At 30.8% G+C, this 49,203-nt stretch carries 50 protein-coding genes, 3 tRNA genes and 1 pseudogene; 5 read left to right on the top strand and 49 right to left on the bottom strand.

Annotated features, from left to right (window positions below):
• Positions 1-239: 239 nt before the first annotated feature.
• The 7 genes from Q0V67_RS06605 to Q0V67_RS06575 all read right to left on the bottom strand — a co-directional run bounded on the left by Q0V67_RS06605 (position 240) and on the right by Q0V67_RS06575 (position 6,435).
• Positions 240-728, bottom strand: coding sequence for a hypothetical protein (locus Q0V67_RS06605; protein ID WP_297598146.1), 489 nt, complete (start codon positions 726-728; stop codon positions 240-242).
• 66 nt (positions 729-794) lie between these two features.
• Positions 795-1,901 carry a hypothetical protein gene (locus tag Q0V67_RS06600; RefSeq protein WP_297598145.1) on the bottom strand — a complete coding sequence of 369 codons (1,107 nt, stop codon included), beginning with the start codon at positions 1,899-1,901 and terminating at the stop codon, positions 795-797.
• 391 nt (positions 1,902-2,292) lie between these two features.
• A complete protein-coding gene (gene rpsI / locus Q0V67_RS06595; RefSeq protein WP_366938443.1) occupies positions 2,293-2,691 on the bottom strand; it encodes a 30S ribosomal protein S9 in 399 nt (132 codons plus the stop codon).
• Positions 2,692-2,707: 16 nt separating this feature from the next.
• Positions 2,708-3,142 carry a 50S ribosomal protein L13 gene (gene rplM / locus Q0V67_RS06590; RefSeq protein WP_297598143.1) on the bottom strand — a complete coding sequence of 145 codons (435 nt, stop codon included), beginning with the start codon at positions 3,140-3,142 and terminating at the stop codon, positions 2,708-2,710.
• 140 nt (positions 3,143-3,282) lie between these two features.
• Positions 3,283-3,894, bottom strand: coding sequence for an acetate uptake transporter (locus tag Q0V67_RS06585; protein WP_297598141.1), 612 nt, complete (start codon positions 3,892-3,894; stop codon positions 3,283-3,285).
• Between the two features lie 95 nt (positions 3,895-3,989).
• A complete protein-coding gene (locus tag Q0V67_RS06580) occupies positions 3,990-4,937 on the bottom strand; it encodes an ROK family glucokinase (protein WP_297598140.1) in 948 nt (315 codons plus the stop codon).
• A gap of 10 nt (positions 4,938-4,947) precedes the next feature.
• The gene (locus Q0V67_RS06575) at positions 4,948-6,435 is read right to left on the bottom strand and encodes a carboxypeptidase M32 (RefSeq protein WP_297598138.1); all 1,488 of its coding nucleotides are present in this window, start codon (positions 6,433-6,435) and stop codon (positions 4,948-4,950) included.
• Positions 6,436-6,576: 141 nt separating this feature from the next.
• On the opposite strand from Q0V67_RS06575, the gene trpS reads away from it, so the two are divergent.
• Positions 6,577-7,557: a tryptophan--tRNA ligase gene (trpS, locus tag Q0V67_RS06570; RefSeq protein ID WP_297598137.1), complete on the top strand. Its 981-nt coding sequence runs from the start codon at positions 6,577-6,579 to the stop codon at positions 7,555-7,557.
• Positions 7,558-7,610: 53 nt separating this feature from the next.
• Here trpS and Q0V67_RS06565 read toward each other — a convergent pair.
• From Q0V67_RS06565 to Q0V67_RS06535, 7 genes are all read right to left on the bottom strand, one after another.
• Positions 7,611-7,687 (bottom strand) — tRNA-Arg (locus tag Q0V67_RS06565).
• A gap of 54 nt (positions 7,688-7,741) precedes the next feature.
• Positions 7,742-7,833 (bottom strand) — tRNA-Ser (locus Q0V67_RS06560).
• A 6-nt stretch (positions 7,834-7,839) separates the two neighbouring features.
• Positions 7,840-7,923, bottom strand: a tRNA-Ser gene (locus tag Q0V67_RS06555).
• Positions 7,924-8,018: 95 nt separating this feature from the next.
• Positions 8,019-8,705 carry a hypothetical protein gene (locus Q0V67_RS06550; RefSeq protein ID WP_297598136.1) on the bottom strand — a complete coding sequence of 229 codons (687 nt, stop codon included), beginning with the start codon at positions 8,703-8,705 and terminating at the stop codon, positions 8,019-8,021.
• Positions 8,706-8,771: 66 nt separating this feature from the next.
• Entirely contained in the window at positions 8,772-10,361 is a 1,590-nt protein-coding gene (locus Q0V67_RS06545; protein ID WP_297598135.1) for an ATP-binding protein, read from the bottom strand.
• A gap of 83 nt (positions 10,362-10,444) precedes the next feature.
• Positions 10,445-11,122, bottom strand: coding sequence for a response regulator transcription factor (locus Q0V67_RS06540; protein ID WP_297598134.1), 678 nt, complete (start codon positions 11,120-11,122; stop codon positions 10,445-10,447).
• An 89-nt stretch (positions 11,123-11,211) separates the two neighbouring features.
• Positions 11,212-12,042 carry a phosphate ABC transporter substrate-binding protein gene (locus Q0V67_RS06535; protein WP_297598133.1) on the bottom strand — a complete coding sequence of 277 codons (831 nt, stop codon included), beginning with the start codon at positions 12,040-12,042 and terminating at the stop codon, positions 11,212-11,214.
• 213 nt (positions 12,043-12,255) lie between these two features.
• Here Q0V67_RS06535 and pstC point away from each other — a divergent pair, with 213 nt between their 5' ends.
• The 4 genes from pstC to Q0V67_RS06515 are packed head-to-tail and all read left to right on the top strand — an operon-like array spanning position 12,256 to position 15,462.
• A complete protein-coding gene (pstC, locus tag Q0V67_RS06530) occupies positions 12,256-13,137 on the top strand; it encodes a phosphate ABC transporter permease subunit PstC (protein WP_297598132.1) in 882 nt (293 codons plus the stop codon).
• A gap of 9 nt (positions 13,138-13,146) precedes the next feature.
• Complete coding sequence (gene pstA, locus Q0V67_RS06525; RefSeq protein WP_297598131.1) at positions 13,147-13,986, top strand: phosphate ABC transporter permease PstA; 840 nt, start codon at positions 13,147-13,149, stop codon at positions 13,984-13,986.
• A gap of 15 nt (positions 13,987-14,001) precedes the next feature.
• Entirely contained in the window at positions 14,002-14,763 is a 762-nt protein-coding gene (pstB, locus tag Q0V67_RS06520; RefSeq protein ID WP_297598130.1) for a phosphate ABC transporter ATP-binding protein PstB, read from the top strand.
• A 12-nt stretch (positions 14,764-14,775) separates the two neighbouring features.
• Complete coding sequence (locus tag Q0V67_RS06515) at positions 14,776-15,462, top strand: PhoU domain-containing protein (RefSeq protein ID WP_297598129.1); 687 nt, start codon at positions 14,776-14,778, stop codon at positions 15,460-15,462.
• Positions 15,463-15,488: 26 nt separating this feature from the next.
• On the opposite strand, the gene Q0V67_RS06510 is transcribed toward Q0V67_RS06515, so the two are convergent.
• The 35 genes and pseudogenes from Q0V67_RS06510 to Q0V67_RS06340 form a co-directional block, all read right to left on the bottom strand.
• On the bottom strand, positions 15,489-16,370 hold the full coding sequence (locus tag Q0V67_RS06510) for a polyprenyl synthetase family protein (protein ID WP_297598128.1): 882 nt from the start codon (positions 16,368-16,370) through the stop codon (positions 15,489-15,491).
• Entirely contained in the window at positions 16,363-16,584 is a 222-nt protein-coding gene (gene xseB / locus Q0V67_RS06505) for an exodeoxyribonuclease VII small subunit (RefSeq protein ID WP_297598127.1), read from the bottom strand. Before xseB ends, Q0V67_RS06510 begins: the two co-directional genes overlap by 8 nt.
• An 18-nt stretch (positions 16,585-16,602) precedes the next feature.
• Complete coding sequence (gene rsmD, locus Q0V67_RS06500; protein WP_297598126.1) at positions 16,603-17,151, bottom strand: 16S rRNA (guanine(966)-N(2))-methyltransferase RsmD; 549 nt, start codon at positions 17,149-17,151, stop codon at positions 16,603-16,605.
• Positions 17,152-17,166: 15 nt separating this feature from the next.
• A complete protein-coding gene (queA, locus tag Q0V67_RS06495; protein WP_297598125.1) occupies positions 17,167-18,198 on the bottom strand; it encodes a tRNA preQ1(34) S-adenosylmethionine ribosyltransferase-isomerase QueA in 1,032 nt (343 codons plus the stop codon).
• A complete protein-coding gene (gene prmC / locus Q0V67_RS06490) occupies positions 18,179-19,318 on the bottom strand; it encodes a peptide chain release factor N(5)-glutamine methyltransferase (protein WP_297598124.1) in 1,140 nt (379 codons plus the stop codon). Before prmC ends, queA begins: the two co-directional genes overlap by 20 nt.
• 3 nt (positions 19,319-19,321) lie before the next feature.
• Positions 19,322-20,395: a peptide chain release factor 1 gene (gene prfA, locus Q0V67_RS06485; protein WP_297598123.1), complete on the bottom strand. Its 1,074-nt coding sequence runs from the start codon at positions 20,393-20,395 to the stop codon at positions 19,322-19,324.
• A gap of 109 nt (positions 20,396-20,504) precedes the next feature.
• Positions 20,505-20,915 (bottom strand): hypothetical protein, encoded by a 411-nt coding sequence (locus Q0V67_RS06480; RefSeq protein ID WP_297598122.1) that lies wholly within the window; start codon positions 20,913-20,915, stop codon positions 20,505-20,507.
• An 11-nt stretch (positions 20,916-20,926) separates the two neighbouring features.
• On the bottom strand, positions 20,927-21,256 hold the full coding sequence (locus Q0V67_RS06475) for a hypothetical protein (protein WP_297598121.1): 330 nt from the start codon (positions 21,254-21,256) through the stop codon (positions 20,927-20,929).
• On the bottom strand, positions 21,253-21,705 hold the full coding sequence (locus Q0V67_RS06470) for an RNA polymerase sigma factor (protein ID WP_297598120.1): 453 nt from the start codon (positions 21,703-21,705) through the stop codon (positions 21,253-21,255). Before Q0V67_RS06470 ends, Q0V67_RS06475 begins: the two co-directional genes overlap by 4 nt.
• Positions 21,706-21,763: 58 nt before the next feature.
• The gene (ispG, locus tag Q0V67_RS06465) at positions 21,764-22,807 is read right to left on the bottom strand and encodes a flavodoxin-dependent (E)-4-hydroxy-3-methylbut-2-enyl-diphosphate synthase (RefSeq protein WP_297598119.1); all 1,044 of its coding nucleotides are present in this window, start codon (positions 22,805-22,807) and stop codon (positions 21,764-21,766) included.
• 57 nt (positions 22,808-22,864) lie between these two features.
• A complete protein-coding gene (locus tag Q0V67_RS06460; protein WP_297598118.1) occupies positions 22,865-23,887 on the bottom strand; it encodes a M23 family metallopeptidase in 1,023 nt (340 codons plus the stop codon).
• The gene (rho, locus tag Q0V67_RS06455) at positions 23,887-25,134 is read right to left on the bottom strand and encodes a transcription termination factor Rho (protein ID WP_297598116.1); all 1,248 of its coding nucleotides are present in this window, start codon (positions 25,132-25,134) and stop codon (positions 23,887-23,889) included. Before rho ends, Q0V67_RS06460 begins: the two co-directional genes overlap by 1 nt.
• 13 nt (positions 25,135-25,147) lie before the next feature.
• Positions 25,148-26,461: a tRNA (N6-isopentenyl adenosine(37)-C2)-methylthiotransferase MiaB gene (gene miaB / locus Q0V67_RS06450; RefSeq protein WP_297598115.1), complete on the bottom strand. Its 1,314-nt coding sequence runs from the start codon at positions 26,459-26,461 to the stop codon at positions 25,148-25,150.
• A gap of 94 nt (positions 26,462-26,555) precedes the next feature.
• Entirely contained in the window at positions 26,556-27,209 is a 654-nt protein-coding gene (locus Q0V67_RS06445) for an N-glycosylase/DNA lyase (RefSeq protein WP_297598114.1), read from the bottom strand.
• A gap of 142 nt (positions 27,210-27,351) precedes the next feature.
• Entirely contained in the window at positions 27,352-29,112 is a 1,761-nt protein-coding gene (locus Q0V67_RS06440; protein WP_297598113.1) for a hypothetical protein, read from the bottom strand.
• An 8-nt stretch (positions 29,113-29,120) separates the two neighbouring features.
• Entirely contained in the window at positions 29,121-31,853 is a 2,733-nt protein-coding gene (locus tag Q0V67_RS06435) for a DEAD/DEAH box helicase (protein ID WP_297598111.1), read from the bottom strand.
• 109 nt (positions 31,854-31,962) lie between these two features.
• The gene (locus Q0V67_RS06430; protein WP_297598110.1) at positions 31,963-32,169 is read right to left on the bottom strand and encodes a DUF1858 domain-containing protein; all 207 of its coding nucleotides are present in this window, start codon (positions 32,167-32,169) and stop codon (positions 31,963-31,965) included.
• 64 nt (positions 32,170-32,233) lie between these two features.
• Positions 32,234-33,190: a KpsF/GutQ family sugar-phosphate isomerase gene (locus Q0V67_RS06425; protein WP_297598109.1), complete on the bottom strand. Its 957-nt coding sequence runs from the start codon at positions 33,188-33,190 to the stop codon at positions 32,234-32,236.
• 2 nt (positions 33,191-33,192) lie between these two features.
• The gene (kdsA, locus tag Q0V67_RS06420; RefSeq protein WP_297598147.1) at positions 33,193-34,011 is read right to left on the bottom strand and encodes a 3-deoxy-8-phosphooctulonate synthase; all 819 of its coding nucleotides are present in this window, start codon (positions 34,009-34,011) and stop codon (positions 33,193-33,195) included.
• A 48-nt stretch (positions 34,012-34,059) separates the two neighbouring features.
• Positions 34,060-35,433 (bottom strand): annotated as a pseudogene (locus Q0V67_RS06415) (UDP-N-acetylmuramoyl-L-alanyl-D-glutamate--2,6-diaminopimelate ligase); the annotation flags it as partial.
• 106 nt (positions 35,434-35,539) lie between these two features.
• The gene (locus Q0V67_RS06410; RefSeq protein WP_297598108.1) at positions 35,540-35,932 is read right to left on the bottom strand and encodes a hypothetical protein; all 393 of its coding nucleotides are present in this window, start codon (positions 35,930-35,932) and stop codon (positions 35,540-35,542) included.
• 73 nt (positions 35,933-36,005) lie between these two features.
• Positions 36,006-36,674 carry a uracil-DNA glycosylase gene (gene ung, locus Q0V67_RS06405; RefSeq protein ID WP_297598107.1) on the bottom strand — a complete coding sequence of 223 codons (669 nt, stop codon included), beginning with the start codon at positions 36,672-36,674 and terminating at the stop codon, positions 36,006-36,008.
• Positions 36,675-36,688: 14 nt separating this feature from the next.
• Positions 36,689-38,461, bottom strand: coding sequence for a TIGR03960 family B12-binding radical SAM protein (locus Q0V67_RS06400; protein WP_297598106.1), 1,773 nt, complete (start codon positions 38,459-38,461; stop codon positions 36,689-36,691).
• A gap of 15 nt (positions 38,462-38,476) precedes the next feature.
• Entirely contained in the window at positions 38,477-38,896 is a 420-nt protein-coding gene (locus Q0V67_RS06395) for a phosphohydrolase (RefSeq protein ID WP_297598105.1), read from the bottom strand.
• Positions 38,897-39,748, bottom strand: coding sequence for a KH domain-containing protein (locus Q0V67_RS06390; protein WP_297598104.1), 852 nt, complete (start codon positions 39,746-39,748; stop codon positions 38,897-38,899). It abuts the gene before it with no gap.
• Complete coding sequence (locus tag Q0V67_RS06385) at positions 39,748-40,347, bottom strand: thymidine kinase (RefSeq protein ID WP_297598103.1); 600 nt, start codon at positions 40,345-40,347, stop codon at positions 39,748-39,750. Before Q0V67_RS06385 ends, Q0V67_RS06390 begins: the two co-directional genes overlap by 1 nt.
• Positions 40,348-40,471: 124 nt before the next feature.
• The gene (gene era, locus Q0V67_RS06380; protein WP_297598102.1) at positions 40,472-41,365 is read right to left on the bottom strand and encodes a GTPase Era; all 894 of its coding nucleotides are present in this window, start codon (positions 41,363-41,365) and stop codon (positions 40,472-40,474) included.
• 3 nt (positions 41,366-41,368) lie between these two features.
• Complete coding sequence (locus Q0V67_RS06375) at positions 41,369-42,160, bottom strand: phage integrase N-terminal SAM-like domain-containing protein (RefSeq protein WP_297598101.1); 792 nt, start codon at positions 42,158-42,160, stop codon at positions 41,369-41,371.
• Position 42,161: 1 nt separating this feature from the next.
• Entirely contained in the window at positions 42,162-43,823 is a 1,662-nt protein-coding gene (recN, locus tag Q0V67_RS06370; RefSeq protein ID WP_297598100.1) for a DNA repair protein RecN, read from the bottom strand.
• Positions 43,817-44,614, bottom strand: coding sequence for an NAD(+)/NADH kinase (locus Q0V67_RS06365; RefSeq protein WP_297598099.1), 798 nt, complete (start codon positions 44,612-44,614; stop codon positions 43,817-43,819). Before Q0V67_RS06365 ends, recN begins: the two co-directional genes overlap by 7 nt.
• Before the next feature lie 11 nt (positions 44,615-44,625).
• A complete protein-coding gene (locus Q0V67_RS06360) occupies positions 44,626-45,714 on the bottom strand; it encodes a peptidoglycan DD-metalloendopeptidase family protein (protein ID WP_297598097.1) in 1,089 nt (362 codons plus the stop codon).
• Positions 45,715-45,717: 3 nt separating this feature from the next.
• Positions 45,718-46,515 (bottom strand): permease-like cell division protein FtsX, encoded by a 798-nt coding sequence (locus Q0V67_RS06355; protein WP_297598096.1) that lies wholly within the window; start codon positions 46,513-46,515, stop codon positions 45,718-45,720.
• 58 nt (positions 46,516-46,573) lie between these two features.
• Positions 46,574-47,500 (bottom strand): transketolase family protein, encoded by a 927-nt coding sequence (locus tag Q0V67_RS06350; protein WP_297598095.1) that lies wholly within the window; start codon positions 47,498-47,500, stop codon positions 46,574-46,576.
• 17 nt (positions 47,501-47,517) lie between these two features.
• Positions 47,518-48,345: a transketolase gene (locus Q0V67_RS06345; protein ID WP_297598094.1), complete on the bottom strand. Its 828-nt coding sequence runs from the start codon at positions 48,343-48,345 to the stop codon at positions 47,518-47,520.
• Between the two features lie 96 nt (positions 48,346-48,441).
• Positions 48,442-49,050 carry a hypothetical protein gene (locus Q0V67_RS06340; protein ID WP_297598093.1) on the bottom strand — a complete coding sequence of 203 codons (609 nt, stop codon included), beginning with the start codon at positions 49,048-49,050 and terminating at the stop codon, positions 48,442-48,444.
• Positions 49,051-49,203: the final 153 nt, after the last annotated feature.

Below are 49,203 nucleotides of genomic sequence, written 5' to 3'. Positions count from 1 at the left end.
TTCTGACTATTTTCTCTATTCGGTTGTTAATGTCCTTCTGTTTTTCGTCTGCGGTATTTCCCGCTGACAAATATAATAGTACCACAAATTTTAAACTTCGTCAACAACTTTTTTTATTTTTTTAAAAAAAATAAACCCCAATACAATTTAGGGTTTATTTTTTAACGGGGAATTTACTTTAAACTCAATTAATTTAGCACTTTATAACTAATAAGACGCCACCAATTCTTAAAAAGTTTTTATTTTTTTAAAAAGTTATAAAATTCAATCAATTCTTCTGTATATGACAGTCTTTCTTCATAATCATCTGGATATCTATTTTTCGCATGATTTACAATATACTCTTTTACATTTTGAGGAACTTTTACTACTTTTAAAGAATCGTCATATTTCACTTTATATTCTTCATTTTTTTTATTTTTCTGCGTTCTTTGCCTTTTCTCTTCACTCTTATCTTTTAACTCATAGGAAAAATATTTGTATATAACCTCATAGTTTTTTCCATATACTTTTTCCAAACTAATAACTATTTCATCAATTTCTTGAGTCGTCAGCCCATTTTTTTCTCCACTTTTTACAATCCTTTCAAAAGCTCTCTTTTGGTCTCGAACATACCCATTACCTCTATCTTGATTTAAAGATTCTTGAAAAATATTAGTTTCTACTCTCGCTGGAATCTGACAAAACAATGTGCTTGTTAAAGATAAAAATATCAATAATCTCTTCATAATTTTATTACCTCCTAAAAAAAATCCCCTTCATTTTAGAAGGGGATAAAATTTTATATATTGTTATTAGAACTTAGCATTCATAGAAACAAATGCAAATGGTTGCCATCTCCAGTCATTAGCGCTTGACTGAGCTTCATTATCCCAGTTTCTATACTCTGCTCCAACTCCACCTTTAACAGATACTGCAGGTGTCATTTGATACTTTAAAGAAACATCCATAGCTGTATATAAGCTATATGTATTCTTCTCTTGTGTTTGTGACCAAGTTCCTTTTTCAGCATCTTTTGCATATCTATCATATTGTCTAAATACATATGGATCATATCCACCTTCAAAATTGAAGTCTAAATTATATTTTTCAGTTGCATATAACCCAACTGTTCTATATAAATAAAGCTCTACTTCAGCTTGGAACTCTTTATCTTTAGTTTCATTAACACCTGTTGTTATATCTTGATTATAGAAATATTGATTTAAATAAACCGCTCCATCCCAAGTGAATCCTAATGGAAGATTTCCAGCGTACTCAATATTCATTCCTAAAGTATTTGTATAGTTCCCACCATTATTAGCTGCCATAGAGTGATAAAGTTTTGGTGCAAATACTAATGATTCTAATAGTCCACCTTTATTTTTATATGTATTAATTCTTAGCATATACTCAAAGTTTTGAGAGTCGTTCTCTTCATCTCTATATTGTAATCTTGAAGTTAAAGTATCAGTATGCTTATAGTAATATCTTAATCTTGTTTCTGTTCCTGTAGTTTTTCCTAATTTTCTTACAGAACCTGTTTCTAAATTACTATAGTCTCTAATTCTTCCTTCTAACTTAGCGTTCTCTGTCATTTGGATACCAAAAGTTGTCTGAAGTCTAGCTCTATTGTTAGCTCCTCTGTTCCACGTATCTTGGTTATCAGCAGGTGCATTTACAGTTCCTGTATTCCCTCTAAATTTATCTCCATGCCCTTCAGTTTCTCCGTAAGCTCTATATTCTACCCCAATATATCCAGTCGGTCTAAAAGCTTCCTCTACAACTATAACCTCAACTACTGGCTCAGCTACAACTACAACCTCTTTTGAAACCTCTACCGGTGCTGCTACTACTTCTTTAGCGTGAGCTGTTGCTCCAACCACTAATAAAGAACCTAATAAAAGTGCTAACTTTTTCATATAAATTCCCTCCAGTTATTTTTTTTGTTTTTTAGAAACCCCTAATTTGAAATTTCTCCCGTTATGTAGTTTATACAATATTTTATCCTATTTGTAAATATTTTTTTATTTTTTTTCAAACTTTTTTAACTTTTTTTACGTCTTTTTGTTCTAATTTTTATATACTTCCTTTAATTTAAATTTGAATTTTCCTGTTTACTATAACGTTTGTATGGTGTCCTTGTTATTTTTTTATGTAGCTCTTCTTGTATTTTAACTTAGATATATAACTTTTAAATTTTAAAAATATATAATATATATGCCATGCTTTTTTTAAAAAAATTAAGAAAAAAAAAGCGAATACAAATGTATTCGCTTTGAACTTCTTGATAAAACAATTTGATACAAACAACTATCTTTTTGAGAATTGTGGTGATCTTCTTGCTTTTCTCTTTCCGTATTTCTTTCTTTCTACCATTCTTGAATCTCTTGTTAAGAATCCAGCTTCTCTTAAAGCCATTTTTAAAGTCTCGTCAGCTTCTACTAAAGCTCTTGATAGTCCATGTCTGATAGCTCCAGCTTGACCAGCATTTCCTCCACCAAATACGTTTACTTTAACTTCGAACTTATCTAAAGTTTCAGTTAATGCTAATGGTTGCTCAACGATTTTAGAAAGTAACTCTCTTCCACCGAAGTAATCTGCCATAGTTTTTCCGTTTATTTCGATTCCTTTTCCACCAGGGATAAGTCTTACTCTTGCTACTGAAGTTTTTCTTCTTCCAGTTCCTCTATATTGAATCATTTCTGCCACTGTCAATCCCTCCTAATTAAAATTCTACCTTTACTGGTTTTTGTGCAGTATGAGCGTGCTCAGCTCCAACAAATATTCTTAATCTTGTTAACTGCTCTCTTCCTAATCTGTTCTTTGGAAGCATTCTCTTAACAGCTAGCATTAAAGCTTCTTTAGGATTCTTTGCAAGAATCTCTTCTAATCTTCTTTCTTTTAATCCACCAGGGAATCCTGAATGGCTGTAGTAAATTTTATCTGTTAATTTCTTTCCAGTTACAGCTACCTTCTCGATATTTGTAACAACTACGAAGTCTCCTCCGTCAATGTGTGGAGTGTAAGAAACTTTATCTTTACCCATTAATTTCTTAGCTATTTCAGCAGCTAATCTTCCTAAAATTTTTCCTTCTGCGTCATAGTGAACGAATTCTCTAACAACGTCTTCTTTTCTTTGCATAGCAGTGTATTTTTTCACGTGTTTTTTCCTCCTCGAAAATAGTTATATTTATTTTAATATAACGAACGGCGTTCCTTTGTGGGAAAGGATTTATTATACCCATCTATTATATAGATTTTTTCCTATTTTGTCAATTTATTTTTTGGTTTGTAACTATATTATTTTTTGAATATTCCCAAAGGTTTTCCTAATGGTAAGAACTCTCTTCCGAAAGTTTTATTCAATACATTTGCAGCAGATCCATAGAATGACATTAGAGCTATTAAAAACTCAGATACTGCAGCTAGTGTATGCATTGCATGAGGTGCAATTCCAAAGGCTGTTCCTGCTAATCCTATAAACAGAAAATCTATTAATACAAATATGATCAATAGCGTCTTATTAGTCTCAATAGCCCCTACTGTCATGTATAATGTAAATATTAAATATCCTAAGAATACAAATCCAAAAGCTTTTGGATCCGCTGCTGCTTTCATCGCTTCACCAAACACACCTAATTGGATCATCCAGCTCATAGCCATTCCAAACCAGAAGAATGCATATCCTCCAAAAGCTGTAGTTCCAAACACGTTTCCATGTTTAATATCGTTTAAACAAGCTATTAGCTGTACGAATGCCCCTAAAAATATCGCCCAAGGGATTACCAAAGACACTCCACTTACGATTCCAAATTTGTTAGCTGATGCCACAAATGTAACTATTGCAAGACCTAAAAGACCTAATGCTGAAGGATCTGCCACTTCAATTTTAACATGATTGTTTTGATTCATTTTTTCAAATACTCCTTAATAATTTTTTTTTACGCAAGGAATATTTTAACCTTTTAATGAATCTTTGTCAACAAATACTTAACTTTATTTATTTTTTATATCGTTAATGCCGATGCCCCTTTTATTCCAGCATCATTCCCAAGCTCTCCTATTTTAATTTCTAGATTTTCTATCGTTATTCCTAAAGCGTAACGTGGCAATTTTTCTTTCACTCCCTCCATTAAAATATCTCCTGCCAAAGCAACTCCACCAGCTAAAATAACAACTTCAGGATTAATAATATTTAAAACATTTCCAATTCCTAGAGCTAAATACTCCGAGACATAATCAACTATATCTAAACAAAACTTATCTCCTTTTTTAGCTTCATCAAAAACATGTTTTGCCTCTAATCTATTCAAATCACCTTCTATAAATTTATATAAAGAGTTATCTTTGTTCATTTGAAGTCTTGATAAAGTCTCTCTCATAACCCCTGTAGCTGAAGCGTATGTTTCAAAACACCCTTTTTGACCACAACCACAAAGTTTCCCATCTTTTTCTAACTTCATATGTCCAATCTCTCCACCGGCACCAGTAGCACCCGAAATCAATTTCCCATCTATAAAGATACCGCCACCTATTCCCGTGCCAAGAGCTATCGTTATACTCTTTGAAAACCCTTTCCCTGCTCCATATAAAGTTTCTCCTAGAGCAATAACATTCACATCATTCTCCAATCTTGTTTTTACTCCAGATATTTTTTCCATTTTTTCACTTATATTAACATTTTGTTCCCAAGGAAAGTTTGCAAAAAATCCAACTTTTTTTTGCTCTATAACTGGCCCCGGTATCCCCATACCTATACCTTTTATAACATCTCTATCTATATCCAGTTCATCCAACAACACTAAAATGGTCTCCCATATTTTATTTAGTGTATAATCCACTCCCATTATAGATTCTGTTTTTATACTCACACTCTTCAAAATATCGCCTTCACCATTCAATATTCCAATTTTAGTATTCGTTCCTCCGACATCTACTCCCGCAAAATAATACATATTCCCCCTCCTAATTGTATATTTTTCTATATTTTTCTTTTAAATATTCTATATAATATTTTGGATTTATTCCCTCACCTGTGACCATTTGAATAATCTCTTCAGGTGATTTCAACTTCCCATATCTATGGATACGGCTATTTAACCAGTCTTTTATTACAGATAACTCTCCTCTTTCCAAAACTCCTGAGACATTAAAATCTTTTTTCATACTGCTTAATATTTGAGCAGAATAAACATTTCCTAGAGCATAGGATGGAAAATACCCAATTAATCCACAAGACCAATGAACATCTTGGAGCACTCCTTCCGAATCTGTTTTCGGTTCAACTCCTAAATATTCCATCATTTTTTCTCTCCAAATTTCTGGAAGATTTTCAACCTGATATTCCCCTGAAAAAATCCCTTTTTCAATCTCATATCTGATCATTATGTGCAGTGAATATGTCAACTCATCAGCCTCTACTCTAACCAAAGAAGGCTCCACTTGGTTTATCCCTTTATATATCTCATCTATCGTTAAATTTTCTAAATCTGGATAATATTTTTTAGCTCTACCAAAATATCCTATCCAAAACTCTTTGCTTCTTCCTACTATATTTTCATAAAATCTTGACTGTGACTCATGCACTCCCATAGATGCTCCATCTGCAAGAATGGTATCTTTTAATTTCTCATCCACATTTTGTTCATAGATGCCATGACCACCTTCATGTATACTACTAAATATAGATGAAAACGGAATATCTTCAAAGTATCTCGTTGTCAATCTAACATCATCTTTACTCACTGTTAGAGTAAACGGGTGTGCACTCTCAGATATTAACCCTCTATCCAAATCAAAACCTATATATTTTAAAATGTCTTTTGAAAGAAACTTTTGTTGTTCTTTAGAAACATTAAACTCTATTTTCTTCTTAAAATCTCTTTTATTTCTCGATATCTCTCTCAATAGAGGAACTATATCTTTTTTCAATTCTTTAAAAAATAGATCTAATCTCTCCGTGTCCATCCCTTTTTCATAATCGCTCAATAGAACCGAGTACAAACTTTTCCCTGTATTTCGATATCCTATAAATTTTTTGTTATAATAAAAAATCTGCTCTAATATCGGAGCAAAACTTTTAAAATCATTATCTTCTCTCGCTTTTTCCCATACACCTTGAGCTTTAGCTGTCAGTTCTGAGTATGCTCTATACTCTTCAGAAGGTATAACTTTCACCTTGTCTATTTCTTCTATTAAAAGTTCTATCTCTTTTTTCAACATATCATCTAATCCATTTTCATTTTCCTTCAATTCATTTACAAGAGTAATAAATTCTTTTGAAGTAGTCAAATTATAACTTTTTAAACTCAATTCTCCTATCATTTCAGAGAGTAATTTATAACCGCCTTTTGGTGTCTGAGTTTCCAAATCCCATTGAAGTAAAGCTAACATAGAATCTATCAATTTTTTCTCTTTTATTTTTTCCCTAAATTTTAAAATTTTCTCTTCCATAATTCTACCTCCTGGTTTTTTCTTTTATTATATTCAATTCAACTCGCTTTCACAAGGAAAATCTACTCTATTGATAATTTAAGGAAAATAATGTAAAATTATATATAAAAATATATCATTTTACATATAAAGGAGTTTTTTATGAAAAGAAGTATTTCAGGTATTCAACCTAGCGGAATATTACATTTAGGTAATTATTTCGGTGCAATGAAACAATTTATTGATAACCAAAACAGCTATGAAGGTTTTTACTTTATTGCTGACTATCACTCACTGACCTCTCTTACTGACCCTAAAGCACTAAGAGAAAACTCTTACAACATTGTATTGGATTACTTAGCACTTGGACTTAACCCAGAGAAATCTACAATCTTTCTACAATCAGATGTTCCTGAACATACAGAGCTAACTTGGTTGCTTTCTAATATTACGCCAGTAGGTCTTTTGGAAAGAGGGCATTCATACAAAGATAAAACTGCAAAAGGATTTAGTGCAAATACAGGATTACTTACATATCCTGTTCTTATGGCCGCTGATATTTTAATGTATGATGCTGATATTGTACCTGTTGGAAAAGATCAAAAGCAACATCTAGAGATGACTCGAGATATCGCTTTAAAATTTAATCAACAATATGATGTTGAGCTTTTTAAACTTCCAGAGCCACAAATTCTTGAGTCTCTTGCTGTTGTTCCTGGTACTGACGGTCAGAAAATGAGTAAATCTTATGGAAACACAATAAATATGTTTGCGTCTAAAAAAGAATTGAAAAAACAGGTTATGAGTATTGTTACCGATTCGACACCACTAGAAGAACCTAAAAATCCAGATAACAACATCACAAAACTTTATGAACTTTTCGCTACTAAAGAACAAGTTGAAGAAATGAAAGCTAAATTTGTTGCAGGGAATTATGGATATGGTCATGCTAAAAATGAACTTTTGAATGCTATTCTTGAGTATTTTAAGGAAGCCAGAGAGAGACGAGAAGAATTAGTTAATAATATGGATTATGTTAAAGAGGTTCTAACTAAAGGTTCTATCAAAGCTAGAGCTATCGCCAAAGAAAAAATTACAAAAGCTAAAGTTGCTGTTGGACTTGCAGGCAATGCTTATAAATAAAATTTGCAAAACAAAAAAAGACAGTGAAAACTGTCTTTTAATTTTAAGTTTAATGGCGCACCCGAGAGGAATCGAACCCCTAACCCCCTGATCCGTAGTCAAGTGCTCTATCCAATTGAGCCACGAGTGCGTATTTTAGTTATAAAAAAAAGGTAGAATATACTACCTTAGTTATTGCTATAAATGGCGGTGAAGGTGAGATTTGAACTCACGGTACGGGGTTAACCGTACTCTCCCTTAGCAGGGGAGTGCATTAGGCCACTCTGCCACTTCACCGTATTATGGCGGAAGACCAGAGACTCGAACTCTGAAGTCTTACGACGCCGGTTTTCAAGACCGGTTCCTTACCAGTTAGGATAGCCTTCCTTACAAATAAGATATTATCACATTTTTTTTTTGATGTCAAATACTTTTTTTATTTTTTAAAAAAAAGAGCTACTTTTAAAAGTAGCTCTAATCAATTATTCTTCTATTTTTTCTTCCTCTTTTTTCTCTTCTTCTTTAGGAATAGGGTTTCCAAACATCCACTCTATCTGTCTTCTAACACCTGTTAATTCTATCTCTTGCCCCTCTATTTCTAGCCTGTCACTTTCCGGAATAGATAGGTACCCTTCCTCTATTACAGAACCTTTTAATAGATTATGCTGAAGCTTTATAGGATTTTCAAATCCAAATGGTTTAAACTCTGTTTTTACACTTCTTATAAGTTCATCATTTTTTGAAATTTCTTCTATTTGTTCCTCTGTAAATCTTCTTTGTGGAGGATATTCAGCTATAAAAAGAGTCTCTGTTTTTATAAATTTTAATTCATCTCCATCTTTTTCAAAAATATCTATTGTATATCTTCCTCTATTTTTTACAAGGAACTTATCTATATCTATAATTTTCTTTCCAACCCCTAATGGGTCTATCATAGGAGTCAACTCTCCTCTTGATATCAAATCATCATCTGGACCATTTAATCTCACTTCAAAAACTGTAGGTCTCATTACCTCTTCAAAAGTCAAAACTATTGATAATCTCATCATTGGATGAGGAAATATTGGTTGAATAAGGTTATCAAAGGAACCAAAAATATCTACAGCTCCTCCTATTTGTTGACTCATTTGTGCAGCATGTGCTACTACTACGCTTTTTATCTTAGCCATTTTATCCCCCTTTGTGGTTATTTTGTTCTAATTTACTATAACATACCACATAAATTTTGTAAATTTTTATTTCAAAATAGTAAATATAAAGATACTTCCTTTGCCCTCTTTTGATATAATATCTATTTTCCCACCACAGATCTCCACCAACTCTTTAACTATCGAAAGACCCAATCCTGTTCCAGCTTTATTACTTGTTCTAGCTTTATCAACTCTATAAAATCTCTCAAATACTTTTTCCATATCATCTGGGGCCATACCAATACCATTGTCTTTTACACCTATTTTATATCTACTTTTAGTCTCAATTATAGAAATTTCTATTTCTGGAGTTTTATCCCCTTTATAGATTATCGCATTTTCTACTAAATTTTTTATTATTGTCAATATTTTTTCAAAATCTATTTTCAATTCTTCCTGTTTATTTAAAAGATTTAAATTATATTTTATTACTGCTCCACTCGTTTTTATTCTTTCACTTAAAGATAAATTTAATTCTATTTTCAATTTTTCTACTGGTATCTTTTGTATATTCACAATTTTAGAGCCTTCTATTTTTGTTATATTTAAAAAATCCACTATTATATTTTCTAATTTATCGATATTATTTTTTATAGTTTTAATAAATTGAATTTTCAAAGGTTCTGGAGCATCTTCTAAAGCAATTACATATCCTTTTATATTAGTTAATGGAGTTTTCAGTTCGTGACTTACATTACTTATAAATGTTTTTTGAACCTCTATCATCCCTTTTGTTTGAGTTATATCTTTTACAGATAAGAGATATCTCTGATCTTGGTCTAAAAATTTTACATTTACACTAAAATATCTTTTTAATCTCGGTATATAAACTTCTAATTTTTGATTTTGTTTTTGATTTATTGCTTTTTTCATAACATCTATTATTTCTATATCTTTTATTAGATTTAAATAATCCACTCTATCTTTTTCGTAGAGATAATTGAAACGACTATTTTTAATAATCAATTTTAACTTTTCATCAAATAAACATATCGAAGCATCAATAGAGCTTATTATCTGATGTAAAATACGCTTTTCTCTATTCAGATCAACTATATTCTCAAGGTTTTGTTGTTGCCATTTTTGCACTACATCCCAAAGATTTAAGATCCACGTGTCCCTTTCAAAATATAAATTTTCACCTTTTCCTTCATATTTTAAATACCTTTCAATTATCTCTATTTTTCGATACATATCTCTTTTCAAATAATTTTTATAAAAAGAATGTATCACCACATTTAAGAGTGTAAAAAACAACAGCTCCGTTAACAATATAATCTTTAGAGTTTTTTGGGTTTCTCCATAGTTTTTAGAAACTCTTATAATTACATTCTCTCCCTCCTTGTTCACTCTTTTTTCAGCATAATACGCCATTGTTTGAGTTGATATTGAGCTTTTTCTTATATCGAATCCTATCTCATTATTTTTTACAGCAACAACTTCTTTTCTAGTACTATGATTTTCTAATTCATACTCTTCATTATATTTTTTAGAATCATAAATAACAACTCCATCAGTTCCTATTATATTGAATCGCACATCTGAATCTTTAAAAATTTGTTGGTATTTTTCTTTGTCATACTCTTTTATTAAATTTGATATAATAAAAACATTTTCTTTTAAACTATTTCTCACTCCCTCTTTATAAAGTGAGGATAAAAATAAAACACTTGCCACTATATAAAAAAGTTCTATCATAATAATAAATAAAAGTGCAATTATCTCTTTTCTTCTAATCTGTATCCAACTCCTTTCACTGTTTTTATACACTCTATTAAAATCGGCATTTTTTCTCTTAATTTAGATATATATACATCTACAGTCCTATCTCCTGTGTAGTAATTACTTCCCCAAACCTTATCCAAAATTTTTTCACGACTTACAACAATCCCTCTATTTTTAATTAAAAGTAATAATAAGTCATACTCTTTTTTTGACAGCTCCACTTCAACCCCATCATTGGTTACTAAATGCTTATCCTCGTTAATTTCTAGGGTTAAAAATTTATTCCTTATTTTTTTATTTTTTTCTTGTTTGTTTAAAAGTTTTTTCCCCCTCAGCAATAACTCTCTTGGATCAAAAGGTTTTTTTATATAATCATCCGCTCCTATCTCTAATCCTTTCAAGACATCTTCAACCTCTGTTTTTGCTGTTAACATTATTATATAAGGTGTCCCATACTCTTCATCCATCTCTTTAACTATCTTTGTAAAATTTATTCCATCTAAATTAGGTAGCATCAAATCTAAAATTATTAATTCGTGTTTTTCTTTTTTCAAATACTTTAGCCCTTCTAAACCATCTGAAGCTACAGTCACTTCATATCCTTCCTTTATAAAATAATAGTTTATCAACGCCTGTATCTCTAAATCATCCTCTACTACTAATACCTTCATAAATTCTCCCTCATATTTTTTATTTTTTCACTTAGATTATACCATAAATAGAAAAAGGTGTCTTCATATACAAAAGACACCATATCTTACTATTTTACTGGAACAAATCCTTCATCAGCAACTATTTTCTGACCATCTTTTGACAATGCAAAATCTACTAAACTATCCACTTCTTTGTTATCTGTATCTTTCACATACCAGAAAACTTCTCTTGCTATTGGGTATTTTTTACTAGCCACGTTTTCTACTGTAGGTTCTATTGAATCTATATTTAAACTTTTTACTGTCTTATCTACATAACCCATTCCAATATATCCTATTGCATATTTGTTACTCTTAACCTCTTGCTTTATCGCCTCGTTTGATGGCATATACAATGTTTTTTCTCCATACTCAGCATCTTTATTTTTATTTTCTTCTCTTATTATATGTTCTTTAAAAAACTCATGAGTTCCAGATGAAGAATCTCTTGAAAGAACAACTATTGGGGCATCATCTCCGCCTAACTGTTTCCAATTTGTTATCTCTCCTCTATAAATTTTAGCCAAATCTTGATGTGTTAAATTTTTAATCCCATTTTTTTCATTTACTATTGCTGTTATTCCGTCATATCCCAAAACGACTTCTTTTATTACCTCTCCTCTTTCTTTAGCTGCTTCCAACTCCTTTGGTTTAATACTTCTTGAGGCCATACCAATATCTGCTGTCCCATTTATAAGAGATGATATCCCAACACCTGAACCGCCACCTGTAACAGCTATCCTAGCATCTTTATTTTTCCCCATATATTCTTCTGCTATATATTGGGAAACATTCACTATTGTATCTGATCCTTTCACCTGAACTATTTTAGAAGCTGTTGCCAGTGTTGAATTCAATCCCATAATACCAACTAATCCAATCATAAAAAATCTCTTCATTTTTTAATCCTCCTAATTTTTAATTTTATCTTTGAACTAAGTATAGCCCATCAATGTAAACATAGTTTAAATCTAATGTAAACAAACAGTAAAAAAGATTTTACACAATTTTTACCTAATATTAATTTTCTTTTAACAAAAAAATTATAATATTAGATATAGATTAATATCTAAATTATAATTTCTTTGTACATAGATTTTTAGGAGGTTTATATGTTAAATTTAAGAAAGTTTAAAGATTCTACAATGACAGGAGTTAACTCCTTTATCGGTATCTTTAACATTCTGATTGTTCTTCTTATATTTGTTTTTATTTTAATTAATAGTTTAGCATTTTTTAAAGAATATCCAATCTCTAACTTCTTTTTTGGGACAAGTTGGATCTCTCTATCTGGAAAATATGGGCTCCTACCTCTTTTGGTTGGATCATTTTGGGTGACTGCTGTTGCTCTTGGTATCTCTATACCTATCGGGATAATTACAACTATTTATCTCTCTGAATTTGCTAGTCAAAAAACGAGAAAAACTCTAAAAATTATTATCGAAACTATGTCAGCACTTCCATCAGTTGTTTTAGGATATCTTGGGCTTTATGTGCTCTCTGGTTTTATTAAAGATACTTTTGGGCTAACTAGTGGATTAAACGCTTTAACTGGTGGAGTTATGCTCTCTTTCATGGCTATCCCTACTATCGTCAGTTTGTCTGATGATGCTTTAAAAGCCTTAGATAACTCCTATAGAGAAGCTTCTCTTGCACTTGGAGCCAACAAATTAGAAACTGTGTTTAAAGTTTTACTTCCTGCTGCTTTCCCTGGGATTTTTGCAGGAATAATGCTTGGATTTGGTAGAATTATTGGTGAGACCATGGCTGTTCTTATGATTACAGGAAATGCCCCTATTATGGCCTCTTCACCTCTGTCACCAGTTCGAACGCTCACTGCTACAATAGCAGCAGAAATGGGAGAAGTGGTTCAAGGTAGTCAACACTATCACGCTCTATTTGCAATCGGTTTAGTTCTATTTGCTATAAGTTTTTTAACCAACAGTATTGCTGATAAATACATTCGTAAATCAAGAAAATTGATGGGAAAATAGGAGGGTTAAATGAAGATTTTAAAAGGAAAAAGTGGTAAAACTATCGAATTTTTTATAAAAGCTATCGCTTTATTCTCTATTTTACCAATATTTCTTATATTGGGATATATTCTATATAAAGGCATTCCATCAATAAGTTGGGAATTTTTAACAGAGGTTCCTAAAAAAGGGATGAGAGCAGGTGGAATTTTTCCTGCTATTGTTGGTACAATCTATTTAACTCTTGGAACTATTGCTGTTTCTGTTCCATTCGGAGTTTTAACTGGAGTTTATTTGGTTGAATACGCTCAAGATAATATTTTAACTAGAATCATAAATCTAACTATTGTTAATCTTGCAGGAATTCCAAGTATCATATATGGACTTTTTGGAATGGCTCTTTTCGTAATATACTTTAATCTAGGAGTATCTATTTTAGCTGGTTCTCTCACTTTAGGTATTATGTGTTTGCCAGTTATTATCACAGCTACTAGAGAAGCTCTTTTAGCTATTCCTAACAGTTTAAGAGAGGCTTCTTTAGCTCTAGGAGCTACTAAATGGGAAACAATTTCTAAAGTTGCTATTCCTGCTGCTCTACCTGGTATATCGACAGGTGTAATCCTTAGCATCTCTAGAGCTGCTGGTGAAACTGCTCCAATACTATTTACTGCTGCTGCATTTTACTTGCCATTTTTACCTGAGTCGATCTTCGATCAAGTTATGGCGCTCCCTTATCATTTATATGTAATCTCTACACAAGTACCAAATATGCCCGAATCCAATATGCATGGCACTCTATTTGTTCTTGTGTTTATAACAGTTGGTTTCAATCTTATTGGAGCCTATATTAGAAATAAATTCGAAAAATAATCAGGAGGAAAATAGATGAAACAGGATGTAAGAATTGCTGTTAGAGACTTTGATTTTTACTACGGTGATTACAAAGCCTTAAAAAGTATTAATATGGATATAATGAAAAATAAAGTTACTGCTCTTATCGGTCCATCTGGATGTGGTAAATCTACATTTTTAAGGTCATTAAATAGAATGAATGACTTGATAAATGGAATAAAATATGAAGGTGAGATTCTTTTAGATGATCAAAATATTTTTGATAGCAAGTTCGATATCGTTGAGCTTCGAAAAAAAGTTGGGATGGTTTTCCAAAAACCTAATCCTTTTCCAAAATCAATATATGAAAATTTAGTTTATGCTCCAAAATTGCACGGAGAAAAAAATAAAGAAAAGCTTGACGCAATTGTTGAATCTTCTTTAAAAGCTGTTGCTCTTTGGGATGAGGTAAAAGATAAATTACATCAATCTGCTCTTGGACTTTCTGGTGGGCAACAACAAAGACTTTGTATTGCCCGTGCTATTTCTGTGAATCCAGAAATTTTACTTATGGATGAACCTACTTCAGCACTTGATCCAATATCAACCTCTAAAATCGAGGAACTTATTGTTGAATTAGCTAAAAATTATAGTATTGTCATTGTTACTCACAATATGCAACAAGCTTCAAGAATCTCTGATTATACCGGTTTTTTCTACCAAGGGGTACTAGAAGAGTTCGATGAGACTTCCAAAATATTTACAACACCTAGAGTAAAAAAGACAGAAGATTATATAACTGGAAAATTTGGATAAAAAGGAGACTTTATGAAAACTTTAAATGAATCTTTAAAAGCTTTAGATGAACATTATTTAGAAACATTAAAATATATTAATAGAAATTTTGATGTAAATTTAGAAATGCTACAAACCTCAAAATTTAATCCCACCCTTTATGGCGAAGCTAAAATGATCGAAGATTTCATAAATGCTTTTGAAGTTAAATTAAAAGAGGATTCAATTATAACAATGGCTCGTTTTCAACCCGCTGCTAAAAATTTAAGAAAACTTGTTATGCTAATTAATAGTGTTCGTGTTTTAGAAAGAATGGGTGATCTTTTAAAGGCCAATCTTTCCTTAATAAAAGATATTGAAACTAAATCCCCTAATCTCGCTCATGGTATGAGCGAAAAAGTTTTTCCTGTAGCTAGAAAAATTAAAACTCTTTTTGAAATGTATATGGATGCTTTTTTAAACGAAGATGTCACTCTTCTCTATAACATTCTATATTTGGATGAGGAGATAGATGGACTGGTTAATAAAAATACTGAATATTTTCTTTCTAAAATGAAAGAAACTCCTGACAATGTTTTAGGAGGATCTATTTTACTTCTTTTGGATAAAAAATTTGAGCGATTATCGGATCATATTATACATCTAGCAAGTGATTTAATATATATTTTAAATGGAGAAAATACACGTAAAATCGAACTAGAAAATATGAATAAAAAATAGATAAAGGGAGCCTGAAGAGCTCCCTTTTAACTTTCTCTATTCCCAATATATTCAGCTAATCTCATAAATACTTCCAATTTTTCTTCCGGAAAAATTTCTAAACTTTTTTTAGCTTCCACTATTGTTTCTTTTAATATCATTTTACTTTTTTCTATCCCAAAAATGCTTGGATATGTTGTCTTTTGAAGTTCTAAATCACTTCCAATAGGTTTTCCGATTTTTTCAAATTCCCCTTCAATATCCAAAATATCATCTTTTATTTGAAATGCTAAACCTATAAGCTCAGAATATTTAGATAGTGCTTCAAATTCTCTTTGGGTTGCATCGCAAAGAATCGCACCTACCTCAACCGGTAATTTTATAAGTTTACCTGTTTTATTACTATGAATATATTTCAAAACTTCAAATGAAACTTGCTTTTTTTCACTTTCGATATCTATCATCTGTCCACCAATCATACCATTAATTCCAGCATATCTAGAAACCTTCCCTATAATTTTTACAAGTTTTTCGGATGAAACACCTTTGCTTTCATCAGCAATTAAAGAGAATGAATGAGTTAATAGAGAATCCCCTATCAAAATTGCCTGTGCTTCTCCATATTTTCTATGAGTTGTTAACTTACCTCTTCTATAATCATCGTTATCTAATGCTGGAAGATCATCATGAACTAAAGAATACGAGTGAATCATTTCAATTGCTACGGCTATAGGTAATCCTAACTCTAAAGATTTCCCATACAATTCTAAAATCATTAAAAGTAAAATGGGCCTAAGTCTTTTTCCTCCATTTAAAACAGAATACTTCATACCTTCAGCTATAACTAGTGGATATTCCAATCTATTTAAGTATCTTTCAATATTTGTATCCACCAGTTCTCTTTTTTCTTTTAAATAATTTTTAAGCATTCTCTTCCACCTCAAGTGATATGTTATTATTTTCTGAACTCACTTTAATTATCTTTCCCTCAGCCTTATTTAAAAGGTCTGACGATTTTTTAAGTAATTTCATTGCTTTTTCATACTCTTTTATAGATTCATCTAAAGATAGCTCTCCGCCATCTAATTTTTCAATTATCATATCAATCTCGTTAATATTATACTCAAAACTATCTTTTTTCATGAAACCCTCCACCATTTATTATCTTGTATAGAATGTTACAGTTTTTTTACCATACTTTCTTTCATCAGATTTTCTAAATTCTCCAACTTCGTCAGATAAATCTTCAAAAATATGATGTTCACATATTATAAGTCCACCCTCAGCTAAAAGTCCTGCTTTACTTATAGACCTCATCACTCTTTCACAAACTTCATCTTTATAAGGAGGATCCATAAAAATTATATCAAACTTCTCTCCCTTTCTCCCCAGAATCTCTACAGCTCTTAACACTTCATTTTTATAAGCTCTAGACTTATTTTCATAACCTAAATTATTTATATTTTTAATTATATACTTAAGCGCTTCCTGATCTTTTTCTATCATTACAGCTCTCTTAGCTCCTCTACTCAAAGCTTCTAGTGCTATATTTCCTGTTCCACTAAATAGATCTAAAATTCTACACTCTGGTACATATGGTGCTATTATAGAAAATAGTGACTCTTTTATACTATCTTGAGTTGGCCTTGTATCCATACCTTTTCTACACTCTATTCTTTTCCCTTTTGCTTCTCCTGCAATAATTCTCATTTTTCACCTCACCTATTAGCAGATGAACATAGCATCTCCAAAACTAAAGAAATGATATTCTTTTTCAACTGCCTCTTTATATACTTCTAACATAAACTCTCTCGTTGAAAGAGCTGATACCAACATCAACAGTGTTGATTTTGGAAGATGAAAATTTGTTATAAGAGCATCTATAACCTTAAATTCATACCCAGGATAGATAAATATCTCTGTAGAACCTGTTTTAGCTATCAATTCTCCGTTTTTATCCAACGATGATTCTAAAGCTCTTACAGTCGTTGTTCCAACAGCAACTATTCTTCTTTTTTCCTCTTTTGCCTTCCTTATTCTTTCCACTGTGTGCTCTGGTATTTCAAAATTTTCTTCATGCATCTTATGATCTAAAACATCTTCGGTTTGAACTGGTCTAAAAGTTCCTAATCCAACCTCTAAGAACACATCTAAAACCTCTATCCCTTTGGCTTTTATTTTTTCTAAAAGCTCTTCTGTAAAGTGAAGTCCAGCTGTTGGTGCTGCTACCGACTCCCCTTTTATTGCATAGACTGTCTGATATCTATCCTTCGTTTCCAAAGCCTCTACTATATATGGAGGTAAAGGCATCTTCCCAAGCTTATCTAAAACTTCCTCAAATGCTCCCTCATAAGTAAATTTTAAAACTCTATTCCCGTCCTCTTTTATCTCTAGAAGTTCTGCAACCAATTCTTGATTCTCTCCAATTTCAAGCTTTTGTCCCACTTTAAGCTTTTTAGCTGGTTTCAATAAACACTCCCATGTATCTAAAGATAATCTTTTAATAAGAAGTATTTCTAAAACACCACCTGTTTCTTTTTTCCCAAAAAGTCTTGCTGGAATAACTTTGGTCGAATTTCTTACTAAAACATCTCCTGTTTCTAGAAAATCAATTATATCAAAAAAAGCTTTATGCTCCATATTTTGATGTTTTTTATTCACTATCATTAATTTAGAATGGTCTCTTGGTTCTCTTGGTTTTTGTCCAATTAACTCATCAGGCAAGTGATAGTCATAATCAATTAGTTTCGTTGACAACTTTTTCACCACTCTTTCGTCCTATTACAACTCTTTCTATTCCACCATAGTCTTTAACTATAGCAACTATATTAAATCCACTTTTTGCCATCATTTTGCTCACTTCTTGTGACTGATTATATCCAACTTCAAAAGCTAAATACCCTCCATCTTTTAAGTGTTTTGGGGCTTCTTTGGATATTTTATCATAAAAATAATACCCATCACCTTTATCGGTTAAAGCTCCTTTAGGTTCATGTAATTTTACCTCTGGCATTAGTCCCTCATATTCCTCTTGTGGTATATATGGTGGATTAGATATTATCATATCAAAATCTACATCTTTTATATTTGAAAAAACATCTGATTTTATAAATTTCAAATTCTTTTCAACACTGTTCATTCTTCTATTTTCAACAGCTACCTCTAAAGCTTCAGAACTTATATCTGCACCTAAAACACTACTCTTTGGAAATTCTTTTGCTAAAGTCACAGAAATTGCTCCACTTCCTGTCCCAATATCTAAAATCTTTGGAGTTTCAAGATCTTTTAGTATAAATTTACACTGTTCTACTAAGATCTCTGTATCAGCTCTAGGTATAAGTACTCTTTCATCCACTTTAAAAGGTAAACCATAAAATTCCCACTCCCCTAAAATATATTGAAGTGGTTTTTTTTCTTTTGCTCTTTTATGTAAAAGATTTCTGATTATTTCTTTTTCTTTTTCTGTAATTTCTCTTCTTAAATTCATTGAAAGAATTGCTCTTTTTACATTCAAGACATGTGCAAAAATATATTCTGTATCCAATTTACTATCCAACACTTCATTTTTTTTTAAGTAATCTATACTTTTTAAAAGCAATTCTCTATTTTCAGAACTAAAATCTTTCTCTTTTGTTTTTTCTAGTGCTTCTTTTGGTAGCTCCTCAAAGCCGACCCTCTTTCTAGCCATAATTTTTAAACAATCTTTTATTTTATCTTTTTGTTCTAAACTTAGCTCCATATCAAAATATGCATAAAGTGTTATTCTATCAAGTTTTAAAACAGATGCTATCACCTTTTCACTCTCTAAACGTGGTTTTGAAAAGGAGTATTTTTTCAAATACTCCTCTGAAAACTTTAATATATCAAGTAGTTTCATAGATTACTCCGCTGAACTTGACAGCATTTCTGCTTGAGCAAATGTGATTAGAGCATCTATCATATTGTCTATATCTCCATCTAAAAATGCTTCTAACTGGTGAGCTGTATATTTAATTCTGTGATCTGTTATTCTTCCTTGTGGATAATTATAAGTTCTGATTTTTTCAGATCTATCTCCAGAACCTACTTGAAGTCTTCTTTCACTTTCTACAGCACTTCTTTGCTTTTCTAATTCCATTTCATATAACTTAGATGCTAAATGTTTCATAGCTTTATCTCTATTTTTTAACTGTGATCTTTCATCTTGACACTGTACTACTACTCCAGTTGGTAAGTGAGTGATTCTAACTGCCGAATCCGTCATGTTAACGTGCTGTCCTCCAGCTCCTCCAGCTCTGTATGTATCAATTTTTAAATCTCCAGTATTTATTTTAACACCTTGAACCTCATCTACCTCTGGTAATACAGCTACAGTTGCAGTAGATGTATGTATTCTTCCCGATGATTCAGTCTCTGGAACTCTTTGTACTCTATGTACTCCAGATTCAAATTTAAGTCTTGAATAAGCTCCTTGACCGTTGATTGAGAATACAGCCTCTTTTATTCCACCAACACCGATCTCTTGCTTTTCAATAATCTCAACTTTCCATTTATGTCTCTCAGCATATCTCATATACATTCTAAATAAATTTCCAGCAAATAGAGCGGCCTCATCTCCTCCAGCTCCCCCTCTTAATTCTATGATAACGTTTCTATCATCGTTAGGGTCTTTTGGTAATAATAAAACTTTCATCTCTTGCTCGATAGTTGGGATAATCTCCTCTATCTCTTTCATCTCTTCTTGCATCATATCTTTCATATCAGGATCTTTTTCTCCTCTGATATTTTCCTTTATAAAATTTAAATCCTCTTGATATCTTTTATATTCTTTGTACTTTTCAACAATAGGCGTTATATCATTTAAAGCTTTATTACACTCCATCATTTTTTTAGGACTGCTTAAAACTTCTGGAGAACCTAAAGCTTCTGTTAACTCATCAAACTTTACTACTACTTCTTCTAATTTCGTAAACACTATATTCACTCCTTTTCAATATCTATACTTTAACTTATAAATTATACCATACTTACTTTAAAATTAAAATAAAAAATCTTCTCTTTGTATTGAAGAGAAGATTTAAACTCTATTGCTTTTGTTGCGTTTCTGTCATTTTTTCCAAAGATAGTTCTCTTGCTTTTAAATATTGATCTGTCGAAATATATTTTTGAACTTCTACTTGATATTTCAATCTATCTTTAATTATTTCAGCATCAACTACTCCTACCTTTTCAACCAATTCATTTAGTTTATCTAAATTTTTCTCTGTTCCATCTAAAATATATCTGTTTATCTCAATCTCTAAAGCTTTTTTATCTAGTGTTTTTAATTTGTACTGTGTGCTCGCTTCAGCTATTATTGTTTTTACTCTATCAATATTCTCTTGACTAACTCCCACAGCCCTAAAATCTTCATCCTTTACAATACCAACACCAGAAGATGCTAAAGATGGTATACTTAAAATAAAAATTAGTAGTCCCATTGCTATTTTTTTCATAAAATCCTCCACTAAATCTGTAGATCTGAAACAAAAAGATTTTCAGAATTAAAATCTCTTTTGTTTATTCTTATCTCATCGGCTTGAAATAAATCATCTATTGTAAATCCACTCTCTTTTTTATCTAAAACTTTCTTAACTACATCTTTTGATTCAAAAGCTACAAATTGTTCCGCTGGAATAATGTTTCTCTTTATCAAATCATAAGATGTCCCTGTAAAAACACCAACTACAAAAATTGAAAGAGAAACAAATGATATTTTTTTATTCTTTTTCTTCTCCTCTTCCAATAAATTTTTGTAAATGTTTGCTCTCACTCTTTCTTTTGGAGAAACCATCATACCTCACCACCCATATCTTTAATAGCTTTATAATATATTGTTTTTACTGTCGATATATTCATTTCTTTCATATCTGAAATCTCCCTTAGTTTATAGCCGTATATATCTTTTAGAACAACTATCTCCCTCTCTTGGAACGGTAGTTTTTTTAATTTCTCTTCTAAAAGAATTGGTACATTAAAATCTTCATTGCTTTCAACATTCAAAATCTCATCATTTAATTCTAGATTTAGTTTTTTCTTTCTAAAGAAATCATACGTCTTATTTATAGCTATTCTATAAATCCAAGTATATATGTTACTTTCTTCTCTAAAATTTCTAAGATTTTTATATACGCTAATGAAAACTTCTTGCGCAATGTCTTCGGCATCTTCGGCATTTTTTACTGTTGACAATATCTTGTAGTAAACTCTATCAAAATACTCATTATATATTTGATCAAAATCCATTTAAATACCTCATTATTTTAGCTTTATAGTTTTAGACTCTCAAAATAACAAAAAAGTTTTAATTAAAATCCTCTTCAATTAATTTTTTTAGTTCATCTAATATTTCATTTTCATGAACTTTTTTAACTATTTGACCTTTTTTAAATAAAACTCCAACACCTTTTCCACCGGCTACACCGTAATCGGCTTCTTTTGCTTCTCCTGGACCGTTTACAACACAGCCCATCACAGCTATTTTTATCTTTTTATCACACTTTTCAAACTCCTCTTCAACTTTATGAGCAAGTCCTATTAAATCAATCTCTGTTCTTCCACAAGTTGGACAAGATATTATCTCCACTCCAAAATCTCTCAACCCCAAAACTTTCAAAATCTCTTTTGCAACTTTTATCTCTTCAACCGGATCCTCTGTCAATGAAACTCTAATTGTATCACCTATTCCATCAACTAATAAAGTTCCAATCCCTATAGCTGATTTAACTGTTCCTTGAAAAGCTGTTCCTGCTTCTGTAACACCAAGATGTAAAGGGTAATCATACAATTTTGCGAGTTTTCTGTAAGCTTCTACCATCATTTTTACATCACTAGATTTTAAAGATATTATAATATCTTCAAAATTATATTTTTCCAATAATTTTATATGATAAATAGCACTCTCAACCATACCCTCTGATGTAGGTTTACCATATTTTTTCAAAATTCCTTTTTCTATTGATCCAGAATTTACTCCTATTCTTATAGGGATCCCTTTTTCTTTAGCTTTTAAGATTACCTCTTCTACTTTTTTATCATCCCCAATATTTCCAGGATTTATTCTTAACTTGTCTATGCCATTTTCTATAGCTAATAGAGCTAACCTATAATCAAAATGAATATCTGCAACTAAAGGTATGTCTATTCTTTTTTTTATCTCTGCTATTTTTTCTGCTGCTTCTCTTGTATTTATAGTGACTCTTACCAATTGACAGCCTTCATCTTGAAGCTTTTTAATCTGCTCAACTGTTTTTTCCACATCGTTTGTTGGTGTATTTGTCATAGACTGAATTATTATCTCATTTCCTCCACCTATTAAAAGATTTCCAACTTTTACCACTCTAGACATATCATCTACTCCTTTTCCTAAAATAATAAATTCGAAAAAAACCCTAGAAAACTAGGGTTATCTAACTAAATAGTTCATCGGATTATTTGCCATTCCATTTTTCCTAATTTCAAAATGTAAATGTGGACCTGTTACTCTTCCAGACATACCTGTTTTCCCAATTACTTGTCCTGCCTGAACTCTGTCCCCTTTTTTTACATAGATCTTATCTAAATGTGCTGACCTTGTTTCAAATCCACTTCCATGATTTATTTTTATAATTTTTCCATATCCTGTCATATACCCAACAAACACAACTGTTCCATCTTTTGCCGCCATCAAAGGAACATATCTTGCCCTCATATCAACACCTGCATGTTGGATATATCTTTTTAAAACTGGGTGAAATCTTTTTCCAAATGGACTTGTCACACCCGCCCATTTTACTGGCATTTTAAAGTTTTTTATCGCCATCGATTTTCTACTACTACTGTTTCCACCTCTAGATGATAATCTTTTTAAAGTCTCATCACTTGGGCTATGTATAAATAACTCTTCCCCTGCTCTTATGTTATTATTTTTTAAGTTATTATATTTTTTTAAATTTTCAACATCAACCTTATAATTAAGTGCAATTTTAAAAAGAGAATCCCCTTTTCTAACTTTATAAAAAACTCCATTGGACTTAACTATGTTGATTTTTTGACCTACTTTTAAATTGTTTGACAATCCTGGATTGTTTGCTTTTAACACCTCTAAAGAGATCCCATTTTTATCTGCAATACCACCTAAAGTATCTCCATTAGCCACCACATAATTCTCTAATTTTGGAATTTCATAAGCTTCTTTCAAGTCTACCTCTTCTAATGGTACCCCTTCAAAAACTTCTTCCTCTCCTACTTTATACTCTTTTTCTATAGTGTAAAAATTTCCATCAACTAATTCTACTCCACCACCATCTTCTATTGAAGCTGTTTCAGAGTAATATTCAGTAAAATTTTTCAAATCCACTACTTCTGCTCTATATGGTTTAAAAACTATGATTAACATAGCACTAAATACTGCTGTTATGATTCCAAACCCTTTTAATACTTCCTTCACTATTTCCCCCTTGCAAAAGAGTTCTCATACATCTCTATTAGCTTATCATTGCTCTCTGTCGATGAAATAGTATCTATAAGTTTTTTTGTTCCTGAAGCTTTATCTAAAGATAGCAGATATCTTCTTATCTTCCAGATAGATTCCAATTTCTTTTTCTCTATCAAAAGCTCTTCTTTTCTTGTTCCAGATCTTTGAATGTCTATAGATGGGTAAATTCTAAGCTCTGCTAAATTTCTATCTAAATGAATGTCCAGATTACCTGTTCCTTTAAATTCTTCATATATTACATCGTCCATCTTGCTTCCAGTATCAACTAAAGCTGTTGCTATAATTGTTAAACTTCCACCATTTTTTATATTTCTTGCTGAACCAAAAAATTTCTTAGGATAATATAGTGCTGTTGGATCTATCCCTCCAGATATAAGCTTTCCACTTGATGGAATAACTATATTGTAAGCTCTAGCCAGTCTTGTTAAGGAATCCATAAGAATAACTATATCTTCTCCATTTTCTAACTTTCTCTTAGCTTTCTCAAGTAAAGATTCAGTCACTTTTATATGATTTCTAGGATCATCATCAAAGGTTGAAGCAAAGACTTCAGCTCCTTTCACGCTCTCTTTTATATCTGTAACTTCTTCCGGTCTCTCATCTATTAAAAGTATCCAAACCTCTATATCCTTGTTGTTCTCTATTATTGAGTTTGCAATATTACTTATTAGAACTGTTTTTCCTGCTTTTGGAGGTGCTACAATCAACCCTCTTTGACCCTTTCCAATAGGAGCTATCAAATCAATTATTCTTCCCGACACATTTTTAGAATCTGTTTCTAACTTCAACTGTTCTGTAGGATAAGATGGTATTAACTCATCAAATGGAACTCTTGATTCCGCTTCTTGGAGAGTCCCATTATTTATTAAAATAACTTTACGAAGACCATAATTTTTCTCACCTTGCACTGCTTCTCTAACCTCTCCAACTACAAAGTCCTCTGTCCTAAGTTTAAATTTTCTAATCTGTGATGCCGAAACATATATATCTTTTTCTACATTCGTATTTCTTAAAAACCCATATCCATCTGCCATTACATCTAAATTTCCCCAAGCTAAATAAAGTCCATCTTTGGAGGCTATGCTCTCTTCTATCAATTTAATTAACTCTGCTTTTTTAGTTCGATTTGAACAATCTATCTCCATCTGCTTAGCAATCTCTTGTAACTCTTTTAGTAAAAAATTCTCTAGTTTTTCCATCATACCTCCAAGGTTACTCGTTCACTATCTCTCCATATAGCGACCATGTTTTACAATCATTTATTTTAACATTTACAAACGTTCCTTCTAATTCTTTATCTCCAGCAAATAAAACAACTTTATTCGTTGATGTCCTTCCTGTTAAAACATTTTCATTTTTTCTGCTTGGCCCTTCAACTAAAACTCTCTCTATTTTATCTTTATAGGTATCACTCGCTTCTCTAGATTTTCTGTTCTGTAAATCTATCAATCTTTGAAGTCTCTCTTTTTTCACCTCTTGGTCTAACTGTCCATCCATTATTGCTGCTGCTGTTCCTTTTCTTGGAGAATACATAAACATATATGCCGACTCAAATCCAATTTTTTCTACTACATCCAAGGTATCTAAGAAATCCTCTTCCGTTTCATTAGGAAATCCTACAATAATATCGGCTGTTAATGAAACTCCTGGAACCCTTCTTTTAATTTTTGCAGCTAGTTCCATATACTGTTCTTTAGTATATTTTCTATTCATAAGTTTTAAAATTTTTGTTGATCCCGACTGTAAAGGCAAGTGTAAACATCTCGCTATCTTTTCATTTTTTGCTATTACATCCATCACATCATCAGCAAAATCTTTTGGATGAGGAGATATAAATCTAACTAAAAACTCCCCTTCAATTTTGCAGATTTCTTCTAAAAGAATAGCAAAATTCTCTCCTGTTGCCAGATCGTTTCCATAAGAATTTACATTTTGACCCAGTAGCATTATCTCTTTATATCCTTTTTCTACAAAAGTTTTTACCTCATCTAAAATTTGCCCCATTGGAACGGATCTCTCTCTCCCTCTCACATATGGAACTATACAGTATGTACAGAAATTATTACATCCATAAGTTATTGGAATTGATGCTGTTTTTTTTGAATCAAAATCTGCATCCAATCTTGGTGGGAGATCATCTTCTTCACCTGTGTAAATAACATGTTTAAAATCTCCAGACTCTATTTTTTCAAGAGCTGTTGGTATTTTTCCTATATTTTGATTTCCCATCACTATATCTATTATAGGGAATTTTTTAGCTAAATCTTCCCCTTGCTCTTGAGCAAAACATCCAGTGATTCCTATGATTGTTCCTCTTTTTTCTCTAACAGCTTTTAACTCTCCTAATTTACCGTATATTTGAGTTGCAGCTCCCTCTCTTACAGTACAAGTATTTAAAAATACTGCATCTGCTTCAGAAATCTCTTCGGTTATATTATATCCCATATTTTGTAATATCTTTTTTATTTTTGCGCTTTCGTTGACATTCATTTGACAACCGTATGTTATTATTACTGCATTTTTCAATTTTTTTCCTCCAAAACTCTAAAAATTACTATTTATTACGATAAAAATTATACCATAATGATACAACTTTTATCAATAAATCTTTGTTTTCCTATTACTTGAATATATCTTTTGCTTCTAAATACCAAAGTAATAAATCTATGTTTTCCATCGGTATTTTGATCTCCTCACAAAATACCCGAAGCTTTTCTTCTATATTTTTATATAGCTTAGGTGTTATTGTTTTAGGAATATCAGTGATAACCTCTAAAGCTACTAAATTTTTTAAAATATGTCTATCTAAAATTGCTAACTCCTGTCCAAATCCTACATTCCTCAAAAAATGACTTGCTTCTTTGTACGACATACCTCTAATATTTTTTACTATCCACTCTCTCATTTCAAATGGATTTTCAAATTTTGAAAAGAAATCTTTTGTTATAAAATTTCCGTCCTTATCAGTCATCTGATGTCTCAAAAGATATAAATTTTTAGCTTTAGTTCTATTAAAACGAACTATATTTAAATAGGGAAATATCTCCTCTTCGGTACCATTAAATAAAATTCCACTTTCTTTCAATTCTGTTATTGCTCTCCAGGCATTTTTGGCCTTCGATTGAGGAGTCAGTATACAAAACGCTAATTCACAAAAAATATCTTTGTTCCCACCTGTATTCCAAATGTTTTTAAAATCTTCTAAACGCTTTTCTATTCTACCTTTTATCTCTGCATAAATTTTTTCAACTTCATAAAAGTATGTATTCTTCAAATTATACACCTCCTGTAAATAAATAATTTAAACACTTACAATTCTATCACAATTTTACTTCTCTTTATATCTGTTTTTTTTTATAAAAATAGGATAAAGCAAAATACATTTGTAAACTGCTTTATCCCAATATTAAAACTCTTTATATATTTAGAAAATATCCATATTCTTTGAAAAGAACCGAAACTTTATCCAAGTTCTCATTTTTTACAATTATATGCAAATCTTCACCCTTTAAAATTAAAGGTTTAAATCTCTTATCTTTCGTTATCGCTGAAATTAATCCTTTATCATTTTTTAGTTTTAAAACTTTATACTCTGGAGCATGAGTTATTAACTCTGTTTTTTCTAAAAGATTTTCAAAGAAATTCAACCAATTTTCTGGTAAATCATTTGTGATTTTTTCTTTAAACTCTTGAATTCTATCTTGAATATCTACTCTATTTTCAAGTCCTTTAACAATACTCTCTTCAGATATTTTAAATTTATTTGGCGCTATCTTTACACCTAACTTTTCTAAACACATCACTCTTAAAGGGCTCTCTCCAATAACAGTAACAATCAATCTATCGTCTTCTAATATAATTTTTCCTTCATCTTCTATAACTTTAAAGTCATAAGTATTTGTTCTATTAAAAATATATTTTCCTAACTCTGTCAATCCCACATACTTTATTCCATCATATTTGCTTAAATAGCCATTTTTTAAATATAATGCATTAGTTGAAGATGGTTTTTCATAGCATATCTCCAATGCTCCTAGAGATGCCAATATAAAGAACACCGATTTGACAAATGGCTCCACTACATAAGCTAGATATTTTTCATACCCTACAATCTTTGTTCTTTCATAGTTTGCTTCATTTATATACAGTGTTGCGTATGCTGATTCAACATCAATAATTTCAATAAATTCATCCCTATATAAAATACTTTTAATTATATTATCGATAGAAACAAATCCAGTATCTGGAAATTCGTTCAATATCATTTTTATTGTAGCAAGCCCTCTTTTTATTTCATCATTGGACTTCCCCACATTCTTTATTCCTTTTAAATAGTTCAAATATAGGCTTATATATGTATTGTCCTCGCTTTTTATAGCTGTTCCATTTAAAAATCCATTTACTATCTCTTTTAAATTGCTAGATCTAATAAAATCATCATTTAAGTTTTCCTCTTTAAAAAGAAAGAGGAAAAGTCCCATGGTCTCAGTTTTTAAAAATTCTAAATCTTTAATTCCCTCATAATACTCATGAATATTGCAATATTTTTTCATATTATTTTTTGATTCTTTTAAAAGTTTTCCACTACTTGAAAGCTGCATCTTGCCATCTTTAAAGAAAGAGTAGTATTTCCTTAAGTTCTCTTGAATTTTCTCTTCATTATTTTCTCTAAATTCTGAATTACACCCACTTACTTTATATATGAAATACTCTTTCGGTTTTTTTAAAAATTTTCTCATAACTCTAACTATATCATTATCCAAAGTTAGGTACTCACCTTTTTTAGTATCTCCATATTTAGAGAAAAATATAAACTCATCTTTCAATTCAGACTTTATATTATAACCTTCCTCTTCTTTAAGGTATATATCTCTATTCTTTATTTTAAATTTACCTTTCCAAGCAATCTCTTCAAAGACCTCTTTAACCTCTCTTGGCAAGGATTCAAATATACTTATAAAAGCCTCTTCCTTCGAGTACATTTGCTCCATAAGCTCTAAAAATGTCTGTTTATTTGTTGTTTCAGATATCAAAGATATTTCAAACAATCCTAAATTGCTTCCTATATATCCCTCCGCAATCCAATCTAAAAAATATCTTTTAAATATTTTAAAAAGGCTTTCTTTCGAATAACTATCATTTAAAGCTTTTCTAAATCTATCTTTACTTATTGCCATATCATCTCCTATTCCCCAAGAATGAACTCAATGTCTTTCTCTGTTAAAGTCTTTAATGTAGCTCCTTCATCTGATATCAAATTATCTAGAAGCTGACTTTTACTCTCTTGTAGCTTTAATATTTTTTCTTCTATCGTATCCTTCAATATCAATTTGTAAGAAAACACTGTTCTATCCTGTCCCAATCTATAAGCTCTGTCTACAGCCTGATTTTCAACTGTTTTATTCCACCAAGGATCATATATAAAAATTGTATCTGCGGCAGTCAAATTAAGTCCCACACCACCAGTTTTTAAAGTCATAACAAACACTTTGTACCTATTATCATTTTGGAACTGATCCACTAATCCTTGTCTATCCTTTGTTGCTCCTGTCATCTCTAAATATTTTATACCTCTTTTCTTTAGATCTGATGTTATGCTTTCTATACTCTTTATATAGTTTGTAAAAACCAATACTTTATGACCATTTTCAACCGCATCTTGAACATTATTGATAAGAACTTCTCTTTTACTTGAAACTACATTTGGATTTTTCATCTCTGGACAACTTGTTAATTGTCTAAGTTCATTTAGAGCTTGAAGTATATAAAATTGTGTTTTCCCCAATCCTTGAGTTTTAATCTGGCTATTTATCATACCATAATAATAGGTTCTTCTCTCCTCGTATAACTTTTTTTGCTCAGGATTCATTCCAATAAATAATGTTTTCTCTATCTTATCAGGAAGATCTTTTAAAACCTCTTTTTTAACTCTTCTTAAAATAAAAGGATATATTTTCTTTTTTAGTTCTTCAATTGCCTCTTTATCGTTTTCCTTTTGAATTGGATTAGCATAGTGATAGTTGAACTCATCTATCGTTCCAAACATCGATGGATTTAAAAATCTAAACAGTGAATACAACTCTCCCAAATTATTTTCTATTGGAGTTCCACTCAATGCCAATCTGTGTTTTGATTCTAGTAACATTACAGCTTTAGTTGTTTGGGCATTCACATTTTTTATATTTTGTGATTCATCTAAAACTATCAAATCAAATTTCATCTCTTTTAAGTACTCTACATCATTTCTTATTGTTCCATAGGTTGTTATTATTACCTCTACTTCATTAAAAATAGACCTATCTCTAAAATTCCCGTAATATATACCACATTTTAATCCTGGACTAAACTTTTTTATTTCACTTTCCCAGTTATAAATTAAACTTTTTGGCATTATTATTAAACTTTTTCTTCCATCTACCTTATGTAAACTAGTTATAAGTGTTATAGCTTGTAACGTTTTTCCAAGTCCCATATCATCTGCTAAACATCCACCTAATTTATTATCCATCAAATAAGATAGCCATTTGTAGCCATATTCCTGATACTCTCTCAGCGTTGCATTTATTATTGGAAGAGGTGCATCATAATTTTCAATCTGATTTATTCCTCTATAAAAACTTCTAGTCTTTTTTATTTCATTAGCTAAAACTTTATCTTCGATTAAATCATCTATTATTGGTAAATCAAAAAAGGATATTTTAACATTTGATTTCCCATTATCCTTAAATACTCTTTCTAATTTCTCCATATATTTTCTATTTATAAGAGCATTTGTCCCATCACTTAAAACTATATATGAATCTTTTTTAAAACTATTCAATACATCCACAATAGAGAATTTTTCCCCTTCTATTTCTAAATGTACATTTCCTTCTAAAAAATCTATTCCATGTTTAAAATTCCCCACAACTTTTGGTTTCACTGCTTTGACACTATATTTTTTCAAATTATCTGTTCCCACAACTTTATATTTCCCTGCAAGTTGAAGAAGTTCTTGTGTTACAAACTCTCTCGCCAATCGTTCTTGTAAAATTATAAAATTTTCATCCACATAAAAACTTGATTTTATTTTCAAACTCTTCTGATGTTTTACAATTATTTTTAAAATTTCCTCAACTGTATGATCTAAATATATAGGACTTACGTCTGTTACCTCAACTTTTTTCAACTCATCTTTTACAACAATAACTTTCTCTATATTATGAGTTTTTAAAAATTCATAAGATATTGTTGATAAAACAACACCTATTTTAAGATAAAGACTGTTATCTTGAGATATTTTTTCAATAACTATCTCTTGAACTGGCTCTAAATTCCCACCTAAAACAACTTCATAGTCAAAACACTCAATCTCTACACCATTTCCAAAAGAATAAGCCAGTGTTAAGTATTTTTCAAGTTCTTTTTTAGCAAACTTAGACTCCATCTCTTTTAAAATATGGATTGTATCCTTAGAAAGATCTAACCAATATATTTTATGATCTTTTAAAATATAATTATCAGATATTATTACAAACTCCTCTTTTTCATTTAAAAAGAGTTTTCCCTGACATAACTCCTCTTCATCCAATACCAAATTTATTTTCAATACTATTTTATTCCCTGATAAAACCCATTCAACCGGTTTCATTTCCCCCGTTACAAAATTCTTACTTTTTTTTAAATAATCTAATATTTCTATATTTTCATCAATATAAAGCTCGTTTTTTTCAGTTTCCCAACCAGAGAAAAAACTGTCCTCTTTGATCTCTTTTATTAGATCGATAATTTTTAAATCATTTTCATCTGTTATTTCATACATATCTGTATCTTCAACAATTTCTCCATACATGTCTACTAAAGAAACATATGTTCCTACTTCGTCACAAGATAGCATAAAATAAACTGTGTCATTTAATTTTTCCAAATTAGATACCATACCCTTTTCCCTCGTATATTATTTTTTTCTGAAATATATTATACCAAATTTTCTAAGGGTTATCAAGAAATTAAAAAAGGACTCATTTAATTTGAGTCCTTTGAAATTCTTACTTTGCTTCAGTTTCCTTTATTAATTGGTTCATCTCTTCGATTAAGGCATCTGCATTTAATCCATGTGCAGTAATTCCCTCTCCTAAAGTCTCTCCTGCTGCTACCATACAACCAACACATCCTAATCCGTGTCTTTTAAATACGTTTGATATTACAGGGTGCTTTTGAACCGCTTCTAAGATATTCATTTCTTTAGTTACCATTTTATTCCTCCTGATTTTTTTTACATTACAAACTTATTATATAAAACTTTACTTTTTTTGTCAATTATTTTCCTACTACATTTAAAAGGTCATGAATTCTAACTACTCCAACAACCTTCTTTTCCTCTAATACTGGGAGTACAGATATCTGACTCTCTCTATTCTCCATAAGTTCTAAAGCTTCTAATGCCATTATATCTTGGACAGCATAGGTATAGTCTTTTGTCATTATATCCTCTGCTTTTAAACTGAAAAATTTATCTTTCATTTTTAAAGCTCTTCTTATATCTCCTTCAGTTATAATCCCTAACAATCTGTCCTTTTCAACAATACAAACCACACCCAATCTTTTTTTTGTCATGGTCATAATAATTTTGTCCATATCACTATTCAAATCCACTATCGGTAAATCTTTATGCATTACATCCTTTACCCTCATCAAAAGTCTTCTTCCTAAACTTCCACCCGGATGATAAACTGCAAAATTTTCTGGCTTAAAATTTCTAGCTTTTATCAATACTGTCGCAAGGGCATCTCCCATAACTAAAGTACTTGTTGTTGAAGACATCGGAGCCAAATTTAAAGGGCATCCCTCCTGTTCAACCCCTACATTTAAAATAGCATTTGAAAGCTTTCCTAATCCAGAATTTGGATTCCCTGTCATAGCAACCAAAACTGCACCTATTTTCTTTATTGACGGAATAATTGAAAGTACTTCGTCACTATTTCCACTATTTGAAATAGCTATAACAACATCATCTTTTGAGATTATTCCCAAATCTCCATGTAATCCCTCTGCGGCATTCATAAAAACAGCATGTGTTCCTGTTGAAGCAAATGTTGCTGCTATCTTTTTACCTATTATTCCAGATTTCCCTATACCTGTTATTACAACCTTTCCTTTAGAATTAAGGATTAAATTTACTACAACCTCTAGAGAATCAGAAATTTTATTTTTTACTTTTTCAAGTTCACAAATCTCTTTATCAAAGAGTTCTTGTGCAATTTTTTTTACATCCATAGTTATCTTCCTTTTACTAAATCGTCTATTTTAATTGCAACTTTTAAAATCTCTTCTAACTCCGATAAAAATAGCATATTTGGCCCATCTGATTTTGCATTGTTTGGATCAGGATGAACTTCTGCAAATATAGCATCTACTCCTATAGCAAGTCCAGCTCTCATAAGTGGGAACACAAACTCTCTATCTCCAGAAGTCGCTGTTCCTAAACCTCCTGGTTTTTGGACAGCATGAGTTACATCAAACACAACAGGATATCCAAATTTTCTCATCTCTGCAAATCCTCTCATATCTACAACCATATTGTTGTATCCAAAAGTCGATCCTCTTTCACACAGCATTATATTTTTATTATTTAGCTCTTCCATTTTTACAACTACATTTTTCATATCCCAAGGCGCTAAAAATTGTCCTTTTTTTATATTTACTGGCAACCCAGTTTCTGCTGCCGCTATTAGTAAATCCGTTTGTCTACATAAAAAAGCAGGTATTTGAATGATATCTACAACTTTTGCAACTTCTTTACAATGCCACACTTCATGAACATCTGTTACAACGGGTATATTAAATTTTTCCTTTACTTTCTTTAAAATTTCAAGACCCTTCTCTATTCCTGGTCCTCTATAAGAGTGAATAGATGATCTATTAGCTTTATCAAAAGATGCTTTAAATACATAGTTAATTCCCAATCTGTCACAAATCTCTTTTGCTTTCTCAGCTACTTCCATAACTAACTCTTCAGACTCAATTACACACGGTCCTGCTATCAATGTAAATCTTTCATTTCCACCAATATTAAATTTATTTGCTATTTTAACCATTTTTACTTCTTCTACTATTTTCAACTGCTTCACCTCTTTTAATTCGTTTATTGCTTCTATTGCAATCTCCCTATCATCAAAGTGTATCTTCTGTGTTCCAAAAATTTGATAAGTTTCATGCCCTTTTCCTGCTATTAATATTATAGCATCTTTTCTAGCTTTTTTTATCGCTTTTTTTATGGCATCTTTTCTATCTATTACAACTTCGTATTTGTCTGTCTCAAACCCCGCTACTATATCTTTTACTATTGATTCTGGATTTTCTGTTCTTGGATTATCTGAGGTAATTATTACATAATCACTATATCTCTCAGCAATTTTTGCCATCACCGGTCTTTTTATTTTATCTCTATCACCACCACATCCAAATATAGTTATAATCTCTCCGTCTCCTTTTAAATCATTTACTCCTTGAAGAATATTTTCTAGTGCATCTCCTGTGTGTGCATAATCTACTATTACTTTAAAGTTTTGTCCTGCATAAACAGGCTCAAATCTTCCAGGTGCACCTTTTATCTTTTCCACTCTTTCTGATATATCTTCAAATTTTATATTTAAAATATCCGCAATTCCTATAGCTAATAACAGATTATACATATTGAATTTCCCTAATAAATTTGGTTTTAACTTTAAAAGCATCTCTTTATCTAAATTCGCTTTCTTATTTAAAGAGTAACTTACTCCTCCAAACTCTTCAAACAACCTTTCACCATAATTATCATCTATATTTATAACTGAATTTTTTTTATTTTTTAATTTTTCAAAAAGTCTTCTCTTGGCTAAAAAATACTCCTCCATATCCTTATGGTAATCTAAATGTTCTGGAGTCAAATTTGTAAATCCTGCCACATCAAATTTTAGCATATCAACTCTTCCACTAGTTAACCCGTGTGAACTAACCTCCATTATAAAATATTCCAATCCTTTATCGACAGCTTTTTTACAAAGTTTTATTATATCTAAAGACTCTGGTGTTGTGTTAGGTGCCTCTATTATTTCATTCCCTATTTTATACTCCACAGTTCCAATACGGGCAACTTTTTGCTCTCCCAATAACTGCTCTATTAAATATGTTGTCGTAGTCTTTCCATTAGTTCCTGTGATCCCAATAATTTTTAATTTTTCTTCTGGATGTCCATAAAAATTAGCTGCTATAACTCCTAACTTCTCTCTTAGATTCTGTACCAAAATATAGTCTATATCATGTTTTAACTCAACCTCTTCTGAAATCAAAACTGCAACAGCCCCATTTTCTACAGCCCTATCAATATATTTATGCCCATCTACTAGAGCTCCTTTTAATGCTACAAAAATATCCCCTTTTTTTATCTTTCTTGAATCATATTCTATCTCTTTATAATTATTTTTTAACTCACTTTTTTTTAAAACTCTATACTCTATTCCTTCAAATATTTTTTCCATAGCAACTCCTCACACATATTATTCATAGCTATTATAGCATTTTTTTATAAAAACTATATATTTATCTAAAAAAAAGTAGAGGGATTAACCTCTACTTAAATATATTTTATTTTGCTGGTGTATAAACACCTGAATTTAAACCATTCTTTATAGCCGATCTAACTTTAGTCGCTCTAACTGTTGCCCCTGCATTTTCAATATCTGCTGGTGAATATAGAGTTTCCATAGCTTTATCCACATTTTCATTTGTTATTTTTGTTAAAAGAGCTTCATATTGAGCTTTATTTTTTAGAAGATCTTTATTCTTTAAAAAATCTTCTCCTTTATAAAATAAAGTTCTAAATTTTGGTTTTTCAACCTTATCATCTTTTAAATCAAATTGAATCTCTACTTGAGTTTCTTGTCCTGAAATAAAAACTCCTCTATAAGTTCCATTTCTATATTCTGCTGCAGAAGCAATACCACCTACTAAAGTTAACAATATCAATAATTTTTTCATAATTCCCTCCTTGATATAAAGCGTTTCATTTATTGTAAACTATTTTTGTATCGTTTGTCAATAACTTTGATTATCAAACAATATTCCAATCAATATGCTTGTTAAATTTTTCTTTTAAGACTGAATTTATTTCTTTAAAGTGATTACATCCAAAAAAACCTCTACTTGCTGATAAAGGACTTGGATGAACCCCTTCTAAAATATGGTGTTGCGGATTTGTTATGAACTTTTTCTTTTGTTTAGCATTATTTCCCCATAATATAAAAATAATAGGCTCTTTTTTTTCATTTAATTTTTTTATAACCTCATCTGTAAATTCGCACCAACCAATTTTACTGTGTGAGTTTGCTTCTCCTTCTCTCACCGTCAGAGATGTATTTAGTAAAAATATTCCTTGGGTTGCCCAAGATGTCAAGCACCCATGATTAAATACCTCTCCCTCCTCTTCGTTTACAATTTCCTTATAAATATTTCTTAAAGATGGTGGTATTTTTACTCCTTTTTTAACAGAAAAGGCAAGCCCATGAGCTTGCCCTTCCCCGTGATAAGGATCTTGTCCTAAAATTACCACTTTTACATCTTTATAAGGAGTTAGTTGAAAGGCTGTAAATATCTCTTTTTTAGGCGGATATATTATCTTTTCTGAGTATTCTTTTTTCAAAAACTCTTTCATTTCTAAAAAATAGTTTTTTTCTACCTCACTTTTTAATATATCATCCCAGTCATTACCTATTTTCAACATAGCCATCTCCTGTCCTATTTTTTATCTAAAGTTAAAGATCCACATTCTTTTATATGTTTTTTCATTCCACATCCAGCACATTCTTCTCTACAATCCACTGTTAAAGCTTGTTCTTCACTCTTTTTAAGCTCTCTTATTAAAAACTCTTTACTCACTCCGATATCAACAATATCCCAAGGTAATGGCGCATCTAAATCTCTCGCTCCTAAATATCTTTCCTCTGTTATTCCTAAGTCGGACATAGCCTCCTGCCAAACTTCAAAATTATCTCTATAATCATCAAGTTTTGCCCCTTTTACAAAAGCCAATTCGATTAACTCTCCAGTTATTTCATCCCCTCTTGAAAGGAACCCTTCTAAATAAGATTTCTTAGGTGGGTGCATTCTCAATGTTGCTCCCTTCATTCCTCTAAAAGCATCTCTTAACATATGTTGTTTTCTTTGAGCTTCCTCCACGTTCATCTGTTCATGCCACTGGTATGGTGTATGGGCTTTTGGAACAAAATTAGAAATACTAGCCGTTATGTTAACTCTTTTTCTAATTCTTCTACATAGGTATGTAACTTTTTTTACAAGTTCATATATTCCCATTACATCCTCATCAGTCTCAAAAGGCAGACCGATCATAAAGTAAAATTTTAAATTGTCCCAACCAGCTTTTACTGCAGCTTCTGCTGTTTCTATAATTTCATCTTCTGTCACACCTTTATTTATAACATCTCTCATTTTTTGACTTCCAGCTTCTGGAGCAAATGTAAAACCAGTTCTTTTTCCACCACTTATATTTACTGCAACATCAACTGAATGTGTATTCATTCTTAAAGATGGTAATGAAATAGCTAAGTTTTTATTTTCATACTTCTTTTGTAAGTTTTCAATTAAAGGTGTTATTGCTGTGTAGTCACTGCTGCTTAAAGATGACAGTGAGATTTCAGAATAACCCGTATTATAAAGCATATCTTCTATTAATTCTATATTTTTTTCTAAACTTCTTTCTCTAACCGGTCTATAAACTATTCCTGCCTGACAGAATCTACAACCTCTTGTACAGCCTCTTTGAATTTCAACAGATGCTCTGTCGTGAACTATCTGTATATAAGGAACTAATTGATCTGAGTACGAAGGTGTTTTATCCAAGTCCTGAACTATAGCTCTTTTGATTCTTTTAACACCTTTATGTAGTTTTGGAATATAAACACCCTCAAAATCTTTTATCGCATCTAACTTTTCCTCTTTTGACTTTCCTGCCAATTTAACCAAAGTTTCTGCCAACAAAGTCATTGTATCTTCTCCATCTCCAATAACAAAGAAATCCAAAAATTTCTCCATTGGAATTGGATTCATCATACATGTTCCACCTGCCATTATTAAAGGAAACTCTTCCCCTCTCTCACTTGCGTGTAGCGGTATTCCTGCTAAATCCAATGCATTTAAAACATTTGGATAACACATTTCATACGACAATGAGAATCCCACAACATCAAAATCTTTAAGTTCACTTTTAGTCTCTAATGAAAATGACGGGATAGCATTTTCTCTCATTAAAGTTTCCATATCCTCCATTGGAGCAAATCCTCTCTCCAAATAGAATCCATCCACTTTATTCATAATTGTATAAAGTAATTTTATTCCTAAATTAGACATTCCTACCTCATAAATATCTGGAAAAAACAAGCACATTCTGGCTTTAATTTCACTTAAATCTTTATGGTAACTATTGATTTCATTTCCTAAATACTGTGCTGGTTTTTCAACAGACATTAGGTATTTTCCTATATCTACTCTCATATCTCTCCTCAATCTCTATTTGTCATCTATTTTTTGAAAAATACTCATTTTAAAATCTACGTCTTTATTATGATGCTTGCTACAAAGAGTAGCCACTTCTAAATTTATTCCCTTTAACTTTTCAAATCCTATATTTGGGTGTTGTTCTAATTTTTTATCACCAACTAATACTTTTTTTACCCTTCTAAAAAGAGTGGCATCATCTTTTCCACAATCATGCAGAAGAGCTAATTTTAAATAGTTGACCTCATCTTTTAAAACTTTATCCTTTAGAACTCCAGAATATACTTTAAAAGAGTGAAATTTATCATATTCACTCATCTGTAAAAAAATATTGAACTCTTCATAACTTAAAACATTTTTTATCTCTTTTTCATTTTCTATATCAAAATTTAAAAATATACACGATAATCCTTGTTTTAATCTAGAAATCACTTAAATCTCCCTTATAACAATATTTCCAAACTTTTTTCTAAGATTTTTAATATTTGAAGCATTTTTACCGATTACTTCACCTTTATTTTCTGTCTTTACATAAAATATATACAAAGATTCATCTTTAGTTTTTTCAATTTTTTCAACACCATCTATTTTAATATCAAGAGCTGACAATATAATTTTGTCATCTAAATCTTTTCTTATATAAACTCTCTCTAACGTTAGAAATTTTCCGGGGTAAGTTTCTACATTTCCGGAAAATATATATCCCACCATATTTCTGACCTGTTTTGGCATAAAAGAATTTCCTATAAATTTTAAGACCCCTTTTTCATAAGATACTTCCACTGTTCTTTCGTGTTCCTTTAATTCTAATCCTTTTTTATCTGTAAAAAGACTCACATCATAAGTTCCACTTATTTCTTTTATAGTTTTTTCTATCTCTTCTAAAGGTCTTTTTATTCTTTTTTTAGGATATCTGTATAAGTATTCTCTTTGCTCTATAAACTCTGGAAAAGATAGATTTGGAAATGTCTTCTCTACTTTTCTTATGAATATACTTTCCTTCATTCTCTCATTAAATTTAAATATAATCTCTTTTAAATCTCCTTGAAAATTGCTGCTTACATATAACAAATTTCTTTCCGCTGAGACTTTAGCATCTGTTCGTCCACCCTGCTGGATACCTTTAGCCCAAGTAAATCCCAGTTCATTCATTACTCTTCTAAATTCACCTTTAACAGTTGTTTTCCCAGCCATTTCATCAAATGAGTGAAATTTTTCTCCGTTGTAAAAAACTGTCAATATATAACCCCATTTATCTGTTTTTTCAACGCCCCTTAAATTCATTACTCTCCTCTTTTTTTAACAATATGACATCTTCTACATCTAGCCTCATAACTTTCGCTAGCCCCTACTAAAACTATAGGGTCATCTTCATATGCAGGCTCTCCATTTACTAGCCTTTGAGTTCTTGAAGCTGGATTTCCACAACAAGCACAAATAGCATTAAACTTATCTACATACTCAGCTCTTGCCATTAAAACATCCATTGGTTTAAACGGTTCTCCTCTAAAATCTTGATCTAATCCTGCAACAATAACTCTTTTTCCTAAATCTGCCAATTCCTCACAAAACTCAGCCACTTCTTTTCCAAAGAATTGAACTTCATCTATTCCAATAATTCTTGCATCGCTATACTTTGTATTTATTAATTCTCTCATCTCTTCTACCGTTGATGCTGGAACAGCCTCTATGAAGGCTTGACTATGTGAAGCCACTTTTGTTTCATCATATCTATCATCACTTGCATGTTTAAAAACTATAATTTTTTGGTTTGCATACTTCGCTCTTCTCATTCTTCTGATAAGTTCTTCACTTTTACCTGAGAACATACTTCCTGTAACAACCTCTATCCAACCCATTCCTTCTGTCAATAATAAATGCATTGTCTTCTTTTCCTCCATCGATAACTAATTTTTTTCTGTCTTCTATTATAACATAATTATCATACCAAAACAAACCCATAAATTTTTACAAATAAAAAATAGCCAAATCAATGGCTACTTTCTTTTATTTCTCTTCTATATAACCCAGCTCTTTTAAGAATGGTTTCTTTTTTCTCCAGTCATCTTTTACTTTAACCCATAACTCCATATAGATTCCAACTCCTAAAAGCTGTTCTATCTCTTTTCTTGCTTCAATTCCAATCTCTTTAAGCATTTTTCCTTGCTTTCCAATTATTATTCCTTTTTGAGAATCTCTCTCTACATAGATATTGATATCAAACTTATCTTTTCCATTATTTCTTCTTGTCACATTTACAATTTCAATTGCAACTGAATGAGGTATTTCGTCCCTTGTTCTCTCAAGAATTTTTTCTCTTACAACCTCTGTTATAATTCTATACATTGGCATATCTGTGTACATATCATCTGGATAGTATTTAACTCCATCATCTAAAAAAGGATCTAATGCATCTAATAATTTTGGTATTCCTATAGCATATTGACCTGCTATTTCAACTATTGCATTGAATTCTCCTAATTTTTCTTTTATCTCAGCTCTTTTAGCCTCTAACTCTTCATCATTAATTTTATCTATTTTATTAACAATTAAAACTCTAGGTGTTTTTTTAGCTTCACTAATTTTTTCCCATACAAAAAGATCTCCTGTACTGATCTCTTGTGATGCATCTATAACCATAGCGATAACATCAACATCCCTTAATACTCTTAGCGCACTATTTGTCATGTGCTCTCCCAATAGATGTTTTGGCTTATGAATACCTGGAGTATCCACAAATATGTATTGATTGTTATTGAAGTTTAAAATTCCTTTTATTGTATCTCTTGTTGTTCCCGCTTTATCCGAAACTATTGCTACTTTTTCATTTACAAGTTTATTTATCAGAGTAGATTTTCCTACATTAGGTCTTCCTACTACTGCTATGAATCCTGCTTTCATCTATTAATCATCTCCTATTCCTATTTGGAAATATTTCTCTTTTATACCTATAACAGAGTTTACTCCATCTTTTTCATTCTCTAATTTTACCACACTTTTCAAAGTATTTCTCAACATATTTGGAGAAATAGACCTTTCAATCCCAGCTTTTACTCCCAATCCAATGAATCTAGCTCTAAAAGCCTGTCGTGATAGTCCATAAAAAAGCAAGTCACTACTATTTTCCAATATTTTTATTCTATCATTTTCAATAAAGTTTTTTAATTCTACCTTCAGATCTTCAGATATGTATATCCTTCCATTTCCATCGTCACTCAATACATAGTCATATGAGCTAAGTTCAAGATCTAATAACCTCATTTTCAGTACATCGTTTATAGAGAAATTTGTTTCCATAAGTAATTTAATTAAAAGTTTATCTCTCTCTCCTTTGGGATTTTTTTCACACACTGTTAGAATATTATTTATTTCCCACACCTCTAAAATCTCCAATTGTCTTTCTGTAAATTTTTCAACAACAATCCCATCCGTAGGTATAAAATCTATAATTCTCTTTTTCAAAAGATAGCGATATAATCCTTTTAATGTACTTATTTTTCTTGAAACAGAATTTGGTTGGTATCTTGATTTTAAAAATTCCACATAATGAAGTATCTCTTCTTGAGACACTTCTAATAAATTTTTTTGTATAAAATTTTGAAAATCTTTTATATCTCCTTGATACATCTCTAAAGTTTCTTTTTTTATATCGCTCGATTTAAGTTTATATTCTAAAAACTCTTTTAACAGATCCATATTAAACCTCACCTAAAAGTTCTTCTGCATGTTTGATTACCGCTTCAGATATATTTTTTCCAGCTAACATTCTAGCAATCTCTTGAACTCTTTCCTCATAATTTAACTCTTTAACTTGTGTTATTGTCTTCTTTTCTTTTAATTTTTTTTCAATATAAAATTGCTGGGATGCTTTAGCCGCTATTGCTGGTGAATGAGTTATACTCATAACTTGTGTTGTCCCACCTATCTCTTTTAATTTATTTGCTATTTTTCTAACGGTTTCACCGCCTACTCCAGTATCTATCTCATCAAATATAAGTATCGGAATATTATCTACTTTTGAAAATATTACTTTAATCGCCAACATTATTCGACTCACCTCTCCACCAGAAGCTACTTTCCAAAGTGGTTTTAAACTTTGTCCAAGATTTGTAGAAATCATAAACTCTACTTGATCTAGGCCGTTCCCACTCATTACATGGCTATCTATAAAATCTATTTTAAATTGTGCATCCCCCATACTAAGACCTCTTAACTCTTCTTGAAGATTACTCTCTATTATTTTAGCCTTTTCTTTTCTAATTTCAGTTAAACCTTTTGCTATTTCATAATATTTTTTTCTAGCTTCGGCTCTTTCTTTTTCTAGTTTCTTTACTTGAAAACTATTTTCATCCAACAACTGAAGTTTTTCTTCTATTGTGTTTCTATAGTTCAAGACCTCTGATAACTCATCTCCATATTTTGTTTTTAGACGATTTATAGCATCCAATCTCGAGATCACTCTTTCTAATCTCGTTTCATCGGCTTCTATATCTTCATTTAAATCTCTTATTGAATCAACACAATCTTGCAAATCATAGTATACTTTTTCAAGCCTTTCCAAGTTTTCTTGAAATTCTTTTCCATATTGAGAAACTATTTCTAAATTTTTTCTACTGTTATACAGTATATTCAAAGCATTTATCTCTCCATCTTTTAACAGTTCTTCCGTCAATGAAAGTTTTTCTTTTATTTTTCCTGCATGAAAAAGTTTTTTATACTCCTCTTCCAATCGTTCATCCTCTCCAATTTTTAAATCAACTTTATCAATCTCTTGAAGCTGAAACTCATAGAACTCTTTTTTCTCCAATGTTTCTCTTTTGTTTTTTTCTACATCTTTTATTCTTCTATCTAAACTTGAATATTCATTGTATATGTTTTCTAATACCTTTTTTAACCCAGTCCCTTTTTCACCTAAAAATCTATCTAAAAGTCTTAAGTGATTGTTTTTATTTAATAGCATTTGGTGAGAATGTTGGCCCACTATATCAACAAGAGTTCCCATTATCTCTTTTAAACTAGACATCGGAACTCTAATATTATTGACAAATGCCTTTCCTTTTCCATTTTTATCAATGTGTCTTCTCACTATAACTTCTTTATCTTCAGCATCTATTCCCAGCTCTCTAAGCTCTGCTTCCTGTTCGTCATTAACTGCAAAAACTCCTTGAGCTAATAAGAAGTCCTCTCCGTCTCTAACCATATCTGCACTTGCCTTTTCACCAATCAATAGGTTTATTCCACTCAAGATTATTGATTTCCCTGCTCCTGTTTCTCCTGTTAAAACTATCAACCCATTTTTAAATTCTAAATCTACTTTTTGAATTATAGCTAAATTCTCTATTTTTAATTCTTTTAACATAGATTATCTCCCCATTTCAATTTATCTCTTAAAATTCCATAATAATCTCTACCCTCTGGTAGTACAAGTCTTATTTTTTTTTTAGAATACTTTATAGAGATTTTATCTTCACTTGAAATCTCTTTTTCAATCTCTCCATCTATTATTAAACAACCTTTTTGATTCTCATTTAATGATAGAATTAACTTTTCATCTCCGCTCAATATAATTGGTCTTGTGGTTAAATTATGTGGGGCTAACGGTGTAAGAACAATCGCTTTTATCCCCGGCATAACTATTGGACCCCCAGCTGATAAAGAATACGCTGTTGAGCCTGTCGGTGTTGCAACTATCAAACCATCTGCTTTATAACTACATATTATTGATTTTTCTGTATTCACACAGATATTTAAAATTTTAGAGCTCGCTTTTTCCTTCGAAATTACTATTTCGTTTAAAACATCAATTTTTTCTTCATTGAAAGATATTTCCAACAAGTCTCTTTCCTCTATTTTTCGTTTTCCAAGTAAATAATTTTCAAAAGTTGGTTTGAATTCCTCCATTTGGATCTCAGTTAAAAATCCTAATGCGCCTGCATTTACTGCAAATACATCTATTTCTTTTTTTTTAATTATTTTTTTTGATGCTCTTAAAAGAGTTCCATCACCGCCTATTACCACCACAAAATCAGCTTTTTCAATCTCAACATTAGGAACTATTTCTATTTTTTTCTCTGAAAAAAACTTTAAGTACTCTTCGTTCAATTTTACAGCTAAGTTTTTATCTTCATTATAAATTATAGTTCCTATCATAATTTCCTCCACTAAAATAGATTTTCAGGATTTATAGGTTTTAAATTAAATCTAACCTCATAATAAAGATTCGCTTCTCCCTCTGTTGTTAATCCTAAAACTCCTATATCTTGTCCCTTATTTATCTTTTGATTTAACCTAACTCCAACCGCTATAAGATTTCCATAAACTCCTATTGTATTGTAACCATAATCAATCATAACAACACTATTTAGTCCTTGGAATTTATCTGCATAAATAACTTTACCACTCATAGCTGCCTTTACTTTTGCACCCATTTTTGCTTCTATCTCTATTCCATTACTTACAACTTCACCATTTTTTTTCTCTTTAAATTTTACCACAGTTTTTCCAGAAACTGGTTTAAAAAATTTTCCTAAATTTATAACAGCTGTATTAAGTTTTATATTTTTATTTGTGACACTTCTTGCTTTTATTATTTTTTCTATCTCTTTTTCTAAATTTTTCTTTTGTATTTGTAATTTACTTATTGTTTTAACATGAGTTGTCTTCTCTTTATTTAATTTAGATATCAATCTATTTTTTTCAATTTTTTTATTTTCTACAGACCTTCTATTTGAGTCTAATTTTCTTTTTAAATCTGTAAGTTTCGCTCTATTTTTTTCAATATTCTTTTTTACATGCTCTATAGAAGACTGAACATTTTTTATATGTTCCATACTTTCTAAATCCCCATATAGTAATCTTGAAAAACTACGTTTTGCAATGCTTTTCTCTCTAGTTTCATTCGATAAATTTGAAATTCTATTAACTTCAATCATTTTAGCTTTATATTCTGATTTTTTTCTTTCCAACGCCTTGTTGCTTACTCCTAAATTTAATTCCCCATAATTAATATTTTTATTTACAACACTTATCTCATCTCTTATTCTAACTGCATCTTTTTCAATATCTCTTATCTCTTTATTTATATTTTCAACTTGCTTTTCTATACTTATTTTTTCTGAATTGATATAATCTATTCTACTATTTTTTTGTTTAATTTCACTCTCTATTTTTTTCATTCTATTTTTCAAATTATCTACACTATCTCCAAAAACTAGTCCTGATAACAGAAAAAATATCCATAATCCTCTCATAAGCTAAACCTCTTCTTTTTTCAATTTGCCAGAAGATTTCCATGAAAAAATTACTACAAATGCTATGGCTACAACATCTATTAAAACTAGTTGATTAAAACTTTGAAAAACCAAATTTGAAAGTATCTCTTGAAATTTGCCTCTAAAAATAACATATAGATTAAAAAATATAAGTCCACCAATTACAGCAGCTCCTATAAACGAAATTAAATTTCTATTTCTAGCAATTTCAAAATTTCTATTGTTTTGAGGGTTTTTTATACTTAAAATCATATAATCTTTCACAACGATCCCTCTCAATATAGTTGATATTTGAAAATACATTGACAGTGCAAAAAATAAAAAGAGAAACAGCGATATATTTACAGCACTTATCTTTCTTTGGGTGCTTTGTAAAAAATTACTGTCTATATATATTTCTCTAACCATTGGATTTACATCAAGTAACTCTTGAATTGCATGCAGTTTATTCTCATCTTTGAAATAAACTATAACTGAATTTGGAAGTGGATTTTCACTTTTTGGAATTACAATTTCTAATTCCTTTTGAAGATTTCTAAAAGCTTCATCCCTATCTAAAAATCTAACTCCTTTTACATTTTCATTCTCTATAAGGAATTTTTCAAACTCTTTTATACTCTCCCTTGTGCTTTCGTTTTGTAGTTCTATTGTAAAAAAATAATTATTTTTCAATATCTTTCCTATAAAATAGCTATTTGATGCCAGTGAAACAAATAAACTAAAAATCATGAAACTAAGTACTAACGTTATAAATGTTCTCTTTATTTTTTTTGTTTCCATACGCTCTCCCTAATTAAAATATAGAGGCGCATTTCAACTCGCCTCTATATTTTTATTTCTATATATTTTCTTTTACAACTGATACTAGCTTTGTTGACGTCAATTCATATTTTTCTAAAAGCTCTTCAGCTTTTCCACTCTGTCCAAAAACATCATAAATTCCTACTTTTTTTATAAGTGTTGGATGTGTCTCAGATAAGAATTCAGATACCGCTGATCCAAGTCCTCCGATTACAGAATGCTCCTCTGCTGTCACTATAAATTTAGTTTCTTGAGCAGCTTTTAAAATTGTTTCTCCATCTAAAGGTTTTATTGTTCCAGCATTAATTACTCTAACTGAAATTCCATCCTCTTTTAATTTTTCAGCAGCCTCTAAAGCTTTTGCAGTCATAAGACCTGTTGCAACAATCGTCACATCTGTTCCCTCTTTTATTGTATTTGCTATTCCTATTTGAAAATCATAGCTCTCATCAAATAGTACTGGAACATCCAATCTTCCCATTCTTATATAAACAGGTCCATTATATTCTGCAGCTGCAAATATCATCTTTTTAGTTTCAGTCGCATCTGCTGGTGACAATACAACCATTCCTGGAATGCTTCTCATTAAAGCGATATCCTCAACCGATTGATGTGATCCCCCGTCCTCTCCTACAGATATTCCAGCATGAGTTGGGGCTATTTTTACATTTAGCTTTGGATAAGCCACTGTATTTCTTATTTGTTCAAACGCTCTTCCAGCAGCAAACATAGCAAATGTTGATGCGAACGGTATTTTCCCACAAGTTGCAAGTCCTGCAGCTGTTCCTACTAAATCCGCTTCAGCTATTCCTACATTTATATGTCTTTCTGGAAAAGCCTCTTGAAATAAGTTTGTTTTTGTTGATTTTGTTAAATCTGCATCTAAAACTACTATATTTTTATTCTGTTTTCCAAGCTCTACTAATGCTTCTCCGTAAGCCTGTCTTGTAGATTTCTTCACCATTTCATCCTCCAAAATTATTATATCTCTGATACTTTTTCTAATTCTTTTACTGCTCTTTCAGTTTCTTCAACTGTCGGTGCTACTCCATGGAATCCACAAACATTTTCCATGAATGAAACCCCTTTACCTTTTGTTGTATTAGCAATAATAACTGTTGGTTGTCCTTTAGTTTCTCTTGCCTTATCTAAAGCATCTAATATCTCTTCAAAATTATGTCCATCTATTTGGATTACATTCCATCCAAAAGCTTCCCATTTCTTATCTAATGGTTCAACGCCCATTATTTTATCAACATTCCCATCTATTTGAAGATTGTTTGAATCAATAAAAGCACAAACAGAATCTAATTTATAGTGAGCTGCTGACATTGCCGCTTCCCACACTTGTCCTTCTTGTAACTCTCCATCTCCCATTAAAACATAAGTTCTATAGTTTTCACCAGATATTCTAGCTGAAAGTGCCATTCCGTTAGCTACCGATAACCCTTGTCCTAAAGACCCAGTTGATATTTCTATTCCTGGAACTTTTTTCATATCTGGATGCCCTTGTAAAGGCGACCCATACGCTCTTAGTGTACCTAAAAGTTCCCTGTCGAAATATCCCTTTTCTGCTAGTGCTGAATATAATACTGGTGCTGCATGACCTTTAGATAAAACAAACCTATCTCTACCTTCCATTTTTGGATTTTTAGGATCTATGTTCATCTCTGAGAAATATAGTGCTGTTACTATATCAGCTGCAGATAAAGATCCTCCAGGATGCCCTGATTTTGCTTTACATATCATTTGAACAATGTCTTTTCTTATTTTAGCAGCTTGTTCCACTAAAAATTTTGTGTCTCTCATTTTTTCTCCTCTCAATCCTTTTATTTAGTTAAATTATATTAAAAATCGACTTCTTTTGTCAAGACAAGGGTTGGGATTTATTCAATTTTTGTTGTCCTAAAATAGGATTCTTATTTTTTCTGAAATTAAGTGTACAACAAAAATGATTGAGTTACTTATTTCATCATATTTTGCAGCACTTAAAAGTAGAACTACCACTGTAAAAAAAGAGAAAGGTCTAAAAAACTTCTCTTCTTTTTTTGTATTTTTCGTTATAGTATAGATTCCTATCAAACTTAAAAAAATTATTTCGATGTAACTTTTTGAATATTTTATTGATAAAAATATTGAATAAATTCCTGTAAAAAAAATAAATCCCTTACTCCCCTTAACACCTAAACACAGTTTACAATAAGGAAAATATATCAACGCTCCTCGAGCCCATCCTTTTGGAAAAAAATCAAAAATCATATGTAGCCCAATAGCCAATGCAAATCCCATTATTGAAAATCTAAATACCTCTACTTCTTTTTGAGTGTTATAAAAATAAATCATTGCCCACAATATAATCGGGCTATGAGTCAATATATTTCTATGTTTTATCTTAAGTTTAAAATCCCAATCAGGAAACTTCATCCCTATTAAAAAGGACATCCAAATCAACATCGCTCCTATAAATCCAATTGATTCTAATAACTCCAAAACTTTTGTAAAATCTATAACCATGTATTGTCCTTCCATTTTTTCTATATTATAGCACATTTTAATTAATGAAGAAAATATAAAAAAAGAGTTAAGTTTAAAACTTAACTCTTTATATTTTTAATAAGTTAGATTACTTAGTAATTTCTGCTACAACTCCAGAAGCTACTGTTCTTC

Source organism: uncultured Cetobacterium sp., assembly GCF_947072685.1.
Taxonomy (GTDB): domain Bacteria; phylum Fusobacteriota; class Fusobacteriia; order Fusobacteriales; family Fusobacteriaceae; genus Cetobacterium_A.
The sequence above is the reverse complement of the archived record's forward strand: the minus strand, read 5'-3'. Positions and strand labels throughout refer to the sequence as shown.

Coding starts and splice junctions, on each gene's coding strand:
- Q0V67_RS06605 (WP_297598146.1), bottom strand. CDS start 728: ATGAAGAGATTATTGATATTTTTATCTTTAACAAGCACATTGTTTTGT.
- Q0V67_RS06600 (WP_297598145.1), bottom strand. CDS start 1,901: ATGAAAAAGTTAGCACTTTTATTAGGTTCTTTATTAGTGGTTGGAGCA.
- Q0V67_RS06585 (WP_297598141.1), bottom strand. CDS start 3,894: ATGAATCAAAACAATCATGTTAAAATTGAAGTGGCAGATCCTTCAGCA.
- Q0V67_RS06580 (WP_297598140.1), bottom strand. CDS start 4,937: ATGTATTATTTTGCGGGAGTAGATGTCGGAGGAACGAATACTAAAATT.
- Q0V67_RS06575 (WP_297598138.1), bottom strand. CDS start 6,435: ATGGAAGAGAAAATTTTAAAATTTAGGGAAAAAATAAAAGAGAAAAAA.
- trpS (WP_297598137.1), top strand. CDS start 6,577: ATGAAAAGAAGTATTTCAGGTATTCAACCTAGCGGAATATTACATTTA.
- Q0V67_RS06550 (WP_297598136.1), bottom strand. CDS start 8,705: ATGGCTAAGATAAAAAGCGTAGTAGTAGCACATGCTGCACAAATGAGT.
- Q0V67_RS06540 (WP_297598134.1), bottom strand. CDS start 11,122: ATGAAGGTATTAGTAGTAGAGGATGATTTAGAGATACAGGCGTTGATA.
- Q0V67_RS06535 (WP_297598133.1), bottom strand. CDS start 12,042: ATGAAGAGATTTTTTATGATTGGATTAGTTGGTATTATGGGATTGAAT.
- pstC (WP_297598132.1), top strand. CDS start 12,256: ATGTTAAATTTAAGAAAGTTTAAAGATTCTACAATGACAGGAGTTAAC.
- pstA (WP_297598131.1), top strand. CDS start 13,147: ATGAAGATTTTAAAAGGAAAAAGTGGTAAAACTATCGAATTTTTTATA.
- pstB (WP_297598130.1), top strand. CDS start 14,002: ATGAAACAGGATGTAAGAATTGCTGTTAGAGACTTTGATTTTTACTAC.
- Q0V67_RS06515 (WP_297598129.1), top strand. CDS start 14,776: ATGAAAACTTTAAATGAATCTTTAAAAGCTTTAGATGAACATTATTTA.
- Q0V67_RS06510 (WP_297598128.1), bottom strand. CDS start 16,370: ATGCTTAAAAATTATTTAAAAGAAAAAAGAGAACTGGTGGATACAAAT.
- xseB (WP_297598127.1), bottom strand. CDS start 16,584: ATGAAAAAAGATAGTTTTGAGTATAATATTAACGAGATTGATATGATA.
- rsmD (WP_297598126.1), bottom strand. CDS start 17,151: ATGAGAATTATTGCAGGAGAAGCAAAAGGGAAAAGAATAGAGTGTAGA.
- prmC (WP_297598124.1), bottom strand. CDS start 19,318: ATGAAACTACTTGATATATTAAAGTTTTCAGAGGAGTATTTGAAAAAA.
- Q0V67_RS06480 (WP_297598122.1), bottom strand. CDS start 20,915: ATGAAAAAAATAGCAATGGGACTACTAATTTTTATTTTAAGTATACCA.
- Q0V67_RS06475 (WP_297598121.1), bottom strand. CDS start 21,256: ATGATGGTTTCTCCAAAAGAAAGAGTGAGAGCAAACATTTACAAAAAT.
- Q0V67_RS06470 (WP_297598120.1), bottom strand. CDS start 21,705: ATGGATTTTGATCAAATATATAATGAGTATTTTGATAGAGTTTACTAC.
- ispG (WP_297598119.1), bottom strand. CDS start 22,807: ATGTCTAGAGTGGTAAAAGTTGGAAATCTTTTAATAGGTGGAGGAAAT.
- rho (WP_297598116.1), bottom strand. CDS start 25,134: ATGGAAAAACTAGAGAATTTTTTACTAAAAGAGTTACAAGAGATTGCT.
- Q0V67_RS06440 (WP_297598113.1), bottom strand. CDS start 29,112: ATGGCAATAAGTAAAGATAGATTTAGAAAAGCTTTAAATGATAGTTAT.
- Q0V67_RS06435 (WP_297598111.1), bottom strand. CDS start 31,853: ATGGTATCTAATTTGGAAAAATTAAATGACACAGTTTATTTTATGCTA.
- Q0V67_RS06430 (WP_297598110.1), bottom strand. CDS start 32,169: ATGGTAACTAAAGAAATGAATATCTTAGAAGCGGTTCAAAAGCACCCT.
- Q0V67_RS06425 (WP_297598109.1), bottom strand. CDS start 33,190: ATGGATGTAAAAAAAATTGCACAAGAACTCTTTGATAAAGAGATTTGT.
- kdsA (WP_297598147.1), bottom strand. CDS start 34,011: ATGGTTAAAATAGCAAATAAATTTAATATTGGTGGAAATGAAAGATTT.
- Q0V67_RS06410 (WP_297598108.1), bottom strand. CDS start 35,932: ATGAAAAAATTATTGATATTGTTAACTTTAGTAGGTGGTATTGCTTCT.
- ung (WP_297598107.1), bottom strand. CDS start 36,674: ATGTTGAAAATAGGTAATGACTGGGATGATATATTAAAAAGTGAGGTA.
- Q0V67_RS06400 (WP_297598106.1), bottom strand. CDS start 38,461: ATGAGAGTAGATATAGGAAAATACCTAATGTCTGTTGAAAAACCAGCA.
- Q0V67_RS06390 (WP_297598104.1), bottom strand. CDS start 39,748: ATGAATTTAAGGGGCGTTGAAAAAACAGATAAATGGGGTTATATATTG.
- Q0V67_RS06385 (WP_297598103.1), bottom strand. CDS start 40,347: ATGCATTTATTATTGACAGAAGGAATGGGTTGGATAGAGGTTGTTACA.
- era (WP_297598102.1), bottom strand. CDS start 41,365: ATGAAAGCAGGATTCATAGCAGTAGTAGGAAGACCTAATGTAGGAAAA.
- Q0V67_RS06375 (WP_297598101.1), bottom strand. CDS start 42,160: ATGGATCTGTTAAAAGAGTTTTTAGAATATAAACTTAAATCGAGCGAT.
- recN (WP_297598100.1), bottom strand. CDS start 43,823: ATGTTAAAAGAATTAAAAATAGAGAATTTAGCTATAATTCAAAAAGTA.
- Q0V67_RS06365 (WP_297598099.1), bottom strand. CDS start 44,614: ATGATAGGAACTATAATTTATAATGAAGATAAAAACTTAGCTGTAAAA.
- Q0V67_RS06360 (WP_297598097.1), bottom strand. CDS start 45,714: ATGAGAGGATTATGGATATTTTTTCTGTTATCAGGACTAGTTTTTGGA.
- Q0V67_RS06355 (WP_297598096.1), bottom strand. CDS start 46,515: ATGGAAACAAAAAAAATAAAGAGAACATTTATAACGTTAGTACTTAGT.
- Q0V67_RS06350 (WP_297598095.1), bottom strand. CDS start 47,500: ATGGTGAAGAAATCTACAAGACAGGCTTACGGAGAAGCATTAGTAGAG.
- Q0V67_RS06345 (WP_297598094.1), bottom strand. CDS start 48,345: ATGAGAGACACAAAATTTTTAGTGGAACAAGCTGCTAAAATAAGAAAA.
- Q0V67_RS06340 (WP_297598093.1), bottom strand. CDS start 49,050: ATGGTTATAGATTTTACAAAAGTTTTGGAGTTATTAGAATCAATTGGA.